Annotated in this window: 59 protein-coding genes (1 of these 59 running past the window's edge); 28 read left to right on the plus strand and 31 right to left on the minus strand. The window is 64.3% G+C overall.

Annotated features, from left to right (window positions below; all coding sequences use genetic code 11):
• Nucleotides 1–105: 105 nt before the first annotated feature.
• Nucleotides 106–1,347: an ROK family transcriptional regulator gene (locus AWB78_RS26210; protein ID WP_062608882.1), complete on the minus strand. Its 1,242-nt coding sequence runs from the start codon at nt 1,345–1,347 to the stop codon at nt 106–108.
• 347 nt (nt 1,348–1,694) lie between these two features.
• On the opposite strand from AWB78_RS26210, the gene msrC reads away from it, so the two are divergent.
• From msrC to AWB78_RS26235, 5 genes are all read left to right on the plus strand, one after another.
• Nucleotides 1,695–2,201, plus strand: coding sequence for a free L-methionine (R)-S-oxide reductase MsrC (gene msrC, locus AWB78_RS26215; RefSeq protein WP_062608883.1), 507 nt, complete (start codon nt 1,695–1,697; stop codon nt 2,199–2,201).
• 1 nt (nt 2,202) lies between these two features.
• Entirely contained in the window at nt 2,203–2,601 is a 399-nt protein-coding gene (locus tag AWB78_RS26220; RefSeq protein WP_062608884.1) for a DUF302 domain-containing protein, read from the plus strand.
• 87 nt (nt 2,602–2,688) lie between these two features.
• Nucleotides 2,689–3,672, plus strand: a complete 984-nt coding sequence (locus tag AWB78_RS26225) for a substrate-binding domain-containing protein (protein WP_062608885.1) — start codon at nt 2,689–2,691, stop codon at nt 3,670–3,672.
• Nucleotides 3,673–3,759: 87 nt separating this feature from the next.
• Complete coding sequence (locus tag AWB78_RS26230) at nt 3,760–4,146, plus strand: aggregation-promoting factor C-terminal-like domain-containing protein (protein ID WP_062608886.1); 387 nt, start codon at nt 3,760–3,762, stop codon at nt 4,144–4,146.
• Nucleotides 4,147–4,149: 3 nt separating this feature from the next.
• The gene (locus AWB78_RS26235; protein ID WP_062608887.1) at nt 4,150–4,701 is read left to right on the plus strand and encodes a hypothetical protein; all 552 of its coding nucleotides are present in this window, start codon (nt 4,150–4,152) and stop codon (nt 4,699–4,701) included.
• Here AWB78_RS26235 and AWB78_RS26240 read toward each other — a convergent pair.
• A complete protein-coding gene (locus AWB78_RS26240; protein ID WP_062608888.1) occupies nt 4,607–5,791 on the minus strand; it encodes a fumarylacetoacetate hydrolase family protein in 1,185 nt (394 codons plus the stop codon). The two genes, AWB78_RS26235 and AWB78_RS26240, sit on opposite strands and share 95 nt — an antisense overlap.
• Nucleotides 5,792–5,915: 124 nt before the next feature.
• Between AWB78_RS26240 and AWB78_RS26245 the strand changes: the two genes are divergently transcribed.
• Nucleotides 5,916–6,662: an IclR family transcriptional regulator gene (locus AWB78_RS26245; protein ID WP_062608889.1), complete on the plus strand. Its 747-nt coding sequence runs from the start codon at nt 5,916–5,918 to the stop codon at nt 6,660–6,662.
• On the opposite strand, the gene AWB78_RS26250 is transcribed toward AWB78_RS26245, so the two are convergent.
• Both AWB78_RS26250 and AWB78_RS26260 read right to left on the minus strand, forming a co-directional pair.
• Nucleotides 6,641–7,195: a universal stress protein gene (locus tag AWB78_RS26250; protein WP_062608890.1), complete on the minus strand. Its 555-nt coding sequence runs from the start codon at nt 7,193–7,195 to the stop codon at nt 6,641–6,643. The genes AWB78_RS26245 and AWB78_RS26250 overlap by 22 nt on opposite strands.
• 398 nt (nt 7,196–7,593) lie before the next feature.
• Complete coding sequence (locus AWB78_RS26260; protein WP_062608892.1) at nt 7,594–7,833, minus strand: hypothetical protein; 240 nt, start codon at nt 7,831–7,833, stop codon at nt 7,594–7,596.
• Between the two features lie 219 nt (nt 7,834–8,052).
• Here AWB78_RS26260 and AWB78_RS26265 point away from each other — a divergent pair, with 219 nt between their 5' ends.
• On the plus strand, nt 8,053–8,520 hold the full coding sequence (locus AWB78_RS26265) for a response regulator (protein WP_062608893.1): 468 nt from the start codon (nt 8,053–8,055) through the stop codon (nt 8,518–8,520).
• Here the strand turns inward: AWB78_RS26265 and AWB78_RS26270 are convergent.
• Both AWB78_RS26270 and AWB78_RS26275 read right to left on the minus strand, forming a co-directional pair.
• The gene (locus AWB78_RS26270) at nt 8,496–8,906 is read right to left on the minus strand and encodes a hypothetical protein (RefSeq protein ID WP_062608894.1); all 411 of its coding nucleotides are present in this window, start codon (nt 8,904–8,906) and stop codon (nt 8,496–8,498) included. The two genes, AWB78_RS26265 and AWB78_RS26270, sit on opposite strands and share 25 nt — an antisense overlap.
• A gap of 315 nt (nt 8,907–9,221) precedes the next feature.
• Nucleotides 9,222–10,154 (minus strand): serine hydrolase domain-containing protein, encoded by a 933-nt coding sequence (locus AWB78_RS26275; RefSeq protein WP_062608895.1) that lies wholly within the window; start codon nt 10,152–10,154, stop codon nt 9,222–9,224.
• Nucleotides 10,155–10,346: 192 nt separating this feature from the next.
• Between AWB78_RS26275 and AWB78_RS26280 the strand changes: the two genes are divergently transcribed.
• Entirely contained in the window at nt 10,347–11,792 is a 1,446-nt protein-coding gene (locus tag AWB78_RS26280; RefSeq protein WP_062608966.1) for an AarF/UbiB family protein, read from the plus strand.
• A 7-nt stretch (nt 11,793–11,799) separates the two neighbouring features.
• Here AWB78_RS26280 and AWB78_RS26285 read toward each other — a convergent pair whose 3' ends face one another.
• The 9 genes from AWB78_RS26285 to cyoA form a co-directional block, all read right to left on the minus strand.
• Nucleotides 11,800–12,594: an IclR family transcriptional regulator gene (locus AWB78_RS26285; RefSeq protein WP_062608896.1), complete on the minus strand. Its 795-nt coding sequence runs from the start codon at nt 12,592–12,594 to the stop codon at nt 11,800–11,802.
• A 10-nt stretch (nt 12,595–12,604) separates the two neighbouring features.
• On the minus strand, nt 12,605–13,333 hold the full coding sequence (locus tag AWB78_RS26290) for an SDR family NAD(P)-dependent oxidoreductase (RefSeq protein WP_062608967.1): 729 nt from the start codon (nt 13,331–13,333) through the stop codon (nt 12,605–12,607).
• An 11-nt stretch (nt 13,334–13,344) separates the two neighbouring features.
• Nucleotides 13,345–14,646 carry an MFS transporter gene (locus tag AWB78_RS26295; protein WP_062608897.1) on the minus strand — a complete coding sequence of 434 codons (1,302 nt, stop codon included), beginning with the start codon at nt 14,644–14,646 and terminating at the stop codon, nt 13,345–13,347.
• A gap of 59 nt (nt 14,647–14,705) precedes the next feature.
• On the minus strand, nt 14,706–15,233 hold the full coding sequence (locus AWB78_RS26300) for a 2,4'-dihydroxyacetophenone dioxygenase family protein (RefSeq protein ID WP_062608898.1): 528 nt from the start codon (nt 15,231–15,233) through the stop codon (nt 14,706–14,708).
• Nucleotides 15,234–15,597: 364 nt separating this feature from the next.
• Nucleotides 15,598–15,909: a hypothetical protein gene (locus tag AWB78_RS48505; RefSeq protein ID WP_074173538.1), complete on the minus strand. Its 312-nt coding sequence runs from the start codon at nt 15,907–15,909 to the stop codon at nt 15,598–15,600.
• A 165-nt stretch (nt 15,910–16,074) separates the two neighbouring features.
• The gene (gene cyoD, locus AWB78_RS26310) at nt 16,075–16,407 is read right to left on the minus strand and encodes a cytochrome o ubiquinol oxidase subunit IV (RefSeq protein WP_062608900.1); all 333 of its coding nucleotides are present in this window, start codon (nt 16,405–16,407) and stop codon (nt 16,075–16,077) included.
• Nucleotides 16,407–17,009, minus strand: coding sequence for a cytochrome o ubiquinol oxidase subunit III (gene cyoC, locus AWB78_RS26315; RefSeq protein WP_062608901.1), 603 nt, complete (start codon nt 17,007–17,009; stop codon nt 16,407–16,409). Before cyoC ends, cyoD begins: the two co-directional genes overlap by 1 nt.
• Nucleotides 17,010–19,019 (minus strand): cytochrome o ubiquinol oxidase subunit I, encoded by a 2,010-nt coding sequence (cyoB, locus tag AWB78_RS26320; protein ID WP_062608902.1) that lies wholly within the window; start codon nt 19,017–19,019, stop codon nt 17,010–17,012.
• 3 nt (nt 19,020–19,022) lie between these two features.
• A complete protein-coding gene (gene cyoA, locus AWB78_RS26325) occupies nt 19,023–19,910 on the minus strand; it encodes a ubiquinol oxidase subunit II (protein ID WP_062608903.1) in 888 nt (295 codons plus the stop codon).
• A gap of 371 nt (nt 19,911–20,281) precedes the next feature.
• On the opposite strand from cyoA, the gene AWB78_RS26330 reads away from it, so the two are divergent.
• The 10 genes from AWB78_RS26330 to AWB78_RS26375 all read left to right on the plus strand — a co-directional run bounded on the left by AWB78_RS26330 (nt 20,282) and on the right by AWB78_RS26375 (nt 33,949).
• Nucleotides 20,282–21,565, plus strand: coding sequence for an MFS transporter (locus tag AWB78_RS26330; protein WP_062608904.1), 1,284 nt, complete (start codon nt 20,282–20,284; stop codon nt 21,563–21,565).
• 47 nt (nt 21,566–21,612) lie between these two features.
• On the plus strand, nt 21,613–22,998 hold the full coding sequence (locus AWB78_RS26335) for a NarK family nitrate/nitrite MFS transporter (protein ID WP_062608905.1): 1,386 nt from the start codon (nt 21,613–21,615) through the stop codon (nt 22,996–22,998).
• Nucleotides 22,999–23,140: 142 nt separating this feature from the next.
• Entirely contained in the window at nt 23,141–26,848 is a 3,708-nt protein-coding gene (locus tag AWB78_RS26340) for a nitrate reductase subunit alpha (protein ID WP_062608906.1), read from the plus strand.
• Entirely contained in the window at nt 26,845–28,398 is a 1,554-nt protein-coding gene (narH, locus tag AWB78_RS26345) for a nitrate reductase subunit beta (RefSeq protein ID WP_062608907.1), read from the plus strand. Before AWB78_RS26340 ends, narH begins: the two co-directional genes overlap by 4 nt.
• Before the next feature lie 14 nt (nt 28,399–28,412).
• Nucleotides 28,413–29,084: a nitrate reductase molybdenum cofactor assembly chaperone gene (gene narJ, locus AWB78_RS26350; protein WP_062608968.1), complete on the plus strand. Its 672-nt coding sequence runs from the start codon at nt 28,413–28,415 to the stop codon at nt 29,082–29,084.
• The gene (narI, locus tag AWB78_RS26355; RefSeq protein WP_062608908.1) at nt 29,081–29,764 is read left to right on the plus strand and encodes a respiratory nitrate reductase subunit gamma; all 684 of its coding nucleotides are present in this window, start codon (nt 29,081–29,083) and stop codon (nt 29,762–29,764) included. The genes narJ and narI overlap by 4 nt, the downstream gene beginning before the upstream one ends.
• 68 nt (nt 29,765–29,832) lie before the next feature.
• A complete protein-coding gene (locus AWB78_RS26360) occupies nt 29,833–31,629 on the plus strand; it encodes a type IV pili methyl-accepting chemotaxis transducer N-terminal domain-containing protein (protein ID WP_082883430.1) in 1,797 nt (598 codons plus the stop codon).
• Between the two features lie 45 nt (nt 31,630–31,674).
• A complete protein-coding gene (locus tag AWB78_RS26365) occupies nt 31,675–32,352 on the plus strand; it encodes a response regulator (RefSeq protein ID WP_062608909.1) in 678 nt (225 codons plus the stop codon).
• A 75-nt stretch (nt 32,353–32,427) separates the two neighbouring features.
• Entirely contained in the window at nt 32,428–33,603 is a 1,176-nt protein-coding gene (locus AWB78_RS26370) for an NAD(P)H-dependent flavin oxidoreductase (protein ID WP_062608970.1), read from the plus strand.
• Between the two features lie 127 nt (nt 33,604–33,730).
• Nucleotides 33,731–33,949, plus strand: coding sequence for a DUF3079 domain-containing protein (locus AWB78_RS26375; RefSeq protein WP_062608910.1), 219 nt, complete (start codon nt 33,731–33,733; stop codon nt 33,947–33,949).
• On the opposite strand, the gene AWB78_RS26380 is transcribed toward AWB78_RS26375, so the two are convergent.
• Genes AWB78_RS26380 through napE form a run of 14 tightly spaced genes read right to left on the minus strand, consistent with a single transcriptional unit; the run spans nt 33,946 to nt 44,630 of the window.
• Complete coding sequence (locus AWB78_RS26380) at nt 33,946–34,992, minus strand: tetratricopeptide repeat protein (RefSeq protein WP_062608911.1); 1,047 nt, start codon at nt 34,990–34,992, stop codon at nt 33,946–33,948. The two genes, AWB78_RS26375 and AWB78_RS26380, sit on opposite strands and share 4 nt — an antisense overlap.
• Nucleotides 34,989–35,381, minus strand: coding sequence for a cytochrome c-type biogenesis protein (locus tag AWB78_RS26385; RefSeq protein WP_062608912.1), 393 nt, complete (start codon nt 35,379–35,381; stop codon nt 34,989–34,991). Before AWB78_RS26385 ends, AWB78_RS26380 begins: the two co-directional genes overlap by 4 nt.
• Nucleotides 35,374–35,913, minus strand: a complete 540-nt coding sequence (locus AWB78_RS26390) for a DsbE family thiol:disulfide interchange protein (protein WP_062608913.1) — start codon at nt 35,911–35,913, stop codon at nt 35,374–35,376. Before AWB78_RS26390 ends, AWB78_RS26385 begins: the two co-directional genes overlap by 8 nt.
• Nucleotides 35,910–37,880, minus strand: coding sequence for a heme lyase CcmF/NrfE family subunit (locus tag AWB78_RS26395; RefSeq protein WP_062608914.1), 1,971 nt, complete (start codon nt 37,878–37,880; stop codon nt 35,910–35,912). Before AWB78_RS26395 ends, AWB78_RS26390 begins: the two co-directional genes overlap by 4 nt.
• On the minus strand, nt 37,877–38,332 hold the full coding sequence (gene ccmE, locus AWB78_RS26400; RefSeq protein WP_062608915.1) for a cytochrome c maturation protein CcmE: 456 nt from the start codon (nt 38,330–38,332) through the stop codon (nt 37,877–37,879). Before ccmE ends, AWB78_RS26395 begins: the two co-directional genes overlap by 4 nt.
• Nucleotides 38,329–38,457: a hypothetical protein gene (locus tag AWB78_RS49380; RefSeq protein WP_269768951.1), complete on the minus strand. Its 129-nt coding sequence runs from the start codon at nt 38,455–38,457 to the stop codon at nt 38,329–38,331. The genes ccmE and AWB78_RS49380 overlap by 4 nt, the downstream gene beginning before the upstream one ends.
• On the minus strand, nt 38,454–39,197 hold the full coding sequence (ccmC, locus tag AWB78_RS26405; RefSeq protein WP_062608916.1) for a heme ABC transporter permease CcmC: 744 nt from the start codon (nt 39,195–39,197) through the stop codon (nt 38,454–38,456). Before ccmC ends, AWB78_RS49380 begins: the two co-directional genes overlap by 4 nt.
• 5 nt (nt 39,198–39,202) lie before the next feature.
• Nucleotides 39,203–39,871: a heme exporter protein CcmB gene (gene ccmB, locus AWB78_RS26410; RefSeq protein ID WP_062608917.1), complete on the minus strand. Its 669-nt coding sequence runs from the start codon at nt 39,869–39,871 to the stop codon at nt 39,203–39,205.
• On the minus strand, nt 39,868–40,491 hold the full coding sequence (gene ccmA, locus AWB78_RS26415; RefSeq protein WP_062608918.1) for a cytochrome c biogenesis heme-transporting ATPase CcmA: 624 nt from the start codon (nt 40,489–40,491) through the stop codon (nt 39,868–39,870). The genes ccmB and ccmA overlap by 4 nt, the downstream gene beginning before the upstream one ends.
• Nucleotides 40,492–40,530: 39 nt before the next feature.
• Nucleotides 40,531–41,136: a NapC/NirT family cytochrome c gene (locus AWB78_RS26420; protein WP_062608919.1), complete on the minus strand. Its 606-nt coding sequence runs from the start codon at nt 41,134–41,136 to the stop codon at nt 40,531–40,533.
• Between the two features lie 9 nt (nt 41,137–41,145).
• Nucleotides 41,146–41,631, minus strand: a complete 486-nt coding sequence (locus AWB78_RS26425; RefSeq protein WP_062608920.1) for a nitrate reductase cytochrome c-type subunit — start codon at nt 41,629–41,631, stop codon at nt 41,146–41,148.
• Nucleotides 41,632–41,640: 9 nt separating this feature from the next.
• Nucleotides 41,641–44,127, minus strand: a complete 2,487-nt coding sequence (gene napA, locus AWB78_RS26430; RefSeq protein ID WP_062608921.1) for a periplasmic nitrate reductase subunit alpha — start codon at nt 44,125–44,127, stop codon at nt 41,641–41,643.
• Complete coding sequence (locus AWB78_RS26435) at nt 44,099–44,437, minus strand: chaperone NapD (protein WP_063959020.1); 339 nt, start codon at nt 44,435–44,437, stop codon at nt 44,099–44,101. Before AWB78_RS26435 ends, napA begins: the two co-directional genes overlap by 29 nt.
• 34 nt (nt 44,438–44,471) lie before the next feature.
• Complete coding sequence (gene napE / locus AWB78_RS26440; protein ID WP_061147444.1) at nt 44,472–44,630, minus strand: periplasmic nitrate reductase, NapE protein; 159 nt, start codon at nt 44,628–44,630, stop codon at nt 44,472–44,474.
• A gap of 338 nt (nt 44,631–44,968) precedes the next feature.
• Here napE and AWB78_RS26445 point away from each other — a divergent pair, with 338 nt between their 5' ends.
• Nucleotides 44,969–45,403, plus strand: coding sequence for a hypothetical protein (locus tag AWB78_RS26445; protein ID WP_062608923.1), 435 nt, complete (start codon nt 44,969–44,971; stop codon nt 45,401–45,403).
• A gap of 32 nt (nt 45,404–45,435) precedes the next feature.
• Here the strand turns inward: AWB78_RS26445 and AWB78_RS26450 are convergent, their stop codons facing one another.
• The gene (locus AWB78_RS26450) at nt 45,436–45,714 is read right to left on the minus strand and encodes a hypothetical protein (protein WP_062608924.1); all 279 of its coding nucleotides are present in this window, start codon (nt 45,712–45,714) and stop codon (nt 45,436–45,438) included.
• A 470-nt stretch (nt 45,715–46,184) separates the two neighbouring features.
• Between AWB78_RS26450 and AWB78_RS26455 the strand changes: the two genes are divergently transcribed.
• Nucleotides 46,185–47,243 (plus strand): NAD(P)-dependent alcohol dehydrogenase, encoded by a 1,059-nt coding sequence (locus AWB78_RS26455; protein ID WP_062608925.1) that lies wholly within the window; start codon nt 46,185–46,187, stop codon nt 47,241–47,243.
• A 98-nt stretch (nt 47,244–47,341) separates the two neighbouring features.
• Here AWB78_RS26455 and AWB78_RS26460 read toward each other — a convergent pair whose 3' ends face one another.
• Entirely contained in the window at nt 47,342–47,614 is a 273-nt protein-coding gene (locus tag AWB78_RS26460) for a hypothetical protein (protein ID WP_062608926.1), read from the minus strand.
• A gap of 154 nt (nt 47,615–47,768) precedes the next feature.
• Between AWB78_RS26460 and AWB78_RS26465 the strand changes: the two genes are divergently transcribed.
• The 8 genes from AWB78_RS26465 to araD all read left to right on the plus strand — a co-directional run.
• Nucleotides 47,769–48,401: a TetR/AcrR family transcriptional regulator gene (locus tag AWB78_RS26465; protein ID WP_062608927.1), complete on the plus strand. Its 633-nt coding sequence runs from the start codon at nt 47,769–47,771 to the stop codon at nt 48,399–48,401.
• Nucleotides 48,402–48,583: 182 nt separating this feature from the next.
• Nucleotides 48,584–49,930: a glycosyltransferase family protein gene (locus tag AWB78_RS26470; protein ID WP_062608928.1), complete on the plus strand. Its 1,347-nt coding sequence runs from the start codon at nt 48,584–48,586 to the stop codon at nt 49,928–49,930.
• 119 nt (nt 49,931–50,049) lie between these two features.
• Nucleotides 50,050–51,138: an alpha/beta fold hydrolase gene (locus tag AWB78_RS26475; protein ID WP_062608929.1), complete on the plus strand. Its 1,089-nt coding sequence runs from the start codon at nt 50,050–50,052 to the stop codon at nt 51,136–51,138.
• A gap of 248 nt (nt 51,139–51,386) precedes the next feature.
• A complete protein-coding gene (locus tag AWB78_RS26480) occupies nt 51,387–52,367 on the plus strand; it encodes a hypothetical protein (protein WP_062608971.1) in 981 nt (326 codons plus the stop codon).
• Nucleotides 52,368–52,591: 224 nt separating this feature from the next.
• Nucleotides 52,592–53,350: a flagellar brake protein gene (locus AWB78_RS26485; RefSeq protein ID WP_062608930.1), complete on the plus strand. Its 759-nt coding sequence runs from the start codon at nt 52,592–52,594 to the stop codon at nt 53,348–53,350.
• Between the two features lie 61 nt (nt 53,351–53,411).
• Complete coding sequence (locus AWB78_RS26490) at nt 53,412–53,753, plus strand: hypothetical protein (protein WP_062608931.1); 342 nt, start codon at nt 53,412–53,414, stop codon at nt 53,751–53,753.
• A gap of 131 nt (nt 53,754–53,884) precedes the next feature.
• Complete coding sequence (locus tag AWB78_RS26495) at nt 53,885–54,550, plus strand: MarC family protein (RefSeq protein WP_062608972.1); 666 nt, start codon at nt 53,885–53,887, stop codon at nt 54,548–54,550.
• 66 nt (nt 54,551–54,616) lie between these two features.
• Nucleotides 54,617–56,063, plus strand: the 5' portion of a protein-coding gene (araD, locus tag AWB78_RS26500) for an L-arabinonate dehydratase (RefSeq protein WP_062608932.1). 317 nt of this gene lie beyond the right edge of the window; only the first 1,447 of its 1,764 coding nucleotides appear in the window; the start codon lies at nt 54,617–54,619; the stop codon falls past the right edge of the window.

The raw sequence follows: 56,063 nt of genomic DNA on the forward strand, positions 1-56,063 counted from the left end.
ACTTCGCCGGGATAGACCGACAAGCGCACGTCGTTGAGCGCGCGCACGCCGGGAAAGGTCTTGCTGATGCCGCGCATCTCGAGAAGCGGCGGTCGGCTGGAAGAGTCATGCGGCATGGTTCACCTCTTGCGATTTGATGCCCGCGTGGCGGATGGCCGCGCGCGGTGAGAAGTTGAAGAACATCGGCAGCGTGGCTGCGCCGATCGCGCCCGCATCCGGGCCGAAGGAACCGCGCACGAGCGAAGGCGTTCCGCGCGCTTCGGGCGCGTTGGCCGCGAGCGTCGTCGAAAGACGGTTGACGAGCCTGTCGAGCAGGCCGCCGTCGATATCGGAGTCGATCACGACCATCGGCACGTCGAGTACGCAGAGCGTCGCGCGCAAGGCGGGCGCGAGCGCTTCGATGCAGTCGTCGATCCATTCGTCGACGGCGGGAAGACGCCGCTCGATGCACGCCTGCAAGTCGACGCGGTTGTCTGCCGCCGCGCCGCAGTAGTTGAGGTGCCGCACGAGCGCGTTCAGCGATGCACGCGACAGCAGGATGTCCCACGGGCCGTTCGGCTGCGGCGCGGAGGGCAGGCGGCTCGGCGGCACCGGAATCACGCCGATATCGCCCGCATTGCCCGACGCGCCGCGCAGACAGTCGCCGTGGATCGCGATGCCGCCGCCGATCGCCGAGCCGAGAAACAGATAGACGAAGTCGTCGCAGCGGCGGCCGTGGCCGTAGAACAGTTCGGCGGTCGCGGCGGCGTTGCCGTCGTTCTCGCTGAAAACCGGCAGCGATAGCGCGCGGCCGAGTTCATCGGCGAAATCGGTTTCGTCCCAGGCGCGGAACCTTTCGGCGGGCAAGCCGAGTTCGCGCAGCCAGCTCCCGAGATTGAACGGTTGCGCGATGCCGACGCCCGTCAGCCGCTCGCGTTCCGTCGCGGAAAGCAGGCCGAGCATGGTTTCGATGTCGCGCCGCACGATGCTCAACACCTCGGACGGATGCGGCAGCACGGCATCGAGCGCGCTGCGGGCGAGCACGTCGCCGGCGAAGTTCACGAGCACCGTCTCGATGCCCGTGCGATCCAGCCGCACGCCGATGCCGAACGCGCCGCGCGGATCGAGCCGGATCAGCGACGCGGGCTGGCCGCGCTGACCTTCGAGACGCCGCCCCGTGTATTCGATCAGTCCCGCATTTTCCAGCGACTCGACGATGCTGCCGACCGCCGTGCTCGTCAGGTTCGCGTGACGCGCGAGATCGGCCTTGGAGGCCGGCTCGGCGCGCCGCAGCGCTTGCAGGAGCAGGCGCTCGTTGTACCGGCGCACGCTCGCGGAGTTGCTTCCTCTGCCGCTTGGGGATTTCACGCGCTGTCTCCGAAAGAGGCCATCGAGTCGCGGCCATTAATTAAATCAAGTTGATTTATTTAAGAACGAAGGCGCATCGAAGTAAAGGAGGGAAATCCCGAAGCGATGTTTAAGCGCTCTTTGAAGACGGCCGAGCATGAAACGCGATGCCCCGCCGTTGCAAATCGCGGACCCGGTGCGCTTTCACACTAGGCGATGCGGCGAGCAGTGCCAAGAAACGGGCAGATGATTTGCGGCGAGCTTACAGACGGCGATAAACCCGCTTTCGACGCCCAGCGCGGGCGCAGCGACGCGCGGATCGATGTGCTATCGTCGGCGACACTTTTCGACACTTCCGCCGGCGTTCCATGTTTTCGATCTCGCAAGCCACGCACGCGACCAAGGCCGCGCAGTACGACGAGCTGCTTCAGCAGACCCGCGCGCTCATCGCCGATGAAAACGACTTCATCGCCAATGCCGCGAATTTCTCGTCGCTCGTCTATCACACGCTGCCCGATCTGAACTGGGCGGGCTTCTATCTGTTCGATGGCACGGAGCTCGTCGTCGGGCCGTTTCAGGGCAAGCCGGCGTGCGTGCGTATCGCGATCGGGCGCGGCGTGTGCGGCACGGCGGCGCGCGAACGGCGCACGCAGGTCGTGCCGGACGTGCATGCGTTTCCCGGCCATATCGCGTGCGATTCGGCGTCGCGCTCGGAGATCGTCGTGCCGCTCATCGCGAGCGATGGCACGCTGATCGGCGTATGGGATGTCGACAGTCCCGTGCCGAACCGCTTCGACGATGAAGACGCGCTCGGCATGGAAGCGCTGTGCACGGCGTTCGTCGCGCTCGCGTGGGGCAAGCGCGCGGAGCGCTGATATGTCCGCCGACGCGATCGACAACGGCGTCGTCACGATTGCGAGCGCGCACGGCGCCATCGCGACCGCCGACAAGCTCGAAGCGCTGATCCGTGCGCGCGGGCTGATGCTTTTCGCGCGCATCGACTTCAGCGGCGACGCCGCGCGCGCCGGTCTCACGATGCCGCCGAGCCAGTTGCTCGTGTTCGGCAATCCGCAGGCGGGCACGCCGCTGATGCAGGCCGTGCCGACCGCCGCGCTCGATCTGCCGCTCAAGGTCCTGTCGTGGGAAGACGCGGACGGCCGCGCCTGGCTGTCATACAACGCGACGGAATATCTCCGCGCGCGTCACGGGCTCGATGCCGAACTGATGAAACCGGTCAGCGGCGTGGCCGCGCTCGTCGAGGCGGCGGCGCGCTGAAACCGTGCCCTTACGCGCGATGCGGCTGCGGCCGGCGGCCGGGCGCGTGCGTTTACAATGAGACGTTTCAGCCGTCTCGACAAATCCATGACGAGCCTCGCCCGCCGCCGCCTGCTTGCCGCGTGCGCCCTGAGCGCATGCGGACTCGCGCGCGTTCGCGACGCGCGGGCCGCATCGGACAAGGCGACGGTCGCGCTCGTGATGAAGTCGCTGAACGACCCCTTCGTCGTCTCGATGATCGAAGGCGCGCGCAACTACCAGCGGCACTACACCTCGCAGCTCGACCTCACGACGCACGGCACGCTGACCGACAACGACGTGGCCGGGCAAATCCACATCGTTGAATCGCTGATCGATGCGAAGACGAACGCGATCGTGATCGCGCCCGCCGATTCGTTGGCGCTCGTGCCCGTCGCGGCGAAGGCGATCGCGGCCGGCGTCATCGTGATCGCGATCGACAACCCGTTCGACGAAGCCGCGCAGGACGCGGCCAACATCACGATTCCGTTCGTCGGACCGGACAGCCGGCGCGGCGCGCGGCTCGTCGGTGCGTATCTCGGCTCGAAGCTGAAGGCGGGCGATGAGGTGGGCATCATCGAGGGACCGACGAACGATCGCAATGCGCAGCAGCGCACGGTCGGCTTCAAGGACGCGATGAACGCGGCGGGCATGCATATCGCCGATACAGACGGCGGCGAGTGGACCGTGGCGAGCGGCAAGGCAATCGCGCTGCAAATGCTGTACGCGCACCCAGCGCTGCGCGGCCTGCTCTGCGCGAACGACAACATCGCGATGGGCGCGATCGACGCGGTCCGCATCGCCGGCAAGAAGGATCGCGTGCTGGTTACGGGCTACAACAACATCGACGCCGTGCAGCCGATGCTAGATGACGGCCGCCTGCTCGCGACCGTGGAGCAATTCGGCGCGCGGCAGGCGGTGTTCGGCGTGGATGTCGCGGTGAAGGCGCTCGTGGAGCGACGGCGGCAAAAGGATTTGTCGCCGTATATGGAGACGCCGGTTCAGCTCGTGACGAAAGGGCGGGGGAAGGGGTTTCGGTTCGGGGCGTCGTGAGCTTTGAGAAAAGTCGTGTAGGTCGCTCGGCTGAGTTCGCATAGTGTTGCCAACACCGGATTGCGCATTCAACGAGGAGACCGTCGCATGAGGACCCAACACGCTCACCATCACCGCCAAATCAGGCAGCCGAGAAAGGCTTGGACAGCGATTCCCACAGCCGTCGTGCCACTTTACGTTCAGTCTGCGCTCAGAGACGCGATTCGCCTGGAGCGCATTTCCGCGGCGGACTACGATGATCTGCTATGGATTCTGGCTCAGGAGTCCAGCGGCATCGTCGATAACCGAAATTACAGTTCATCGGCGCGAGGCTTGTTCCAGCTTTTGCGCGCGCAATACGATTTGAATCCGCATGGAGAGAAATCGTTTGGCAATGCCGTGGAGGAATGCCAAGGCGGGATTCGATATATCTATGGCCGCTATCATTCGGCAAGAGCGGCACGGGCCTTCTGGGAAAAGCATCACTGGTACTGAGCCATGCGGAAACTTCTCGTCGTGATCTGGCTGCTCATGGCGGTCCCCGTCCTGGGCCGCGCTCAAGATGCCGCGCCCGGCTTCGCGGACTATCCGTCAGTCGTTGAAGCGGCGCGCCGGCCGCTCAAGCTCCGGCTGACCACAAGCGAAAGCCGCCGCTATGCCACACAACTCACCGAAGCGGCAAACGCACCCGTCGACTTTGCGGGCCACTACATCCTGGCCGAATGGGGCTGCGGCGCGAGCTGTGTGATGGCTGCCGCGATCGATGCGAAGACGGGGAAGGTCATCATGCTTCCGTTCACCGTCTCCGACTGGCCGCTCGATATCACCGAGCCTCTGGTTCATCGAAAGGACAGTTCCCTGTTGATCGTCCACGGCAGCAGAAATGAACAGGGACGCGGCGTCTACTACTACCGGTTCGACGGCACCGCGTTCAGGTTGATCAAAGCCAGCGTCCTTAGCCTGCGTTCCCCAACACCCCCCGCGCCGCCAGACTCCGATACAACGCCCGCACGCCGAACGTCCACGGCTCGATCTCCGTCGAAAGCCTGACCGTGTTGACGAGCGCACCGAGGTTCGGCGTCGAGATCGTCACGACATCGCCGAGATGATGCGTGAATCCGCCGCCTTCGCTGTCGCGGTCCTTGATCGGCGAGAACATCGTGCCGAGGAACAGCATGAAGCCATCCGGATACTGATGATGCGCGCCGTGCGTCTGCTGGACGAGATCGGCGGGATCGCGGCTGATCTCGCTCATGTGGCTCACGCCTTCGAGCACGAAGCCATCGTCCGCGCCGTCGATGCGCAGCGACACGCTCGTCGCGCGCACCGAATCCAGCGTGAAGCGCTCGTCGAACAAGCGCACGAACGGGCCGATCGCGCACGACGCATTGTTGTCCTTCGCCTTGCCGAGCAACAGCGCACTGCGGCCTTCGATATCGCGCAGATTCACGTCGTTGCCGAGCGTCGCGCCCACGATCTCGCCGCGCGCATTCACCGCCAGCACGATCTCCGGCTCCGGATTGTTCCATTGCGATGTCGGATACAAACCGACGTCCGCGCCGAAACCCACCGACGACATCGGCTGCGACTTCGAAAACACTTCGGCGTCCGGCCCGATGCCCACTTCCATGTATTGCGACCACGCGCCGCGCCGCTCGAGTTCGGCCTTCAGCTTCATCGCCGCGTCCGAGCCGGGCTTGATCTTCGACAGATCCGCGCCGATCAGCTTGTTGATCGTGTCGCGCACTTCCTGCGCCTTGCTCGCGTCGCCGCCGGCCTGTTCCTCGATCACGCGCTCCAGCAGACTCACCGCGAACGTGACGCCGCATGCCTTCACCGCCTGCACATCGCAAGGTGCGAGCAGGCGCAGGCCATCGGACGACGCATCGAGCGTCGCTTGCAGCAGATCCTGCAAGTTGCCGAGATGCTCGCCTTCGGCGTCACGGGCGATGTCGAGCGCATCGGCGTTATCGAAGAGATCGGCGGTGGTCGGCGCGGCGCGCGTGATGTCGAACACTTCGCCCTTGCGCACCGCGACGACGGCGGGACCGTTCACGGGCGCGGGACGCCAGACGCGGCCGATCAGCACGGCGTCGGCGAAATCTTCGGGCAGGCAGGAGGAAACGTTGACGGTTTGCATGAATTCGAATGGCGGGCGGAAAAGGAGAGCCGATCGTAGCCCGCGCGTTCATCGGTGTCCATCAGGTTGATTGTTTATCCAACCTGTTGGAAACTGTCCGCTCCGCTACGGATGAATCCGCCCCATGGAAAAAGCCTACGATGTCCCCGCGCTGCGTCGCGCGAGCGACATTCTCGAAGCGCTCGCCAGCGCCGCGAAGCCGGTGCGCGCAACGGCGCTCGCCGAACAGACGGGCCTCTCGCGCAGCACGCTCTATCTGCTGCTCGAAACGCTCGCGCGCATGCAATGGATCGACAAGCGCGACGACGGCTACATGATCGGCGTCGGGCTCTTCGAACTGGGCAACGCCTATGTGCGCCACGACAAGCTGCAGGCCGCGTTTCGCGAAGGCGCGGGCGCGTTCATCAACAAGCATAACGAGGTCGTGCAGCTCGCGGTGCTCGACGGCGTGCAGGTGGTCTATATCGCGCGCGAGGACGCGCATCGGCCGGTGCGGCTCGTGTCCGATCTCGGCTCACGCCTGCCCGCGCATTGCTGCGCGCTCGGCAAGGCGCTGCTCGCCGGCATGAGCGATGAAGCCGTGATCGAGCGTCTTCCCGAGCGTCTCGAAGCGGTGACGCCGCGCACCATCACGCGGCGCGCGGCGCTGTTGCGCGAACTCGCCGCGATCCGCGCGAGCGGCCTCGCCGTCGAGCGCGAGGAAGTGGCCGAGGGTCTCGCGTGCTTCGCGGCGTATGTCGGGATGACGCCGGCGGGCAAGCGCGTCGCGGTATCGACGAGCGTGCCGGTCGGCCGGCTCGATCCGAAGCGCGAGAAGCAGATTTCGATCGGCATCGTCCAGCTCGCGGCTCACTTGCGCGGCGCGCTCTGACGATGCGACGTACGCGCCTGCGGCCGGCCGTGTGACGCCGCGAAGCGCGCCTCGATCGACTCCATTTCGTTTTCCACATACGCGGGCGCCGGCGAGTGCGCCGCGATCAGCACGTCGCAGCGCGCGTACGAGCAGACCACGTCGCGCAGACGCGCTTCGCCGTGCCGCCAGGCGGTCTCCGCTTCGCCGCCGAGCACGATCAGATCCGCGCCGGCCTCGATCGCCTGTTTCGCGATCAGCTCGCCGACGCTCGTGCCGTCGAGCGGCTGCGTGACGCTGCGCGCGACGCCGTCGATGCCCGCGCTATCGATCAGCCGCGCGGCATAGCGTGTGACGGCGCGCGCGTGATCGTCGATGACGTCGAGCGTTTCGCCCGGATTGCTTTCCGCGGTGACGATGGCCCACCACGGCGCCTGATCGACGATATGCAGCGCGGTGAGCCGCGCGTTGCAGTCGCGGGCGCGCGTGATGGCGGTGATCAGGGCGCTTTCGCTGAGGCTCGTACCCACGGCAACGAGAATGTGCTTGTACATGATCGGGCTCCTGTCTGTGTCGGTGTGTCAGAGAGGATGATCGGCGCGCAAAGTTAGCGGCGAATGAGCGCGTGTCCGCATCTTTTACAAGGGAACTTAAAAGCGGCGCGTTCGGAGTTTTTTCTGCCAGCCGTACGCATACGGGGTTCGAGCCGGGTCGTAGCCGCGGGGGAACAGCGCTTGCTATTTGTCGGCTCTCGAATGGATATGCGTCGGGCGTCCGAGCGCCCACGGCGTGCAAAGCGCGAGCGCGCAAGTCGGATCGTTGCAGGCGCAACTACCCTCGCTCGATGCGCGGATCGCACAGTCGATGAACGGTCTCGCCGTGCTGAAGGCGGCGCGTTGCGCGCGATCCTCGGCGGCGGATGGCAGGGCGACGCCGCCGCCACCGCGCAAAATCAACGGCGGCGCTTTTTCCAGTCGTAATCGGCGGGCGGATCGGCGACGCCGGGCTTGCCGACCGAATGCGGGTTTTCACTGCATAGCGTGACGAAGCCGATGTCCTCGCCATCGGCCTGGCGCTTGCGCAGGTCTTCCGCGAAGCGCAGCGCGTCGGCGAGCGCGCTGGCGTCGAATCGTTTGAAGTGCGCCGCACCCTCGATATCAGGGTTGCCGCCAAGCCAATACACGACGAACATCGATTAGCCTCTCGTCAGGGGATGTGCGCACCATCGTCGCAGCTCGCGCCGCGGCGATGCAAATCCTGCACGCCGCCCGGGCATCGGTGCGTCGTGACAGCCACCGGGTATTCCCGAAGTGTAGCGTCGACGGTCCGCATGCCGCTTGACGTTGCTGTTTCGGGAACCCGCGAGGGAATGATCGTTGCTGTTATCTCCGTCCATTCCGAGGCAACTACGATGCAACGATACGACCGTGTTCCTTCGCAAGCGCTGTGGCAGATTCCGCTGCCCGCGACGCGCCACGACGAGCCGCGCGTGCTCATCGCCGATGACGATCTGGAGGCGACGCGCGCGATCTGCCTCGCGCTCGAAGACGCCGAGTTCACGGTGCGCGCGGTGCACACGGGACTCGACGCGGTGTCGCTGGCGCGCAAGTGGCGGCCCGGCGTGGTGCTGCTCGATCTGATGATGCCGCTCGGCGACGGCTGGGAGGCCGCCGAAGCGATCCGCGCGATCGATCTCTCGATGCTGCTGATCGCGCATACGAGCCGCACCGACCCCGACGACCTGATGCGCGCGCAGCGCACCGGCTTCAACGGCTACTTCGTCAAGCCGACGGAGCTGGACGGAATGATCGCCGTGATCCGCGATTATTTCTCGACGCGGGAAGGCGCGGACGATCACGCATCGGCGGGACGGCGCTGAATCGCATCCAGCTGAACCGAGAGCCGCTCGATATCGCGTCGAACGTGCTCTTTCAGCACGTCTTCCCAGTACTGACAGTAGCCCGCCCAGAACGGCATCTGCGTATGCGCGGACGCGGCCGTCGGCAGAGGATCGGGCAGCATCCTGCTCAGGCGCCGGATCTCCCTGTGCTTCCATTGCAGCAGCGTGCGGCGATATCCGCGTTTCGGCGCGCACATCTCGTTCATTCTCGCGACGGCGACTGAGAAGCCCTCGGCCGGGCGCGACGCCATTTTCGTCAGTACTGCTGTCTGCGGGCGCGGCCCGCGCTCGTGGCAAATGATCGCGCCGATTTGCCCCAGGATGTACATCGCTTCCGCCATCGGCGGCTCGGAATGGTGTTGCATGACGCCTCTCTGATTTTCATTATGGATTTTTGCGCATGGGCGCTGTACGCGGCCGCGGTCTCAAAAATGAAACCATGTAGCTTGGCCTATTAATAAGATATCAAAGCGGAATAATTCCTAGATGTGTATCCACAAAAAGATACAGTCGATGAATTAAAGTCGATGAGATGCAGCCGATGCACCGCGCATGGATTGACGACGATGCAACAGCAAGGCGCCCCTGCACACGCATGCAGCGGCGCCGTTTCTTGACGAAGCGCGCAGATCGGCGCCGGATGTCAGCCAGCTAGTGTCTGCGCGTCGGACTGATCCGGATCAGAACGCGTCGAGCACATGCTGCGCAAACAGATCGCGCACGCCTTTGGGCGTGTCGTCGTTTTCGCAGGTCGCGGCCGCGACGATCTCCTCGCGCCGCGCCACGAAGATGAACTGCTCGCCGTATCCCGCCGCGAAGACATAGCGCGGATCGATCCAGCAGAGATAGCCGTATTGCGCGTCTGCCATCGGCGGGCCGCCGTCGCTGTGCACGGACGTGGCTTCGTCGATGAACGCTGCGTCGATGAGTTGCGCGCCGCGCCATGCGCCGCGATGCATCATCAGCTGACCGAGCTTGATCATGTCGCGCGTGCGCAGCATGAGTCCGCGGCCGCCGAACGTGTGCCCGTCTTCATCGACGATCCATTCGCTCGCGGTGATGCCGAGCGGGGTGAAGAGTGTGTCGCGCGCGTAGCACTCGAGCGTGCGCCCCGTCGCGGATTCGATGACGAGCGACAGCAATTGCATCGCATGCGAGTCGTATTGGAAGCGCATGCCGGGCGGCGCGATGGGACGCGACAGAATGAAGCGCAGACGGCTCTCGTCGCGGTCGAACCGCTCGCACGGACCGAGCACGCATTCGTCGACGACGCTCGGGTCCCATTCGAAGCCGGATGTCATCGTCAGAAGGTGACGCAGTGTGATGCGTTGAACGCGGCGGTCGAAGCCGTGTTCGCGCATCTGCGGCAGAACGCGGCTGACGGGCGTGTCGAGATCGGGCAGCACGCCTTCGCGTAGCGCAGCGCCGGCCGCCAGCCCGACGACGGTCTTCGTCACCGAGTTGATGTCCTGCAGGCTGTCCGGCGCGACATCGTGGCGATAGTGCTCGAACACGATGCGGTCATCGTGCGCGACCACGAAGCTGCGCACGCCGCTCTGCCCGGTCAGCGCGCGACGCAGGGCAGCAAAGTCTGATTCGTTGGCGAAGTTCATGGGCAGGAACGGCGATGGCTTCGAGATGAATAGGATATCGAATCAAATGCAGGCGGTCGATTGCGAACAGCAGCTTGCTTGATCTGTATGCACATTTATTGCAGTTGTGTTACACATTGAGCAATTCGGATGCCACGCACGACGGCATCGCAGCCTTTCAGCAACGTCAACTCACACTCAGCGAGGCTGAATTTGTCCGTTCGACGAATCGCGACGCTCTGGCGGCTTGGCCAGGCATTCGTGCGCGAAAGCCATCTGACCGGCGACGGCGCCGCGATAACCCGCGTGGCGCGTTTCTTCGCGTCTCATGGCGCGCGCGCCGCGCCGCTCGGGGCCGGCGTGCCCGCGCTCTCGCAACTCTCGCGCGTGCTGGAAAATGCGTCCGGCGCGCTCGCGCGTCATCCCGCGCTGGCGGAAACGGCGGTGCGCGTCGCGCTGTCCGAGCTGGACGGACTTTTCACGCCTTACGATGCGGCTCGCTTTCGCGCGGCTTGCGAAGCCGCGTTTCCGGCCACGCTCGCCTTCGAACTCACGGATCTGAGCGACGTGCCCTTGCGCTCGGGCGTCGCGGAGCAGACGCATGCCGCGCGCATCGGCGCGGTGCCGGTGCGCGTCACGCTGCTGCGCGCGGACGCGCGTGCCGAACTCGACGACGATCTCGATCTCGCGCTCGCCGCGGCGCGCTTCGCGGAGCGACGCTCGTCGAAGGCGCGCGAGCTGCATCCGGTGGAATGGGTGCGCCGGGCGCGCGAAAGCGTCGACGCGATGATCGACCTGCGCCAGCGCGCGGCGGATCAGAGCTATCTGCGTTTTCGCCTGCGCGACGACGACCGCCTCGCCGTGCCCGAAGTGCTCTGGGACTATTGCAACGACGCCGTGCTGACGACGCGCGCGATCGAAACCGCCGCACTGTCGGATGCCGAGGCGCTCGCATCGTGCGGGCTCGATCGGGCCGATGTTCTCGCGACGCTGATCGAGGCGTTCTTCGAAATGGCGCTCGGCGTCGGGCTGTATCACGCGGGACTGGATGCGGCGGGCGCGCGCGTGAGCATCGAGCGCGAGACGCGCGGCCGGATCGTCCTCGAAGCCGACAATCCGATGATGATCTTCGCCGCGCACGAGCGCGATTTTCTCGTCGGCGTGTCGCATGCGCTCATGGAGGGCGATCACAAGGCGGCGGCGCGCACGCATCTCGAACACGGCCGGCCCGCCGCGAACGCGACGCATCACGAAGTGCGCGTCGAAGCGACGTACCGGCGCGAGGCGGAGCGTTTCGCGTCGCCGGATGCGCGAAGCAACGCGGGTGTCGCGCATCTGTTCGGCGCGATCGGCAAGGCGCCCGCCGAGCACATGTTCAGCGCGGCGCACGGGCGGATCGCATCGCGGGCGATGCTGCTGGCGCGTTCGGCGGAAAGGATCGAGCGCATCGCGCACGAGATCGCGCCGAACGTCGATGTATGGAAGATCGCGCGCAGGGTCATCCTGCGGCTCGCGGCGGACCAGTTCAGCTTCAGGAGTCTCGCGGCGCGTTTCGTGAGGGAGGCGACGCACTGGCCGCACACGCTGCCGCGCTTGCCGACGCTCATCGCGCAGCGTGCGGCGGCGTCGCAGCGCACGCGCGGGAGGATATTCCGCTAGCGCGTAACTAGCGCGTGCCGGGGCTCATGCGCTCCGCGATCGCGCGGCACGCTTCCTTCAGCGGCGCGACGTAGGTGTCGAGCGGCGTCGCGCTCTTTCGGAACAGCGGAATGCTGACGCTCACGCAGCCGAGCGTCGCGCCGTTCGCGCCGACGATCGCGCTGCCATAGCAGAAAATCTGCGCCTCGTTTTCTTCGCGGTCTTCGGAGTAACCGCGTGCCTGCGTCAAGTCTAGCTCGGCGTCGAGCGCGCCGCGGTCCACGATCGTGTTCGGCGTGAAGCGCTCGAACGCGATGCCTTGCAAAAGCGCATCGCGTTCAGCGGGCGGGAACGTCGACAGATACGCCTTGCCGACGGAACTCGAATAGAGCGTCACGCGCGTGCCGATGCGCGACGCCATGCGCACCGCATGCGGACTCTCCAGCTTCTCGACATACACCATCTCCGAGCCGCTCCGAACGGCGAGGTGCACGGTTTCCTGTGTCGCGTCGCGCAGCGCCTGCAGCGCGTCGGTGGCAGCGATGCGCAAATCCGAGCGCTCCCAGCTCCGGCTCGCGAGCGACATCAGGCGCGGGCCGAGCGCGTAGCACCCGCCACGCGTACTCTCGACGACCAGCCCTTCCGCGATCAGCGCGCCGACGATGCGATACACCGTCGGGCGCGGATAGCCGCTCGCCGCCGTGAGACGCGCGATGGTCGGCGGCTCGGCGGCGTCGGCGACGAGTTGCAGCACCGCCATGAACTTCGAGAAGGCGGCGGTGCCGGTGGCTTTGGCGTCGGGAGAAGAGGCGTCTGCAGGCATGATCCGGGAATCATGCCACGAGATAGCCGCCATCGACCGGAACGATCGCGCCCGTCATGAACGACGCCGCCGGCGACGCGAGAAACGCCGTCACGCGCGCGACGTCTTCGGGCAAGCCCCAGCGCTTCATCGGCGTTCGATCGAGGATGGCTTGCGAGCGGCCGTCGTCGTCCTGCAGCGCCTGCGTCAGCGGCGTCGCGATCCAGCCGGGCGCGACCGCGTTCACGCGAATGCCGTCCGCGGCGTAGGCGATGGCGAGCGACTTCGTCAGCTGCGCGACGCCGCCCTTGCTCGCGCTGTACGCGGGCACGAGGCCGCCGCCGAAGAACGTCAGCATCGACGCCGTGTTGACGATCGAGCCTTTGCTCCTCGCGAGCAAGGCACGCGCGGCGGCGCACATGCGCATCGTGCCGTTCAGATTCACGGCGATCACGCGCTCGAAGGTTTCGATGTCGTGCTCGTCGCCGCGACGGATCATGCCCGCGCAGTTGACGAGCACATCGAGTGCGTCGAGGTGGTCGAAGAGAGCGGCGGTGCTGTCGGCATCGGCGACATCGAGTGCGGCGATTTCGATGTCGTCGCCCAAAGCGTCGCGCTGGGCATCGGTGGGCGCGATGCCCGCTGCGATCACGCGCGCACCGAGCGCGGCGAACTGCTGCGCGATGCCCGCGCCGATGCCCTGCGTGCCGCCGGTCACGACGACGGTCTTGCCCTTGAAGAGATCAGCCTGAAAAGTCATATCGGTCTGGTTCATACGGCGGGAACGGCTTCTGCGGGTTGCTCGACGTCCTGAATCGGCGAGCGCACGACGAACATGTACACGAGCGCGGCGGCGAACGCGACGCCCGCGCTGATCAGGAACGCGTTCACGAACGAATGCGTCTTGTCGACGACGAGGCCGGTGATGAACGGCGCGAACGAGCCGCCGAAGTAGCCGCCGAAGTTCTGGATACTGCCGAGCGACGCGACCATGTGGCGCGGCGCCGCGACGGACACGAGCGCCCATGCCGCGCCGCTCGCCATGTTGACGAAGAACATCGCCGCGGAGAGATAGACGATCGCGAGCGTCAGGTTCGGCGTGAACGCGGCCGGCACCGTGAAGAGCGCGCCGCCGATGAGGCCCGTGCAGATCGGCCACTTGCGGCTGCGGATCGGCGCGACGCCGCGCGCCATCAGCCCATCGGCGATGAAGCCCGACGACAGCATGCCGAGCGTGCCGGCGAGATAGGGAATCGTCACGACCCAGCCGGTCTTCGCGATCGTCAGATGACGCTCGTGTTCGAGATACGCGGGCAGCCACGTGAGGTACAGCCACACCATGTAGATCACGCCCATGAAGCCGAAGATCATGCCCCACGTGGTCGCCTTGCCGAAGAGACCGCGCCATTCGGCGAAGGTCATGTTGCGTTCCATGCGCTGCGCCGGCTCGCCTTCGGTCAGATGCGCGAGCTCCTGCGATTCGAGCTTCACGTCCTTGCGATTGCGATAGACGATGTACCAGCCGATCGACACCGCGATGCCGAGCGCGCCCATGATGACGAACATGTTGCGCCAGCCGAAGGAGAGCAGCAGCACGGTGAGGATCGGCGGCGCGAGCGCGGGTCCGATCGTCGATGACGTGACGAAGATGCCCGTCGGCTTGCCGCGTTCGCGCTGCGCGAACCATTCGGAGACGACTTTCGCGCCCGCCGGAAACTGCGGCGCCTCGCCGATGCCGAGCGCGATGCGCGCCGCGAGGAACTGATGCAGGTTCGTGACGAGCCCGCCGAACAGCTGCGCGACGGACCATACGAACATGCCGAGGCCGAGCATGATGCGCGCGCCGAAGCGGTCGAGCATCACGCCGATGGGCAACTGCGAGAACGCGTAGGCGAACGAGAATGCGGAAAGCAGCAGGCCCATTTGCGAGGCGGACAGGCCGAGCTCCTGCGTGACCGAATGATTCGCGATCGACAGCGTGCTGCGATCGAGATAGTTGACGATGCCTGCGAGCATGAGAAACGTGATCGCAATGACCTGAATGCGCTTCAGGCGCGGTGATTTTTCCAGCATGGTGTCTCCTCCGAATGCGCTTTCTATGAACGCTTCGGCGTGTTGAGGGATACGGCGGTTTAACGAATGAACTGCTCGACGAAGTCGGCGCCCAGGCCGACGGATTCGTAATGCTTGCGGCACATGTCGACCTTGGTGAACACGTCCTCGTAGCCGGTGTAATTGCCGTACGGATCGCAGTAGAACATCACGCCGTTCACCTGGAAGTACGTGATCATTTCCTCGACGTCTTCCGGCACGTAGAGCGTGTGCGTTTCACCGGGCGGCTCGAAGACGTAGCTGCCTTCGGTCGCTTCCCAGTCGTGCTCCAGATAACGCCAGCGGCCTTTCAGCACCATGCCATGCACCGCTTGCGGGTGACGATGGCGCGATAGCACGCCGGACTTGCGCACGCGCAGGAGGTTCATCCAGTAGCCCGTCGATACGTTCAGACACAGCGGGCGGAACCAGACGTTTTCGGCTTGCGGGACCCATTCGCGCTCATCGGTCGGAATCGCGGTGGGGACGACGATTTCCTTTTGCGCTTCCTTGGGGAAGGGTAGTTGATACGGCGTCATGACATCAGCCGCCGGTTTTGGCGCACTCATCGCGTCTCCTTGTCCATATTGTGGATGATGAAATCAGATTATGGACAGATATTCGCGCTGCTTGCGCCGATTGTCAAGATTCTTCAACGGATGGTGAATTCGTGCTATAGGCGCGCGTCGGGCAATGGAGGTGCAGCGGGGGAAACGTGCTTGGGGGAAGCGAGGCAGGGTTTGAACGTGCGCGAACGCGTCATTCGATCTAATGCGAATCTGGCGCTTTTTCGACAGCAGGCCGCGCGACAGCCCTGAGACCGTGTGGACGGTCGTATCGACTAGCGGCGGCTAGCCGCGAAACCGGGCCGCGGGCCACGATGACCCGCGCGCCCGTTTATTCGCGGCTGGCCGCCGTCGTCGACAGCCGCTATTACTTGGCGGCCGGCGATTTGACGCTCGGGGTTGCCAGCGTGTTATTGCTCGTCGGCGCGCTATTCGTGGTGCTGTTGGTGCTGCTCGGCAGGCCTGAATTCGGCGACCTGGTCATTCCGCTTTCCGAGTTCGTAGCGCCTGGCGTGCCGTAGCCGCCGTCCGTTGCGCGATTGACCTGGTTTGCCGGGCTCGCCGTGCTGCCAGTCGAACCGGCGCCGCTCGTACCGCCGCCGGCCGCCTGCGCAAAAGCGCCGCCCGACAGCGTGAGTGCGGCGACGGCCGCGATTAACGTGCTGGTTGCCTTGCTCATGATCGGTCCCTCCTTGATCGGACTGGAATGTACACGCAGACGGGCTCCGCCTGCTTGACCACGAGTGACGCAAACACCGTGCCGCGTATTCCTATGCGCACCGCAATGAAAAAAGGGCGGACCCGAAAGCAGGCCCGCCCTTGATTGCACGACGAAGCCGACGACTTATCGCGCCATCATCAGCATGTGCACGTTATGCATCACCCACACCGTGCCGACGATGATCACCAGCGACATCGCGATGGTGTAGGCGAACGACATGGCATGCCAGCGCTGTCCCTTCGACGCGTTCACGTGCAGGAAGAAAACCACATGCACGATCATCTGAATGGCGGCGAGAACCGCAAGCGCGACGAGCGCGCTTTCGCCCTTGAACGCGCCCGAGGACACGGACCAGAACGACGCCACGGTCAGCACCACGGCCAGCACGAAGCCGATGAGATAACCGCGCACGGTGACGTGCGGGAAATCGCTTGATTCGGTATGCGTATGTGCCATCAGATGACGCTCCCAAGATAGACGAAGGAAAACACGCAAATCCAGACGATGTCGAGGAAGTGCCAGAAAAGGCTCAGGCAGGCGAGGCGGCGTAGTCCGCGCTCGGTCATCTGCGGCCTGCGCATGATCTGGACGGCCAGCACCGCCAGCCACACGAGGCCGATGGCGACGTGCAAGCCGTGCGTCCCGACCAGCGTAAAGAACGCCGACCAGAACGCGCTGCGCTGCGGCCCCGCGCCTTCCGTGATCAGATGCGCGAACTCATGCAGTTCCAGCCACAGGAAGCCCGCGCCGAGCAGCGCCGTGACGAAGAGCCACGCGAGCACCGCGCGCGACTTTCTGAAGTGCGCCGAGATCATCGCGAGACCGAAGGTCAGGCTGCTCGTGAGAAGCAGCGCCGTTTCGTACGCGACGTCGTTCAGGTTGAAGAGCTCCCTGGGCGTGGGACCGCCTGCCGTTTGCATCTCGAACATCGCGAAGGTCGCGAAGAGCGACGCGAACAGCACGCAGTCGGTCATCAGATAGGCCCAGAAACCGAACACCGAATGCGACTGGTGCTCATGCTCGTGCGCATGCTGCGCGGAAAGTGTCGATTGCGCCATTTACATTGCCTCCAGTTCCAGTTCGCGTGCGGCGCCTGCCTTCGCAGGCGTCTTCGGCGGGCGATTGCGCTCTTCGATCGACTTCACGGTCGCCGCCGGGATGATGAAGCCGGCGTTCTCACGGAAGCTGTAACCGATCGCCGTCGCGGCGATGCCGACCAAGCCCGCGATAGCCAGCCACCAGATGTGCCAGATCCCGGCGAAACCCAGCGCGAGGGCGAACAGACCGATCACGAGACCCGCGCTCGTATTCGACGGCATATGGATGTCGCCATACGGACGCGTGTCGACGCGGGCGTGCTCCTTCGCATCGGCGAAATCGTCCAGTTCGCGCACAGCCGGAATGTTCGCGAAGTTGTAGACCGGCGGCGGCGAGCTCATCGTCCATTCGAGCGTGCGCGCGTCCCACGGATCGCCATTGACGTCGCGATAGGCGGGCTGATTGCGGCGCAGGATACTCACCACGATCTGCAAGACCTGGAAGACGACGCCCAGCGCGATGATGCCCACGCCGACGGCGGCCACGATCAGGTACGGCTGCCATGCCGGGTTGTCGTAGTGATTCAGGCGGCGCGTCATGCCCATGAAGCCGAGGATGTAGATCGGCACGAACGCGACGAAGAAGCCCACGAACCAGCAGACGAACGCATTGCGGCCGAGCTTTTCGTCGAGCTTGAAGCCGAACACCTTCGGCCACCAGTACTGCACGCCCGCGAAGTAGCCGAACACCACGCCGCCGATGATCGCGTTATGGAAGTGCGCGATCAGGAACAGGCTGTTGTGCAGCACGAAGTCCGCGCCCGGAATCGCGAGCATCACGCCGGTCATGCCGCCGAGCGTGAACGTGATGACGAAGCCGATGGTCCACAGCACCGGCGTCGTGAATTGCACGCGGCCACGGTACATCGTGAAGAGCCAGTTGAAGATCTTCACGCCCGTCGGGATGGAAATGACCATCGTCATAATGCCGAAGAAGGCATTGACGTTCGCGCCGGAACCCATCGTGAAGAAGTGGTGCAGCCAAACGAGGAACGACAGCACCATGATGCAGCACGTCGCCCAGACCATCGTCTTGTAGCCGAACAGCGGCTTCTTCGAGAACGTGGCGACCACTTCCGAATAGATGCCGAACGCGGGCAGAACCAGGATGTAGACCTCGGGGTGACCCCAGGCCCAGATCAGGTTCAGGTAGACCATCGGGTTGCCGCCGCCGTCGTTCGTGAAGAAGTGCATGCCGAGGTAGCGGTCGAGGCCGAGCAGCGCGAGCGCGACGGTCAGGATCGGGAACGTCGCCATGATCAGCACGTTCGAGCAGAACGCAGTCCACGTGAAGACCGGCATTTTCATCCACGTCATGCCGGGCGCGCGCATCTTCACGATCGTCACGAAGAAGTTCACGCCGGTCAGCAGCGTGCCGACGCCGGACAACTGCAACGCCCAGATGTAGTAATCGACACCGACGCCCGGACTGAACTGCGTCTCGGAGAGCGGCGGATACGCGAGCCAGCCCGTCGTCGAGAACTCGCCGATGAAAAGCGACACGTTGATCAGAATGGCGGCCACGGCCGTCATCCAGAACGAGAGCGAGTTGATGAACGGGAAGGCCACGTCGCGTGCGCCGATCTGCAGGGGCACGACGAGGTTGAAGAACGCGACCAGCAGCGCCATGGCCATGAAGAAGATCATGATGGTGCCGTGCGCCGAGAAGACCTGGTCGAAGTGATGCGGCGGCAGATAGCCCGGCCCGTCGAGCGCGATGGCCTGCTGCAGGCGCATCATGACGGCGTCGGCGAAGCCGCGCACGAGCATCAGCCCGGCGACGACGAGATACATGACCCCGATGCGCTTGTGATCGACCGAAGTCAGATACTCGCGCCAGAGCCAGCCCCATTTGCCGAGTTTGGTGATAAGGCCAGCCGTACCGATTGCGAGGATCGCCATGAAGACGGTCGCCCCCATGATGATGGGTTCGTGGTACGGGATCGCCTCAAGCGTTAGTTTGCCGAACATGGCTTACCCCTTGGTTACACAATTTGCGCCATTCACATCGAAGCGGCCATAGTTGTATTTGGCGACGATGTTGTTGAAGAGCTTCGGATCGACGGTCGAGAAATAGCGCACTGCGACCTTCTCGCTCGGACGCGCGACACCGGCGTAGACGTCCATGCTCAACGCCTCGGGCGCTGTCTTGACCTTCTTGATCCACGCGTCGAAGTCGCCGTTGGACATGGCGAGCGCGCGGAACTTCATGTCGGAGAAGCCTGCGCCGCTGTAGTTCGCCGAGATGCCCGCGTAGTCGCCGGCGTGATCGGCGAGCAGGTGCAGACGGGTCTGCATGCCGGCCATTGCATAGATCTGGCCGCCGAGCTGCGGGATGAAGAACGAGTTCATCACCGAATCCGACGTGATGCGGAAGTTCACCGGCGTGCCGACCGGGAACGCGAGCTGGTTCACCGATGCGACGCCGAGGTCCGGATAGATGAAGAGCCACTTCCAGTCGAGCGCGACGACTTCGACGTTGATCGGCTTGACATCCGATTGGAGCGGCTTGTACGGATCGAGCTCGTGCGTGGTCTTCCACGTCAGGATCCCGAGGTACAGGATGATGATGGCCGGAATGGTCCAGATCACGACCTCGATGGCCGTTGAGTGCGCCCACTTCGGAGCGTAGGTGGCGTTCTTGTTCGACGCCCGATAGCGCCACGCGATGAACAGGGTGAGCAGAATCACCGGGACCACCACGAGAAGCATGGTGTAGGTCGCGGTGGCGATCAGCGAGGATTCCGCCGCGCCAATCACGCCCTTCGAGTCCAACACTTCCAGCTTGCAGCCCGAAAGACAGAGACTGGCTATCAACCCTGATAACAACGGCACTGCTAAACGTTGGGTATTTTCATTCATTGCATTCGCTGGTTTGTTTGATCGAAGCGTCCCGGAAGAGCGCCGTTACGCGGCGTGGCGCCGCGTCAGGATCATGCCACGCGCGATTTTTCGCGATGGCGCGAATGTTTGGAAATTTGTTTCAGATCAAGCTTATGCGACAGGGTGTCGCGTGGGATATCGCCCTTCCGGACCGAGTGAGGTCGGGAGCACAGTCCGCAACAACGGAATACGGTCGCGGATGTAATAAAACGTAGGTCGAGGGCGGTGCATCGTTTGGATTACTCCCTCGGGACTAGCGACACATCGACGCCGCATCCCAGCGGCGAATAGGCGTCGCGCACGAGGCTCCCTAACCTTGTCGGCATGGCTACAACGACAAGGAAACGACGATGAGCGTCGCCAGGGCAGCCCTGCCAACCACCGCGTCCACCGATACGCGCGCATGGCGCGTGCTCGGCGCAAGCACCTTCGCATTCACGATCTGCTTCGCCGTCTGGATGGTCTTCGCCATCCTCGGCATTCCGCTCAAGAAGCAACTTCATCTCAGCGATACCGAGTTCGGCCTCATCGCCGCGATGCCCGTGCTCACGGGTTCGCTCGCGCGCGTGCCGCTCGGCATCTGGACCGACCGCTTCGGCGGCCGCACTGTCTTCTTCTGGACGATGGCCGTCACCATCGTCCCGATCTGGCTCGTCGCCTACGCCACCGAGTTGTGGCAGTTTCTCGTGCTGGGCTTGTTCGTCGGCTTCGCGGGCGCATCGTTTTCGGTGGGCACGCCGTATGTCGCGCGCTGGTTCCCGAAGTCGCGACAGGGTTTCGCGATGGGCATCTTCGGCGCGGGCAACTCCGGCGCCGCGCTCACCAAGTTCGTCGCGCCGGTGCTCATCATGGCAGCCGGCACGTGGACCATCGTGCCCAAGGTCTATTCCGTTGCGATGCTCGTCACGGCGCTCGTCTTCTGGCTCGTGTCCGCATCGAACCCGGCGCACCGCAGCGCGAGCACGCAGGGCTTCGTCGCGCAACTGGCCGTGCTGAAAGACCGGCGCGTGCTGCGTTACGCGCAGTTCTATTCGGTCGTGTTCGGCGGCTATGTCGGCCTCGCGTTGTGGATGCCGCAGTACTACGTGAACCAGTACGGCTATGGCATCGAGCGGGCCGCATTCCTCGCGGCATGCTTCTCGCTGCCCGGCGGCGTGCTGCGCGCGCTGGGCGGCTGGATGTCCGACCGCTTCGGCGCGTATCGCACGACGTGGATCGTCATGTGGGTCGCGCTCGCGTGCTTCTTCCTGTTGAGCTATCCGGTGACGGATTTCGTCGTCCGCGCGAAGGACGGCCCGCTCACGTTCCATATCGCGATGGGGCCGGTCACGTACACCGCGCTGATGTTCGTCGTCGGCGTGGCGATGGCGGTCGGGAAGGCGTCGGTGTTCAAGTTCGTGTCGGACGAATTTGCCGCGAACATCGGCGCGGTGTCGGGCGTCGTCGGTCTCGCGGGCGGACTCGCCGGCTTCCTGCTGCCCATCTTCTTCGGGATGCTGGTCGACCTCACGGGCGTGCGTACCACCTGCTTCATGCTGATGTTCGGCGCGACCGCCATCAGCCTGATCTGGATGCATTTCACGTTCGAGCGTCCGCGCAATGAAAGCCCGGAACTCGCCGCAAGCGCGCACTGAATTTCCACAAGGCGCGCGTGTCGCGCCGTCATCATCGAGAAATCGTCATGTCAAGATATCTACTCACCGTCTGGGAGCCGGAAAACGCGGCCTTCTGGCGTGCGACCGGCGAATCGGTCGCCCGCCGCAATCTCTGGATCTCGATTCCCGCGCTGGCGCTGGCCTTCGTCGTGTGGTCGCTGTGGAGCGTCGTCGTCGTCAGTCTCGACAAGGGCGGCTTCCATTTCACGAAAGACCAGCTGTTCTGGCTCACCGCGTTGCCGCCGCTTTCGGGAGCGACGTTGCGCATCTTCTATTCGTTCCTCGTGCCGATCTTCGGTGGCCGGCGCTTCACCGCGTTTTCCACGGCGAGCCTGCTGATTCCCGCGATCGGCATGGGCTTCGCGCTGCGCGATCCGTCGACGACGTATCCGACGCTGCTCATCCTCGCATTGCTGTGCGGTCTCGGCGGCGCGAACTTCAGCTCGTCGATGGCGAACATCAGCTTCTTCTTTCCGAAGGAGAAGAAGGGCTTCGCGACCGGCATGAACGCGGGCATCGGCAATCTCGGCGTCTCGATCGTGCAGTTCGTCACGCCGCTCGTGATCTCGGCGAGCGTGTTCGGCGCGTTCGCGGGCCAGGGTCACGACTATGTCGTGAAAGGCGTCGAGCACAGCGTCTGGCTGCAGAATGCGGGCTTCATCTGGGTGCCGTTCATCGTGGTCGCGTCGCTCGCGGCGTGGTTCGGCATGAACGATATCGCGGATGCGAAGGCATCGTTCAGCGAGCAGGCCGTCATCTTCAGGCGCAAGCACAACTGGCTGATGTGCCTGCTGTATGTCGGCACGTTCGGCTCCTTCATCGGCTTCTCGGCGGGTCTCGCGCTGTTGACGAAGGCGGAGTTTCCGTCGGTCGATCCGACCGCGTATGCGTTCCTCGGGCCGCTCGCGGGCGCGCTCACGCGTCCGCTCGGCGGCTGGGTCTCCGACCGTCTCGGCGGCGCGCGCGTGACGCTGTGGACCTTCATCGCGATGATCGCCGCCGTCTTCGGCGTGATGACGTGCCTGCCGCATGGCGGCTCGGACGGCAGCTTCTCCGGCTTCCTCGCGATGTTCATCGCACTGTTCGCGCTGACGGGCATCGGCAACGGCTCGACCTTCCGCATGATTCCGGTGATCTTCCTCACGCAGAAGCAGCGCGAAGGCGAAGGCAAGTCCGACGCGGCAAAGAAGCAGGCGCTGCACGAAGCGGGCAAGGAATCGGCCGCGGTGCTCGGCTTCGCGGGCGCGATCGGCGCGTACGGCGGCTTCTTCATTCCGCGCAGCTTCGGCACGTCGATGAGCGCGACCGGCTCGCCCGACGCCGCGCTCTGGTGCTTCATCGGTTTCTACGCGCTGTGCGCGGCCGTGACGTGGTTCTGCTACGCGCGGCGCAATGCGGCAATGCCGTGCTGAACTAGTCCGAAAGGCGTAGACGACCTAGTCCGCATGACGCGCGGCGTCGCCCCATTCGAGGAATGGGCGCGCACGCGGCGCGTCCCTACACTCGAATCAACGAATACATGGCCGTTCGCGGCCGACACGCCCGGAGATACGGATGAGTCACTTTCTGGACCGGCTGAAGTTCATGTCGCGCATCAAGTCCAATTTTTCGAATGGACACGGCGCGGTGGTGAACGAAGACCGCAAATGGGAAAACGGCTATCGCAGCCGATGGCAGCACGACAAGATCGTGCGTTCCACGCATGGCGTGAACTGCACGGGCTCGTGCTCGTGGAAGGTCTATGTCAAGAACGGTCTGATCACGTGGGAAACGCAGCAGACGGACTATCCGCGCACGCGTCCCGATCTGCCGAATCACGAGCCGCGCGGCTGTCCGCGCGGCGCGTCGTATAGCTGGTACGTGTACTCCGCGCAGCGCGTGAAGCATCCGATGATTCGCGGCCGTCTCATCGAGATGTGGCGCGAGGCGCGCAAGACGCTCGATCCGGTCGCGGCGTGGGCGTCGATCTGCGAAGACAAGGCGAAGGCGCAGCGCTACAAGAGCGTGCGCGGCCTCGGCGGCTTCGTGCGCGCAGACTGGGACACGGCGAGCGAGATCATCGCGGCGGCGAATGCGTACACCATCGGCAAGTACGGCCCCGACCGCGTGATCGGCTTCTCGCCGATTCCCGCGATGTCGATGGTCTCCTACGCCGCCGGCGCGCGCTACCTGAGTCTGATCGGCGGCGCGTGCCTCTCTTTCTACGACTGGTATTGCGACCTGCCGCCCGCATCGCCGCAAATCTGGGGCGAGCAGACGGACGTGCCCGAATCGGCCGACTGGTACAACTCCACGTATCTGATGGTGTGGGGCTCGAACGTGCCGCAAACGCGCACGCCGGACGCGCACTTCTACACGGAAGTGCGCTACAAGGGCACGAAGACGGTGGCGGTCTCGTCCGATTACGGCGAGATGGTGAAGTTCGGCGATATCTGGCTCGCGCCGAAGCAGGGCACCGATGCCGCGCTCGCGATGGCGATGGGCCATGTCGTGCTGAAGGAATTCCACGCGAGCGGCAAATCCGCGTACTTCCGCGACTACGTGAAGCGCTATACCGACATGCCGATGCTCGTCGTGCTGCGCGAACACGAAAACACGCTCGTGCCCGATCATTTCCTGCGCGCATCGCAACTGCAGAACGATCTCGACGAAGCGAACAATCCGCAATGGAAGACGCTCGTCATCGACGAGACGAGCGGCGAGATCGTCGCACCGAACGGCACGATCGGCTTTCGCTGGGGCGAGTCGAATCACAACGACGGCGCGAAGGTCGGGCGCTGGAATCTCGAACTGAAGGACGGCGGCTCGGGCCGCGATATCGATCCGCGTCTGTCGCTCATCGGCGCGCACGACGAAGTGGCCGACGTGAGCTTCCCCTACTTCGGCGCGGAACATGACGCGCTGCTCGCGCGCCGCGTGCCGGTCAAGCGCATCACGCTGGCGGACGGCTCGAGCGCGTGCGTCGCGACGGTGTACGACTTGCAGATGGCGAACTACGGCGTCGATCAGGGTCTCGGGGGCATGAACGTCGCCGCATCCTACGATGACGACGTGCCCTACACGCCCGCATGGCAGGAGAAGCACACGACCGTGCCGCGTCATCTCGTCATTCAGGTGGCGCGCGAGTTCGCGGACAACGCCGACCGCACGCAGGGCAAGAGCATGGTGATCGTCGGTGCGGCGCTGAATCACTGGTATCACAACGACATGATCTATCGCGGCATCATCAATCTCTTGATGATGTGCGGCTGCGTCGGCAAGAGCGGCGGCGGCTGGGCGCATTACGTCGGCCAGGAAAAGCTGCGTCCGCAGTTCGGCTGGGCGCCGCTCGCGTTCGCGCTCGACTGGTCGCGCCCGCCGCGTCAGATGAACGGCACGTCGTTCTTCTATAACCACACGAGTCAGTGGCGTCACGAGAAAGTCGCGCTCGACGAGATTCTCGGGCCGACCGCCGACAAGTCGCGCTACGAGAACCTCTCGATGCTCGACATGAACGCCAAGTCCGAACGCATGGGCTGGCTGCCGTCGGCGCCGCAACTCGGTGCGAATCCGCTCGATATCGTCGATGCAGCGAAGCGCGCGGGCCGCGATCCGATCGACTATACGGTCGAGCAACTGAAGTCGGGCGCGCTCGATTTCGCCTGCGACGATCCCGACAATCCCGCGAACTTCCCGCGCAACATGTTCGTGTGGCGCTCGAACATTCTCGGCAGCTCGGGCAAGGGACACGAATACTTCCTGAAGTATCTGCTCGGCACGCAGAACGCGCTGTTCGCCGACGAAGCCGACGCGATCAAGCCCGCCGAAGTCAATGTGCGCGACGCCGCCGAAGGCAAGCTCGATCTGCTGACCGTGCTCGATTTCCGCATGAGCACGACATGCCTCTATGCGGACATCGTGCTGCCGAGCGCGACGTTCTACGAGAAGAACGACCTAAACACATCGGACATGCATCCGTTCATCCATCCGTTATCGGAGGCGGTGCAGCCGTTGTGGGAGAGCAAGAGCGACTGGGAAATCTATAAGGCGATCGCGAAGAAGTTCGCGGAGATCGGCGGCAAGCATCTGGGCACACGCACCGATCTCGTCTGCACGCCGCTCATGCACGACACGCCGGGCGAACTCGGCCAGGCATTCGAGCCGAAGGACTGGCGTCACGGCGAATGCGATCTGATTCCCGGCAAGACCGCGCCTTCGATGACGCTCGTCGAGCGCGACTACAACGCGATCTACGACAAGTTCACATCGGTCGGTCCGCTGCTGGAAAAGCTCGGCAATGGCGGCAAGGGCATCAACTGGAACACGGCGCATGAAGTGGACGAACTCGCGTCGCTGTCGGGCGAGAACAAGGGACGTCCGCGCCTCGACACCGCAGTCGATGCCGCCGAAATGATCCTGACGTTCGCGCCCGAAACGAACGGCCACGTCGCGGTGAAGGCATGGGAAGCGCTCTCGAAGATCACGGGCCGCGACCACACGCATCTCGCGGTCGGCCGCGAGCACGACAAGATCCGCTTCCGCGATGTTCAGGCGCAACCGCGCAAGATCATCTCCGCACCGACGTGGTCAGGGCTCGAATCGGAAGAAGTCAGCTACAACGCGGGCTATACGAACGTGCACGAGCTGATTCCATGGCGCACGCTCACGGGGCGGCAACAGTTCTATCAGGATCATCGGTGGATGCTGGACTTCGGCGAAGGCTCGTGCGTCTACAAGCCCGCGATCGACACCAAGACCATTTCGCCGATGCTCGGCGCTATGCCCAACGGCGAGCATGAACTCGTGCTGAACTGGATCACGCCGCACCAGAAGTGGGGCATCCACTCCACGTACACGGACAACCTGCGCATGCTCACGCTGTCGCGCGGCGGTCCGCACGTGTGGGTGTCGGAAGCGGAGGCAAAGGCAGCCGGCCTTGCGGACAACGACTGGGTCGAAGTGTTCAACGTGAACGGCACGCTGACGGCGCGCGTCGTCGTGAGCCAGCGCGTGCCGCGCGGCATGTGCCTCATGTATCACGCGCAGGAAAAGATCATCAACGTGCCGGGCGCGGAGACGAGCGGCATGCGCGGCGGCATCCATAACTCGGTGACGCGCACGGTGCTGAAACCCACGCACATGATCGGCGGATACGCGCAACAGGCCTACGGCTTCAATTACTACGGCACCGTGGGCAGCAACCGCGACGAATACGTCATCGTGCGCAAGATGAAAAAAGTGGAATGGCTCGAAGGCCCGCTCAAGGAAGGAGCAGCATCATGAAGATCCGCGCCCAGGTGGCGATGGTTTTGAATCTCGACAAGTGCATCGGCTGCCACACCTGTTCCGTGACGTGCAAGAACGTGTGGACCTCGCGCGATGGCGTCGAGTACGCATGGTTCAACAACGTCGAGACGAAGCCGGGTATCGGCTATCCGAAGCAGTGGGAGAACCAGGAGAAGTGGAACGGCGGCTGGGTCCGCAAGAGCGACGGCAGCCTCGAGCCGCGTCAGGGCGGCAAGCTGAAAGTGCTGGCGAACCTCTTCGCGAACCCGAATCTCCCGGCGATCGACGACTACTACGAGCCGTTCACGTACGACTACGAGCGCCTGCAAAACGCGCCGCTCTCGGAGACGCCGCCCACCGCGCGCCCCGTGTCCGCGATCACCGGCAAGAAGATGGACAAGATCCACTGGGGGCCGAACTGGGAAGACGATCTCGGCGGCGAGTTCGATTCGCGCGGCCGCGACGCGCTCTTCGAAAACGTGCAGAAGGAGATGTACTCGACCTTCGAGAACACCTTCATGATGTATCTGCCGCGCCTGTGCGAGCACTGCCTGAATCCGGCGTGCGTGGCGTCGTGTCCGTCGGGATCGGTGTACAAGCGCGAGGACGACGGCATCGTGCTCGTCGATCAGGACAAGTGCCGTGGATGGCGCATGTGCGTGTCCGGCTGCCCGTACAAGAAGATGTACTTCAACTGGAAGTCGGGGAAGGCGGAGAAGTGCGTGTTCTGCTATCCGCGCATCGAGGCGGGCGAGCCGACCGTGTGCTCGGAAACGTGCGTGGGCCGTATCCGCTATCTCGGCGTGATGCTGTATGACGCGGACCGCATCGCCGAAGCGGCATCCGTCGAAGCGACGACCGACCTGTACCAGTCGCAGCTCGATCTGTTTCTCGATCCGCACGATCCGCACATTCAGGCCGAAGCGCTGCGTCAGGGCATCGCGCAAAGCTGGCTCGACGCCGCGAAGCGCTCGCCGGTGTATCGCATGGCGTGCGAGTGGAAGGTCGCGTTCCCGCTGCATCCCGAGTACCGCACGCTGCCGATGGTGTGGTACGTGCCGCCGCTTTCGCCGATTCAATCGGCCGCGGACGCGGGCCATATGGGCCTGAACGGCGTGATTCCCGATGTGAAGAGCCTGCGCATTCCGATGCGCTATCTCGCGAACCTGCTCACCGCCGGTGATGAAGCGCCCATCGTCGCGGCGCTCGATCGCATGCTCGCGATGCGCGCCTACAAGCGCGCGCAAAACGTGAATGGCGTGAAGGACGAAGCCGTGCTGAGCGACGTTGGCTTAACCGCTCGGCAGGTGGAAGAGATGTATCAACTGATGGCGATAGCGAACTACGAGGACCGTTTCGTCGTGCCGTCGTCGCACAAGGAAATGGCGCACGACAGCTTCGACGAAAAGGGCAGTTGCGGCTTTTCGTTCGGCAATTGCGGCTCGCCGGGCGCGTCGGACGGATCGCTCTTCGGTTCGCGAACGCATGGCGAAGTGAGCTACGCGGCGCTGCCGAAGTCGCGCAAGAAGGCTTTGTCGGAAAGCTGATGGAGGATCAAACGATGTCGCTCTATTCCATTCTTTCCGCCTTGCTCGACTATCCCGAGCCCGCGTTGCTCGACGCACTGCCGGAAATCGAATCCGCGCTGCAGGACTGGCCGCAGGCCGAAGCGCGTCTCGCGCCGCTCATCGCGTCGCTGAAGCGTCCGTTGATCGAATCGCAGCAGACGTATGTCGCGACCTTCGATCGCAATCCGTCGCACTCGCTGCATCTCTTCGAGCACATTCACGGCGAAAGCCGCGATCGCGGCCAGGCAATGGTCGATCTGCTCGACGAGTATCGCGGTCTCGGCCTCGATATCGAAGCGAACGAGTTGCCCGATTACGTGCCGCTCTTTCTCGAAGTGCTGGGCGCGGTCGAACCGGCGCGCGCGCAATCATTGCTCGATGACGCGATTCACGTGCTCAATGCGATCGGCGAGCGCCTCGCGCGCGATCAGAGTCCGTATGCCGCGGTGTTCGCGGTCTTGCGTGAATCGAGCGCGGTCGAGCCGCGTCCGCTCGCAGCGCCGCCCGTGCGCGACATGGACGAGATGCTCGAAACCTTCGGGCCCGGTCCGGACGGCGTCGAGCCGCTGCTCGCGCCGATGCGCGGGCAGACGCAGACCATCCGCTTTCATCCGCGCGGCGCCGTAAAGGGTGCGAGCGCATCCATTGCAAAGGACGCACGATGAACATGTTCAACGCCTTCGTGTTCGGCATCTATCCGTACATCGCCGCCAGCATCTTTCTGTTCGGCAGCCTCGTGCGCTTCGAGCGCGAGCAATACACGTGGAAAGCGGACAGCACGCAGCTCGTCGATCGCGGCAATCTCAGGCTCGGCAATATCCTGTTCCACATCGGCATTCTGGGGCTGTTCTTCGGTCATCTCGTGGGTCTGCTCACGCCGGTCGCGGTGTGGGATGCGCTCGGCATCGAGCACAGTGTCAAGCAGGCTGTTGCGATGGTCGCGGGCGGCGTGATGGGCACGATGTGTCTCGCGGGCCTGCTGATCCTGCTGCATCGCCGCCTGACGAGCGCGCGGCTGTCCGCCGTGACGAAGATCGGCGACCGCGTATTGCTGCTGTGGATTCTCGTCACGCTGCTGCTCGGTCTTTCGACGATCGGCGTGTCGGCCGGTCACATGGACGGCTCGATGATGGTGCGCCTCATGACCTGGGCGCAGCATATCGTCACGTTCCGGGCCGATGCCGCGAGCTACGTCGCTTCTGCGCCGCTGCTCTTCCGTGTACATTTGTTCATGGGCATGAGTCTTTTCGTGATCTTCCCGTTCACGCGTCTCGTGCATGTGTGGAGCGGCTTCGCTTCGCTCGGCTATCTCACGCGGGCGTGGCAACTGGTCCGCAGCCGCTGAGTCTTGAACCGGAGAATGTCTTGCCATCGTTTCGCGAACGTCTGACCACGCGCATCGTCACGCTGTCGATGGTGGCGCTGATTCTCGTGCTCGCGATGATCGGCGGGACGCTCTGGCTCTCGTGGCAACTCCAGGGCGCGGGCGCCGCCATCAACGATGCAGGCAGCCTGCGCATGCGTTCGAACGCGGTGGCGATCGCGCTGCTCGAACGCAAGGCGATATCGCCTTCGACGTTGCAATCGCACGTCGATCAGATGAACGCGACGCTCGATCGCTTGCGACACGGCGACGCAGCCCGCCCGCTCTTTCTCCCCGACGACGCGAACGTGCATCGCCAGTTCGAGAACGTCGCGAGCGCGTGGCATGCGCCGCTGGAACCGGATGTACGTCAGGCCCTGGCCGGCGATCCGGACGCGGTGCCGCGTTATCTGCGCGAACTGCCGGGCTTCGTCGCAGGCGCGGACGAGCTCGTCGGTCTGATCGAACAGGAAAACGCGCGCAAGACGGCGTGGCTGCGCATGTCGCAGATGGCGCTCGCCGCGATGGCATGCCTCGGCACGGTGGCGATCGTGTATCTGCTCTATCTGTGGATCGTCGTGCCGGTTCAACGCCTGCAGGAAGGTCTTGCGCGCATCGAGGGCCGCGAGTTCGACGCGCGTTTGCCCGTCGAGACACAAGACGAGTTCGGCCGTCTCGCTGCGGGTTTCAATCGCATGGCCGCTGAAATGCAGACGCTCTATCAAGACCTCGCGGGGTGTGTCGAAGCGAAGACCGCCGAGCTTGCGGCGCAGAACCGCGAGCTTACGACGCTGTATGAAATGGCCGCGTTCCTCAATCAGCCAAACGATGTCGATGCGTTGTGCCGCGGCTTTCTCGCGCGCCTCACGCGTCAATTCGACGCGGACGGTGCGGCGGTTCGTCTCGTTTCGGCGCAAGGCGATCAGGTGCGTCTGATCGGATCGGAAGGACTGCCCGCCGATCTGCTTCAGGACGAACGCTGCTTCGCCGCGAATGCCTGCGTGTGCGAAGAACGGTCCTGCGAGCGCGCGGGCTTCGCGAGCGTGGCCTCGTTCGATATCGTGTCGCAAGGCGAGAAGCTCGGCGTCTTCTCGCTGCATTTCAGCGGCGAGCGAACCATTCCGGCGTCGGAGGCGCAGTTGCTCGAAACGCTCGGCGCGCATTTCGGCACCGCGCTCAAGAGCCGGCGGCTCGCGGCGCTCGCGCGGCAGTTCGCGGTATCGGAAGAGCGCAATCTCGTCGCGCAAGGACTGCACGACAGCATCGCGCAAAGTCTCAACTTTCTGAAGATGCAGGTGCATCTGCTCGATGCGGCGACGCGCGAGGCACGCATCGACGAGATCCGCGACATCGTGCCGCTGCTCGCGGGCGGCGTGGACGAAAGTTACGACGACGTGCGCGAGTTGCTGATCAACTTCCGCACGAGACTCGGCAGCGGCGAGTTGCGGCGCGCGGTCGACGAATCCATCGATCGCTTCGGCGTGCAGACGGGCATCGCGCCCACGCTCGACTATCGCGACGAAGGCGGCCTGCCCATGCCGCCCGATCAGCAATTGCAGGTGCTGTTCATTCTTCAGGAGGCACTCTCGAACATTCGCAAGCACGCAGAAGCACAGCGCGTAAACGTGACGATCGTCAATGGCCGTGATTTCACCCTCCTTGTCGAGGATGATGGCCAGGGCTACGATCCGGATGAGATGGCCGCCCTGGGCGAGACGCACGTCGGCTTTCACATCATGCGCGAGCGCGCGCGAAGGCTCGGCGCCACGCTTCGACTGGCCGGAGCACCGGGACGCGGCGCACGCGTCGAACTCATTCTTCCGGGCGAGGCGCGTCAGGCCGCCTGAGCGTTATCGAAGGCGTCCGTTTCCCGTGCTGCTCCGAGTCGTGCCATGACCATCCGCATCCTGTTGATCGACGATCACGCGCTGTTTCGCTCAGGCGTCAACGCGCTTCTGCAACGGCAGTCCGATTTCGAAATCGTCGGCGAAGCGGCGGACGGGCTCGACGGCCTCAAGCGCGCGAAGCAGTTCCTTCCGGACGTCATCCTGCTCGATCTCAACATGCCCGGGCTTTCCGGGCTCGAAACGCTGAAGCTGCTCGTGCAGGACGTGTCGCATAGCGCGGTCGTGATGCTCACCGTTTCCGAGGATGTCGAGGAACTCACGCTCGCATTGCGCGCAGGCGCGTGCGGCTATCTGTTGAAGAGCATCGAGCCGGACACGCTCGCGGACGCGATCCGCAAGGCGGCGGCGGGCCAGCCCGTCATCGCCGATGACATGACGGCGAAGCTCGTCGCGAGCATGCGCGCGACGAAACCCGCGCCTGCGCCGGCGCAAGCGGTTGCGGCGGATTCACTCACCACGCGCGAACGCGACATCATGCGCGAACTGGCGCGCGGCGCGAGCAACAAGGAAATCGCGCGCACGCTGATGCTTGCGGAAAGCACGGTGAAGATTCACGTGCGCAACATCCTTCGCAAACTCAATCTCACCAGCCGCGTGCAAGTGGCGATCTACGCGGTCGGACATGGAACTCCCGATGCGCCGCAGACCACGGAAGCCGCGTGAGCGACCGGCGCCACGCAGCGAAGCGCGCAATACATCGAGCCGTACAACATGAATTCATTTCAAAGCGAATCACACATGACCACTCACGCACATTCATTCGCGCCGCTCACGATTCGCGGGCGCAGCCTGCTGCCGATCGTGCAGGGCGGCATGGGCGTCGGCGTGTCCGCGCATCGCCTGGCGGGCAGCGTGGCGCGCGAAGGCGCGCTCGGCACCATTGCGAGCATCGACCTGCGCCATCACCATGACGATCTGCTCGCCATGTGCCGCGAAGATGCTTCGCGCGAGATGCTGGAGCGCGCCAATCTCATCGCGCTCGCGCGTGAAGTCAAGGCGGCGCGTGCGTTGTCGGAAGGGCGCGGCATGATCGCCGTCAACGTGATGAAGGCCGTGCGCTCGCATGCGGACTACGTGCGCGTCGCGTGCGAGGAAGGCGCCGATGCCATCGTGATGGGCGCGGGCCTGCCGCTCGATCTCCCCGATCTCACGCAAGGCTGCGATATCGCGCTGATCCCGATTCTTTCCGATAGCCGCGGCGTCACGCTCGTGCTCAAGAAGTGGATGAAGAAGGGCCGCTTGCCCGATGCCATCGTGATCGAGCATCCGGCGCACGCGGGCGGGCATCTCGGCGTGACCGACGTCGCCGACATGCACGACGAGCGCTTCGGTTTCGAGCGCGTGCTCTCGGAACTCGATGCATCGTTCGCGTCGCTCGGGCTGAAGCGCTCGGATGTGCCGGTGATCGTCGCGGGCGGCATCAACAGTCATGAGGCCGTGCGCACATGGCTCGCGGCCGGCGCGAACGGCGTGCAGATCGGCACGCCGTTCGCGGTCACCGAAGAGGGCGACGCGCATCCGGCGTTCAAGCGCGTGCTGGCCGAAGCGGAGCCGGAGGACATCGTCGAATTCGTCAGCGTGACCGGCTTGCCCGCGCGCGCCGTGAAGACACCGTGGCTCATGCGCTATCTGCGCAACGAGGAACGCATCCGCACGAAGATCGGCGCGCGCAAGCAGACGTGCCCGTCGTCGCTCGAATGTCTCACGGCGTGCGGCCTGCGCGACGGCATCGAGAAGTTCGGGCACTTCTGCATCGATACGCGTCTCGCGGCGGCATTGCGCGGCGATGTCGGCAATGGCCTGTTTTTCCGCGGGCGTGAAAGGCTGCCATTCGGCGCGGCGATCCGCAGCGTGCGCGATCTGATCGAGCTGCTGCTGACAGGCGCGACGAAGGCCGCGCCCGCCGCGTGTTGAGACACCGAAACAGGCTGTTTCGCTGCGAGCCGTGACCGATCGTCGCGTTCCTATTGGCTTGAACGAGGCGCGGCGCTAGTCTTGATGTCGACGGCTCGCACGCAGCAACAGAAGGAGTATCGACACGATGTCCAAGCGCTTTCCCCTGAATCCGAAGCATCCCGAACGCAATTGCTGGGGCTGCGATCACTATTGCGGAACCGACGCCATGCGCTGCGGCAACGGTTCGAGCCGCACGCAGCATCCCGCTGAGCTTCTCGGCGAAGACTGGTACGAACAGGGCGACTGGGGCATCGAGGTCGAAGAGAACGCGAAGTCGATTCAGCCGGGCGCCAAAGCCAATTAACGCACGATATCGGCGATCGTCACGTCGATGACGCCCGCGTCCTTCGAAGACACCGGCCCGCTCGTTCCCGTCATGTCGCCCGATGCGGGCCGCGCCTGCCCCGACGCCGACACCCGCGCATCGATGCTGATGCGCGAGAAATCGGAGAGACGGCGGCTCGGCGTCATCGACATGGAATCGTCGAGACGCACGGTCGCGGGCAACTGATTCGCGCTCAGGCGCCGCACGGCGAGCGGCATGCGCGATCCATCGTCGGCGAGCGCGTAGACGAAAACCGTATCGGTCGGACGGACGCGCTTTTCGAGCTCGGCGCTCAGCCGCACGCGGACTTCAACCGAAGCCGCTTTCGCAACACTTCCCTTCGCGGCGAGCGCGCGCGCCTCGTCGATATTCTTCCGCGCCTGCTGCGCGATCTCCGGCGCGAGATCCGGCACCTTGCTCAGACGCTCCCAGAACTGCATCGCGCTCGCGTAGTCGCGACGGTCGAACGCAGCCGACGCCGCCAGCGCGAGCGCTTTGGGCTCGTCGGGATCGAGCGCGAGCGCCGCGTCGATGACCTTCAGCGTCGCGTCGTTGAGATCGCCGCCGTTCGCGCTCGCCATGGCATCGGCGTAATCGGCGCGCAGCTCCGCATCGCGCGGACGCAATGCGACGGCGCGGCGATATGCCTCCGTCGCGTCGCCCGGACGATCGAGCGCCATGTATGAGCGCGCGAGCATGGTCCAGCCTTGCGCGTCGTCCGGATCGTCGCGCAGGCGCGCGGCAAGGCGGCTGACCGCGGCTTGCATCGACACGGGCGCGTCCGCGTGATCGCCCTTCGAGGCGACCGGTGCCGTCTGGATCGCGAGCGCGGCCGGATCGCCCACGCGCATGTAGAGCGTCAGCGCCGATGCCGGCACCAGCGCGATCAGCAAGCCGGCTAGCGCCGCGTGCATCGCGTGCGCGGTGCCCTGCGAGCCGGCGGGCGCGCGCAACATCGGCGGCACGACGCATAGAAGTGCGCCGAGCAACATCGCCGCAACGATCAGCCAGAACGCGATCATCGGTTCGAGCTCCTTTGACGCCGCGCGTTCCGGGCGCGGCGGATATGCATCGCCATCGCAAGCGCGCCCGCCAGCAGCACGGCCAGCGGACCGAACCACAGCGCCCACGTCACCGGCTTCATCGGCGGGCGATACAGCACGAAGTCGCCGTATCGGCGCACCATGTAGGCCTGAATCTGCTCGTCGCTCGCGCCTTGCTCGACCTGCTCGCGAATGCGCGCGCGCAGATCGGCGGCGAGATTCGCGTTGGAATCGGCGAGGCTCTGGTTCTGGCACACGACGCAGCGAAAGCGTTCCGCGAGATGGCGCGCGCGTTCGTCGTCGCGCGATTCCTGCGCGTGCGCGCAGCACATACATGCGAGGAGAAGCAGTGCGAAGCGGCTAATCACGCATCTTCTCCTTTTGCAGCTTGCCGATGAGCGGCAGGATCACGCGATCGAGCGATGCGCGCGTGAGCGGCCCGGCCTGCCGGTATCGCACGACACCCGCGCGGTCGATGACGAACGTCTCCGGCACGCCATACACGCCATAGTCGATGCCGGTGCGCCCGTCGCGATCCACGAACGAAGTGACGTACGGATCGCCCGCCGTTTCCAGCCATTGCAGCGCGGGCTCGCGGTCGTCCTGGAAGTTCAGCCCATACACCGGCGCCGCGCCGCTCGCCGCGAAGTCCATGAGCACGGGATGCTCGTCGCGGCACGCTTCGCACCACGATGCCCACACGTTCAGAATCCACACCTGACCGCGCAGCGCTTCCGATGACATCGTCTGGCTCGACGCATCGAGCTTCGGCAGATCGAACGCGGGCGCGGGCTTGCCGATGAGCGCCGAAGGCAGGCGTCGCGGGTCGTGCCGCAAACCCGCCGCGAGCACCGCGACGAGCAGACCGAAGACGACGAGCGGAATCAGGAAGCGCTTCATCGTCCGGTCTCGCCGATTGCGCGTGGCGCTTCATCGGCCATCGTCGCGGCGCGTTGCGATTGCGTCGCGCGCCGCCGCACGAAACGCCGGTCCGCCGCCGCGAGCAGGCCGCCGAGCGCCATCAGGATGCAGCCGCCCCAGATCCAGCGCACGAACGGCTTGATCTGGATGCGCACGGTCCACGCGTCGCTGCCGGAGGGTTGATCGAGCGCGACATAGAGATCGCGCAGGACGCCCTGATCGATGGCGGCTTCCGTCGTCGGCGTGTTCGACACGAGGAACTCGCGCTTCTCGGGATTGAGCGTCGCGATGGCGCGGCCGTCGCGCGTCACGCTGATCGTCGCGCGCGTCGCGCGATAGTTCGGGCCGTCGAGCGTACGAACGTCGTCGAGACGGAAACGATAGCCGCCGACATCGACACTTTGGCCTTTATCCAGACGGGCATCGTGTTCGACGGGAAAGCCCTTCACCATCGTCACGCCGACGATGAACACGCCGACGCCCGCGTGCGCGAGCCACATGCCGACGGTCGCGAGCCGCACGCGCTGCCTGCCTTTCACGAGGCGCTCATAGATGCTCGTTGCGATCGTCGTGAAGGTCCACGCGGCGAGCAGCAGGCCGAGACTCACGAACGGCCGTGACACGCCGGGCAGGAACGCCGTCGCGATGCTCACGAGCGCGGCCCAGCGCAGGCGCACGGCGATTTCCGGCAGACGCGCGACTTTCCATCGCGCGAGCGGCCCGATGCCCATCAGGAAGACGGCGGGCGTCATCAGCGGGACGAACACGCTGTCGAAGTACGGCGCGCCGACGGAAATCTTGTCGAGGTTGAGCGCGTCGAGGGCCATCGGATAGAGCGTGCCGAGCATCACCGAAGCGGCGGCCACGAGCATCAGCAGATTGTTCGACAGAAGCAGCGCCTCGCGCGATACCGCTTCGAACCCCACCGCCGACGATGCCGCACGCGGCGCGCGCCACGCGAAGAGCGCGAGGCCGCCGCCGCAGAAGAGCGCGAGCAGCGCGAGGATGAACACGCCGCGCGCGGGATCGGATGCGAATCCATGCACCGATGTCACGACGCCCGAGCGCACGAGGAAGGTGCCGAGCAGCGACAGCGAGAACGCGCAGATCGCGAGCAGCGCGCTCCACGCGCGGAACGCGCCGCGCTTCGCGGTGGCGGCGAGCGAATGAATCAGCGCGGTGCCGACGAGCCACGGCATGAACGACGCGTTCTCGACCGGGTCCCAGAACCACCATCCGCCCCAGCCGAGTTCGTAATACGCCCACGCGCTACCGAGCATGATGCCGAGCGTGAGGAACATCCACGCGGCCAGCGTCCATGCACGCGAGGCGCGCGCCCACGCGGCATCGAGCTTGCCGTCGAGCAGCGCGGCGATCGCGAACGCGAACGCGACCGAAAAGCCGACATAGCCCATGTACAGCAGCGGCGGATGGATCACCATGCCGGGGTCTTGCAGGAGCGGATTGAGGTCGCGGCCGTTCATCGCGGGCGGCATGATGCGCGTGAACGGATTCGACGTCAGCAGCATGAAGAGCAGAAAGCCCGCGTTGATCCAGCTCATCACGCCGAGCACGCGCGCGGCGAACGGCAGCGGCAGGCGGCGGCCGAACGCCGCGACGGCGATCATCCAGAGCGTGAGCAGCAGCGCCCAGAGCAGGAGCGAACCTTCGTGGCCGCCCCAGACCGCCGTGAAGCGATAGATCGCCGGCAATGCCGAATTCGAGTTGCCGATGACATAGAGGACGGAGAAATCGTCGTGAAGAAAGGACGCCGCGAGACAGCCGAACGCGATCGCGACGAAGCCGAATTGCCCGCACGCGGCGGGCGCGGCGACGCGCATCCATCGCTCGATGCGAAGACGCGCGCCGAGCATCGGCACGATGCCCGCGACGAGCGCGAGCAGCATCGCGAGAATCAGCGCGAAGTGGCCGAGCTCGGGAATCATCGGCGCGTTCCCGTGTTCGTGTCCGCCGACGCGCGCACTTCGCGCAATGCGCGTTCGAGTTGCGGCGGCGAGTACTTTTCATCGTGCTTCGCGAGGACTTCGTCGGCGTGGAAGCGGCCATCCGCGCCGAGCCTGCCTTGCGCGACCACACCGCTGCCTTCGCGGAAGAGATCGGGCAGCGCGCCCGCATAGGTGACCGGAACCGATGCGCGCTCGTCCGTGACGATGAAGCGCACGGTGCGGCCATCGGCATCGCGCGCGATCGAGCCACGTTCGACGAGTCCGCCCAGCCGGAAACGCTGCGTGCGCGTCTCTTCGTGCGACGCGATCTGGCTCGGACTCACGAAGAACATCACGTTGGCGCGAAACGCATTGAGCACGAACGCGCACGCAAGCCCCGCGCTCGCGATGCCGAGCGCGATGAATGCGAAGCGCCGATGCCGCGTCTTCATCGGCGCACCTCCGGCCCGCGCAGCGCGCGATGCACGAGCCATGCTTCCGCGGCCATCAGCAGGAACGTGATCGCCAACGCGGCGGACAGGATCGGATTGGCGATGAGCATCGACAGAGTGTTCATGCGGCGCGCTCCTCGATGCGTGACGGACGTTCATCGCTCGCGCGCACGCGTTCGGCGGTGCGCAGGATGACGCGCACCCGCGCAAGCGACACGGCGATCGCATACGACCAGAATCCCGCTGTCATCACGACGATGCCGCATACCATCGACTTTTCCATCGCCACGCCGCTGCCGAATCCGAGCGATGGCCCCTGATGCAGCGTGTACCACCATTGCACCGAGAAATAGATGATCGGGATGTTCACCACGCCGATCAGCGCGAGCACCGAACACGCACGGTCGGCGCGGCGCGTGCCGTCGATCGCGGCGTGCAGCGCGAGAAAACCCACGTAGAGAAAGAACAGGATCAGCTCGGACGTGAGGCGCGCGTCCCACACCCACCACGTGCCCCATGTCGGCTTGCCCCACAGCGCGCCGGAGATCAGCGCGATCGCGGTGAAGAGCGCGCCGGTCGGCGCGAGGGCACGCGCCATCATCGCGGAAAGACGCGCGTTCATCGCGAGATGCAGCGCGCTGTAGACGGCCATCACGAGGTAGATGAACATCGACATCCACGCGGCGGGCACGTGCACGAACATGATGCGGTAGATGTCACGTTGCAATGCATCGGCGGGCGCGATGCCGAGGCCGATCACGAGCCCCGCCACGATGAACACGACCGACGCGATGCCGAACCACGGCGTCGCGCGCGCGGCGAAGCGTTCGAAGTTGCGTGGAGACGCGTAGCGGAACCAGTTCATAGGCGCTATTCCATCGATATGCGTAAAGCCGCCGCGCTCGCCCACGGACACAGCCAGAGCGCGACGCACAGCGCCGCCGCGAGCAGCGAGAAGTTGGCGTTCGACCACGCGGCGCTCGCGGCGGGATCGGCCGCGCCGACGCCGAACACGAGCACGGGCACATAGAGCGGCAAGATCAGCAACGCGAGCACGACGCTGCCGCCGCGCACGCCGAGCGTGAGCGCCGCGCCCATCGAGCCGATCAGCGAGAGCAGCGGCGTGCCGATCAGCAGCGACGCCATCAGCATGACGATCGTGCGCGCATCGAGCCCGTATTCGAGCGCGACGACCGGCGCGAGCACGACGAGCGCGAGGCCGGTCGTCAGCCAGTGCGCGGCGATCTTGCCGAGCACGATGCCCGCGAGCGGTTGCGGCGAAAGCAGCATCTGTTCGAGCGCGCCGCTCGCGAAGTCGTTGCTGAAGAGCTGGCCGGCGGACAGCAGCGCCGCGAACAGCGCGGTGACCCACAGCACGCCCGGCGCGATCGCGTGAAGCAGCCTCGGATCGGGTCCGATGCCGAGCGGAAACAGGCTCGACGCGAGCACGAAGAACAGCAGCACGGACAGCGTCAGCGTGCGCGAGCGCCAGTTGAGGATCAGTTCGCGGCGGATCACCTGAAGCGTGAGCGCGATCATGCCGCGCTCCGCGCGAGTTGCAGATGCCGGGTGCGCGCGGCATCGACGGCAAGCGGACGATGCGTCGTCGCGACGAGCGTGCCGCCTTCGCGCAGATGATCGTCGATGCACGCGGCGAACCAGAGCGCGCCGGTGTCGTCGATGGCGTCGGTGGGTTCGTCGAGCAGCCAGAGCGGCTTGCCCGCGAGCACGAGCCGCGCGAGCGCGACGCGCCTTCTCTGCCCTTGCGACAGACGGCTCAGGCGCGTGTGCAGGAGCGGCAGCACGCCGGCGCGGTCGAGCACATCGCGCTCATTGACATGCGCCGCGTGCGCGCCGAGCAAGGCGGCAAAGCGAAGATTCTCCGCGACGGTCAGTTCGCCGTTGAAGCCGTCGGCGTGGCCGAGATAGGCGAGGTCGTGCCGGAAGCGTGCAGGATCGTCGCGCACGTTCACGCCGCGCCACGATACGTTGCCCGCGGCGGGCGGCAGCAAGCCCGCGAGCGCGGCGATCAGCGAGCTCTTGCCGCTGCCGTTCGCGCCGTGGATGAGCAAGGCCGCGCCGCCATCGACGCATAGATCCACGCCCGCCACGATGGTGCGGCTGCCGCGCATCACGTCGAGTTGCCGGGCGCTGAGCATCGATGCCTCCTCTCTCGTCGATAGCGCTGGCCGCCGCGCTCACTGCTTCTTCCGGTCATCGATCTCCTGAGCCTTCGCCATGTCGGGCAGTTCATGCGCGATGCCCTTGTGGCAATCGATGCACGTCTTTTCCCCCGTCTCCAGGAAACGTTGATGCGCCTCCTGCGCGCGCGGACTCTGCCGCGTGAAGTCCATGTACTGGAACGAATGACAGTTGCGGCATTCGAGCGAATCGTTGGCCTTGAAACGCGACCATTCGTGCTCGGCCAGTTCGAGCCGCTTGTCGAGGAATTTCTCGCGCGTGTTCACGGTGCCGAAGATCTTCGCCCACACTTCCTTCGACGCCTGCATCTTGCGCGCGATCTTGTCCGTCCAGTTATGCGGGACGTGGCAGTCCGAGCACTTCGCGTGCACGCCCGTGCGATTGCTGAAGTGGATCGTGTTCTTCAGCTCGGCATAGGTGTTGTCGCGCATCTCGTGACAGCCGGTGCAGAAGACTTCGGTGTTGGTCAGCTCCATCGCCGTGTTGAAGGCGCCCCAGAAAATCACGCCCGCAACGAAGCCGCCCAGCGTCAGAAAGCCGAGGCTGTAGTACAGGCTCGGCCTTCGGATGGTGATCCAGTAGCGCTTGATCAGTGCCCACATGATGGTCGCTCATCGTTTCTGTTTCTTGGATGCCGGCTGCTGCCTGATATCTTCGACGGCGACGAACGTATTACCGATCAGCAGCTTGGTGTCGGCCTGCGGAACGTGGCATTGCGTGCAGAAATAGCGGCGCGGCGACAGATGCCCGGACACGCTGCCGTCGCGGTCCATGTAATGCGAAATCGCGACGGGCACGGCGCCGCTCTCTTCGACGCGGCTGCGCGCATGACACGCGAGACAGCGGTTCGCGTTCTTGTCGACCTGGTAGTTGTCGATCTTGTGCGGGATCGTCGGCGGCTGCTGCGCATAGTTGAGGCCCCGTATCACGTCCTTGTTTTCGGTCGGCGCCATGAGCGGCGGCTTAGGCTCCGTGTCGAGCGGCGCCGTGCCGCGCAATGCGTCGTGGAACGGCACATCGGGGACCGTGGGCTGCGCGATCGCGAGCGCGGCCAGCGCGGTGAGCGATGCGATGACGACGGCGATGAACGTGCGCATGGCGTGCTCCTAGGCCCTGACGATCTTGACCGCGCACTTCTTGAAGTCGGTCTGGAACGAGATCGGATCGGTGGCGTCGAGCGTCACTTTGTTGATGAGCTGGCTCGAATCGAACCACGGCACGAACACAAGCCCGCGCGGAGGTTTGTCGCGGCCGCGTGTTTCGACGCGCGTGAGCATCTCGCCGCGCCGCGAGATCACGCGCACTTCCACGCCGCGCCGGATGCCGAGCGCCTTCGCGTCGTCGGGATGCATGAAGCACACCGCATTCGGGAACGCGCGATAGAGCTCGGGCACGCGACGTGTCATCGAGCCGGAATGCCAGTGCTCGAGCACACGCCCGGTGGCGAGCCAGAACGGATATTCCTTGTCCGGCGATTCGGCGGGCGGCTCGTAGGGCAGCGCGTAAATCACCGCGCGGCCATCCGGATTGCCGTAGAACTGCCAGCCCGTGCCGGCCTTCACGTAGGGATCGGTGCCTTCCTTGTAGCGCCAGCGCGTCTCCTTGCCATTGACGACCGGCCAGCGGATGCCGCGCGCCTGGTGATAGTCGTCGAACGGCGCGAGATCGTGGCCGTGTCCGCGGCCGAAGCTCGCGTATTCCTCGAACAATCCCTTCTGTATGTAGAAGCCGAACGCCGCGGCTTCGTTGTTGCGATACTTCGGGTCCACTTGCGACGCGGGAAACTTGTCGACCTGGCCGTTGCGATACAGCACGTCGTAGAGCGTCTTGCCCTTGTATTCCGGCTTCTTCGCGATCAGCTCGGCGGGCCAGACTTCCTCGACCTTGAAGCGCTTCGAGAATTCGACGATCTGCCAGAGATCCGAATGCGCGCCGCCGGGCGCCTGCACCATCTGATGCCAGAATTGCGTGCGCCGCTCGGCGTTGCCATACGCGCCTTCTTTCTCGACCCACATCGCGGACGGCAGGATCAGGTCGGCGGCGACGGCCGTGACCGTCGGATACACATCCGACACGACGACGAAATTCGATTCCTTGCGATACCCCGGCAAGCCCTCGTTGTTCATGTTCGCGGCGGCCTGCATGTTGTTGTTGACCATCACCCAGTAGGCGTTGAGCTTGCCGTCGTGCAGCATGCGGTTTTGCAGCACGGCATGAAAGCCCGGCTTGTCGGGGATGGTTCCCTCCGGCAGCTTCCAGATATGCTCCGCTTCCTCGCGATGCTTCGGGTTGGTCACGACCATGTCGGCGGGCAGCCGGTGCGAGAACGTGCCGACTTCGCGCGCCGTGCCGCACGCGGAAGGCTGTCCGGTCAGCGAGAACGGACTGTTGCCCGGCGTGGAGATCTTGCCCGTCAACAAGTGCAGGTTGTAGACCATGTTGTTGGCCCACGTGCCGCGCGTGTGCTGATTGAAGCCCATCGTCCAGAAGGAGACGACTTTCGTCTTCGGGTCCGCGTACAACTGCGCGAGCTGGTCGAGCTTGCTCTTCGGCACGCCCGAGAGCTTCGTCACGTAAGCCGCGTCGTAGCGCGAGACGAACTGCGCGAATTCGTCGAAGGTGATCGGCTGCGAGCCGTTCGGATCGCCGGCGTTCTTCGCCGCCTTCTGCAGCGGATGATCGGGCCGCAAGCCGTAGCCGATATCCGTGTTGCCCTTTTTGAAGACCGTGTGCTTGTCGATGAACTCGCGATTCACCTTGCCGTTCTTGATGATGTAATTCGCGATGTAGTTCATGATCGCGAGATCGGACTGCGGCGTGAAGATGATCGTCTCGTCGGCGAGATCGAACGAGCGGTGCTCGAACGTCGATAGCGTGACGACGCGCACGTCCGGGCTCGAAAGCCGCCGCGCCGTGACGCGCGTCCACAGCACCGGATGCATCTCGGCCATGTTGGAGCCCCACAGCACGAAGGCATCGGTTGCCTCGATGTCGTCGTAGCAGCCCATCGGCTCGTCCATGCCGAAGGTCCGCATGAAGCCCGTCACGGCCGAGGCCATGCAGTGCCGCGCGTTCGGATCGATGTTGTTGCTGCGAAAGCCCGCTTTCATCAGCTTGACCCCCGCGTAGCCTTCCCACACGGTCCATTGCCCCGAGCCGAACATGCCGATGGCCGTCGGCCCTTTCTCTTTCAGCACGCGCTTGAACTGCTCGGCCATCACGTTGAACGCGACGTCCCACGACACGGGCAGGAACTCGCCGTTCTTGTCGAACTTGCCGTCCTTCATGCGCATGAGCGGCGTGGTCAGGCGGTCCTGGCCGTACATGATCTTCGACAGGAAGTAGCCCTTCACGCAGTTGAGCCCGCGATTGACTTCGGCCTGCGGGTCCGCTTGCGTCGCGACGACCTGGTTGCCCTTCACGCCGACGAGCACGCCGCAGCCGGTGCCGCAGAAGCGGCAGGGCGCCTTCGACCACTTGATGTCGTCGCCGCCCTGCGCGACGGCTTCCATGCCGGGCAGCGTGATGCCCGCGGACGCGGCGGCCGTGGCGGCCGCCGTCTGCTTAATGAACGCGCGACGAGTCAGTTTCATCGGCGATGTCCTCGTTGAGCGAATCGGCGTGTTCGTGATGCTGATAGACGAGCGCGGTGCTCACGACACCGGGTATCGACTGCACCGCTTGCAGTTGTTCGGCGACACAGGAGGAGCGATCGCTTTCGAGCGTGAGGACGATCCTGCCCTCGGCGCTCGAACCGTGCACCTGAGCGCCGGGCAAAGCGGCGAGCGCATCGGCGACGCGTTGCAAGGCTTCTATTCGCGCGTATACAACGACGCCGGCGATATGAAACTCGCAAGACGTGTCCGTCTCGTCGTCGTAACGGGCGTTGGCATTGACGGGCATGTGCTCCATTTAATTTAAATAATCGCGAAGCTCGTTAATGATGCGGCGGGCCGCCAATCAGCATTTGGTAGAACCAGACCGCGAATCCGTAAGCGGCAATGATCATGACCGTGAGCACGGGAACCATGACGACGGTCAGAAACAGAAAGCTGCGCAACTCTTCGGATTTCCGTATTTCGTCTTTCTCATCCATGGGCGCGTCAGATCTCGGTTGGCGTATGTAGGGGCCAGCTCGAAAGATGACTTCATTGTTGGTATAAGGAATGCATCTTTTCAAGTCCAAAATGACGATCGATGTCGCGCGGCTCATGGAATAGCCGATTGAATCCGGTCGCGCGAACGTAACGGAATCCGCTGCAATGAGCGCGCGTCGTTTCGCGTTATTGAACGTGGTGCAATGCAATGAAGGATGCAAGCGCGCGAAGTAATCGGGCGTTTCATCTTTTGGAGAGCGCTTTAGCTATGATCTGAGAGCCGCCCTTCCGTCTGATGTATAGAATTCGGGCAACTTCAAAACGTGCGACACGCATCATGCCGACCAAGCTCGAATTCGCGACACCGGAAGGGCGCCTCTCTCTGTCCATCAACGACGTGCAGTTCATGGCCTACGACGCAGGCGAACTCGCCATGCGCTCTACGCGCGATTTCGTCGAGCGCATGCGATCCATCGGATTCGGCGAACTTGCCGAGACTTACGCGCGCCTGCTTGCGCAGAACAAAGTGTCGGTCATGGAGCTGCGTGAAGCGCGAGAGGAAGCGCAAGCATCGATGGATAACAGGGACGAGTGCGTCCAGGTCGCGGAGCGAATCATGCCTCGGCTGGAGCAGCTTCGCGAGACTATCTCGCGTACGCAAGTCGAAATGCGCGCGAACGTGGAGCGGATGTCGGCGCTTTCAGCGGCATGCGACCGCGCGTTGCGTCAGATTCCGGGTTATCGTCCGCCGAGCCGATATACGAAGTCCTGATCGATCGCGCGCATTCGTCTCGACTGCGCACATTACTGCGCGCAGGACGCCTCTCCCCCATGAGCCGTCTTGCCGAAGCGCTGCAGGACATAGCTCTCGACCACGAGATAGAGATCTGCTTCGCGCGGCCGCGTTCCCCAGCGGCTATTGCCTGCCACCGATGCCACCGTGAACCACGAGTGCGGTGGAAACGATTCGACGCGCAACGCGCCGCGTTCGAAGATCCTGAGGCGCCCCGTATCGATATGGAACTCGGCGCTGACCGCGCCGCCCGGCAAATCGATGCTCGCCGTGATTGCCTTCGCCTTCATGGTCTCGCTCTCTCAAGGTGCGGGCGCCGGGGACGTCGCATGACGCACGGCCTTCCGCCGGTCGAATGAAATCGGGGCAGGCGCCGGGCATGCGAAACGCCCGGCGCCGCGCGAAAAGATTCGTCATCTCCGCGCGCATGACAAGCTTATGACGCGAGCTTCCGATCGAGCAATCCCGATCAAGCAGGGAGCCAATGGAAGGGCGCCGGATTGTCAAATTCTCCAGCGATGCGAGTAGCGCGCTGTCATCTCGGCAGAGAATTGCCGATAGGCATACAGTATTGGCGTTGCGCGTCGCCGTCGAAACAACGGCGACATCGGCAAGTCATCCGCAACCTGTGCGAAGCACGACGCCAACGTTCGATGCCGCACATAAAACACCATCAGGCATGTCTCATCGGCTGCGCTTGTCCTTCGGGATCAAGTGCCGATCCTGTTCACACGATTCGAAATCAAGAGGGAAGCAAACCATGCTTAAAGCGTATTCCTATGCCGCATCCGCAGCCGATAAACCGCTCGGCCCGCTGGAAATTCAGCGCCGCGATGTCGGTCCGAACGATGTGCGTATCGACATTCTGTTCTGCGGCGTGTGTCATTCCGACCTGCACATGGCGAGGAACGAATGGGGCGGCACGAACTATCCTGTCGTGCCGGGGCATGAGATCGTCGGGCGCGTCGTCGAGGTCGGGTCCGATGTGACGAAGTTCAAGGCCGGCGAACTCGCGGGCGTCGGTTGCATGGTCGATTCGTGCCGCGTCTGCGATGCCTGCAAGGAAGGACTCGAACAGTTCTGCGACGGCCCCGACAGTTTCATTCAAACGTACAACTCGCCCGATAAAAAGTCGGGCGGCTTCACGGCCGGCGGCTATTCGACGAGCATCGTCGTCGACGAGGCGTTCACGCTGCGCATCCCCGAGAATCTCGAACTCGCGGCGGTCGCACCGTTGTTGTGCGCGGGCATCACGACCTACTCGCCGCTGCGTCACTGGAACGTGCAGAAGGGGCACAAGGTCGGCATCGTGGGCCTCGGCGGGCTCGGGCACATGGGCGTGAAACTCGCCGCCGCGATGGGCGCGCATGTCGTGCTCTTCACCACCTCGCCCGGCAAGATCGACGACGCGAAACGTCTGGGCGCGCATGAAGTCGTGATCTCGAAGGACCCGGATCAGATGGCCGCGCACGCGAACAGTTTCGATTTCATTCTGAACACGGTGGCCGCATCGCACGATCTCGATCAGTTCATGGCGCTGCTCAAGCGTGACGGCACGATGACACTCGTCGGCGCGCCGGAGCATCCGCATCCGTCGCCTTCGGTGATGAACATGATTTTCAAGCGCCGCTCGCTCGCGGGATCGCTCATCGGCGGGATTGCGGAGACGCAGGAGATGCTCGATTTCTGCGGCAAGCATGGGATCACGTCCGACATCGAGATGATCCGCATGGACGAGATCAACAAGGCCTACGAGCGTATGTTGAAGAGCGATGTGAAGTATCGCTTCGTGATCGATATGGCGACGATGGAACGTTGATCTGAGCTTCGATTTAAGAAAAGAAAACCGCCGCGGATGCGGCGGTTGATTCGTCTATCGGGCGCGACGCCCTTAGCCGCGACGCATCGCGGCGCCCCTTACTTCACCGACGCGGTATTCATCGCCCGCGCGGATTCGGCAGGCAGCACCGACTTCAGCACATTCGCCGGCACCTGCTGCGCCTCCTCCCTGGACACCGCTCCAACGAACTTCCATCCGGACGGCATCTTCACGAACGTGAAGCCGGTTGGCTGATCGACGAACACGGAATACGGCGCGGGTGAACCCGCCTGCGCGCTGGTTTGCGCAACCGTGACGAGCGGACTGGCCAGCAACAACGCGGCCGCAAGCGCGGATAAAGTCGATTTCATGACGATACTCCTGATAAGGTTCCGTTATTTATATAACGATCGTTACAGATATTTAAGCATCGGCACAGGACAAGGTCCAGATATTTTGTTACGATCGACACATAATTCAGAATTGCGATGCGCGCATCAATCGTGGCGCGAGAAGGAGCGAGACATGTCGTCGGAAGTGCGGGAGACGCAGCACAGGGCGCGCGGCCGGCCGCGCCAGTTCGATCGCGAAGCCGCGTTGCGAAGCGCGATGGAAGTGTTCTGGGCCAAAGGCTTCGATACCTGCTCCATGTCCGATCTCGTCGATGCAATGGGCATCAATTCGCCGAGCCTTTACGCCGCGTTCGGCAGCAAGGCAGACCTGTATCGGGAGGCGGTCAACCTCTACGCGGATGCGGAAGGCGGCGCTGCGCTCAGGCAGTTGCAGGCGCACGAATCCGTGCGCGACGGCTTGCGCGCGATGTTCCGCGCGAGCGTCGAGCTGTATACCGGCACATCTATTCCGCGCGGCTGCATGATCTTTCTGGGCGCGATGTCCGTCGGCGCCGAGCACGCACAACTGCGCGCCGAGATGAAGAAGCTCAGGCGCAAGGCCGCGTCGATCGTCGCGGCACGGCTGTCGGCAGGCGTCGAAAGCGGTGAACTCGACGCGCGCACCGACACGCAGGCGCTCGCCGCGCTGTGCATGACGCTCTTCGCGGGCTTGTCGATCCAGGCGCAGGACGGCGTGCGCAAGGCGGCGCTCTTCGCGGCAATCGATCAGTTCATCGCGACACTGCCGCTGCGCGCGAGGCGCTGAAACCGCGCATCGCGGTGGCTTGAATCGGTTGCATGCGTCGTTCTGCAAAACGATCGCGGTCCGCGCGAACGAGGATGAAACAAACTGTCCTTGTGCTTGCTTGCGGGCCAGGCGGCGAGACAGAATTCTCCGGCTGGAACGCCTGTTCGCGGCACGCGACACGCGCATCACGGAGCATCGACATGTCAACCCACGTCATCAGCTTTTTCGCGGGCAACGGCGCGCACGCGTCGTTCGAGAATCATCGCCGCTATTGCGCGCGTCGTTCCTATGCGCACGAATATGTCGATACGAGCAGCATCGGCTGGCAACATCTGCGCATGCAGCGCAAATACCAGATGCTCCTGCGTACGCTGCGCGCGTGCGCCGAGGGCGATCTCGTCTTGCTTCTGACGCAGGATTGCCTGCTGTTGCGCGACGTCTCATGCGAGACCTTGATCGCGAATTCGGGCCGCGACTGGATCGTCATAACGTCCGGCGACGGCGACGCCGGTTATGTGATGGCGGCGTTTCAACTCTGGCGCAACACGGCCGCCGCTCGCGAGCAGGTGGAGCGCATCTGTCAGGGCGCGAAGTTCGGCGGCGCGCTCGCGAGCGAGTCCGAGTTGCTGCGCGCGCTCGAACCGCTGCCTTTCAACGTGTCGATCGGCGGAATCGTGCCGGTCATTCCGGCTGCGCTGCATGTGCATCCGGTTTGGGCCGAATGGTCCGCATTCGCGATCGCGCTGGAGGACATTCCCGACGCGCCGAAAAATCACCCGGTCTTCGCGGATTTGCGCGATCTGCTCGCGGAGCACATCAACGATTGCCACGCGAAAGGGCTACCGTACCTCATGCTGCCGCCGCACGACGACAGCGTCGCCGCCGCGAGTTACGAGGCGCTGAATCGTCATGCGCCCATCGCGCTCGCGATGCTCTACACGCCGAATATCCGCGAATACGGCGCGATTGCCGAGCGCAACCTGCGCCGTTACTGCGAGCGTCACGGCTATGCGCTTCATCTTTATCGCGACGTACCGGCGGAAGCGGGGACGGGCGCGAGCGGCAACTGGCTCAAGCCGTGGGTGCTGCGCCGTCATCTGGCGGATCACGCGTGGCTTTTCTGGATCGACGCCGACGTGCTCATCACGAATCAGGACACGCCGCTCGAACCGCTGCTGACGAACCGCGACCGCGTGATCGCCATGGACGTGAGCTGGCAGTTCAACTCAGGCATCATGGGCTTTCGCAATACGCCGCAGAACCTCGCCGTGCTGACGGAAATCGCGCAGAGCATCGGTGCGATCGCGGACAAGTCGTCGACCTATGCGAGCGGCGGCGATCAGGACGTGTTCATCAGGATTCTGCAGCAGCACGGCATGGCAGAGGATCGCGACCTGCTCGACTGCACGACGCTCAACACGCCATATCAGCTTCAGAGCGGCGATAGCTTCATGGTGCATTACATGCATATGTGGCCGTCGCTACGCGCGCTCGCGATGCATCATGGCGATCTCGTGAGCCAGATCCGCGGCGCACGCCGATCATGAGCGCGCAACGCGCTTGCGTTCTTGACTTTCTGATCGATTACGCGCAAGCATGAGTGATCGCGCGGTGCTGTCGCGCGGCTATCGTCTTTGTACGTAGTCCCTACATACACATCACTCCGATGGTGACGCGTCCGCCCACACCACGGCAGCAGATCCGCCTGTGCACCGGGAGCGATGGCGTGCGCATCGCGTTCGCGACGTGCGGTTCGGGGCCACCGCTCATCAAGGCGGCGAACTGGCTCAGTCATCTGGAGCTGGATTTCACGAGTCCGGTCTGGAACCATCTGATGCTCGAGCTGAGCAGCCAGCACACGCTGATTCGCTACGATCAGCGCGGCTGCGGCCTCTCGGATCGCGAGGTCGCCGAGATATCTTTCGCCGCCTGGCTGCGCGATCTGGAATCCGTCGTCGATGCGAGCGGGTTCGAGCGCTTTCCGATGCTCGGGATATCGCAGGGCGCGTCGATCGCCATCGCGTATGCGGTCGCGCATCCGGAGCGCGTCACGCATCTCGTGCTGCACGGCGGCTACGCACGCGGCCGGCTCAAGCGCTCGTGCGATCCCGCGCTGCACGAAGAAGCCGAAATGCTCGTGAAGCTCGCGGAACTCGGCTGGGGCAAGCAGAATCCGGCGTTCCGCCAGTTTTTCACGACGCAGTTCATTCCAGGCGGCACGCCGGAGCAGCATCACTGGTTCAACGAGCTCGAACGTCTCACGACCACGCCGCGCAACGCCGCGCGCATCATGCGCGTATTCAACGAGATCGACGTGGTCGACCTGCTGCCGCGCGTGCAATGTCCGACACTCGTGATGCACGCGAGCGGCGATGCGCGCGTGCCGTTCGACGAAAGCCGCCTGCTCGCCGGCCAGATTCCCGGCGCGCGCTTCGTGCCGCTCGAAAGCGAGAATCACCTCGTGCTCGAATCCGAGCCGGCGTGGGCGCGCTGGCGCGATGAAGTGCGCGCGTTCGTGCCGTCATCGGCGCAGGTGACCGATGGCGCGTTCTCCGCGTTGACGCCGCGCGAACGCGACATCGTCGAACTGCTCGCGGGCGGCCGCGACAACGCGCAAATCGCCGCGCGTCTCGCGTTGAGCGAGAAGACCGTGCGCAACCACATCACCAGCATCTTCGCGAAGCTGGAAGTCGAGAACCGCGCGCAGGCCATCGTGCTCGCGCGGCGCGCGGGCTTCGACGCGCCCGCCGTCTGAAGCGTTTCGTTCATGCGCTTCGGGACAAAAGTCCCCCTTTCTATCCGCCAAAAGCCAGCTTTCAAGCCCGCAACCGGGACATGCGCCTCATGCGAACGGGCGTGCTTGTCCCGAGAATGCATCGCAGAACGGTGACGCGATGCATGACCTCGATGTATGACCTTTACGCCGACCTGTTCGACGAAGCGCTGCTTCTCAGGCGCACATTCATCGCAGTCATCGACGCAGAGTCATCCCGGAGTTCGCACATGAAAGCCGTTCAGCACGAGTCCACCCAATCGAGCCAGCAACAACGCTACGCGAAGTGCATCGAAGTGTCCCGCCGCATCCGCTGGGATATCGATCGCGACGTATTGCGCGGCCGTCACTTCGATCCCGCGCACAAGTTCATGCCCGACGGGCTGTCCGAAGTGAACCGCCTGCCGTTTCTGGACGCGCGCGAACGCCGCCTGATGTCGCAGGTTCAGGGCCGCACCTACGCGAACATGTTCGGCATGATCGAGCGATTCATCGGCGCGAAGATGCTCGAAGTCGGCCGCGATCACGCGCTCGGCGATCAGAGCGCGCTGGAAGCGATCGTTCGTTTCACCGACGAGGAACTGAAGCATCAGGAGTTGTTCCGCCGCGTCGAGAAGCTCGCGGCCGAAGCGCTTCCGGCAGGCTATCGGTTCGTCCCGCAAGCCGACGAAGTCGCCGCGTTCGTGCTCGGCAAATCCACCTGGTCGATTCTCGCGCTGACCTGTTGCATCGAAATCGTCACGCAGGTGCATTACCGGCAGAGCATGGAAAGCGACAGCAGCCTGTCGCCGCTCTTCAAGGACATTTTCCTCTTCCACTGGAAGGAAGAGTCGCAGCACGCGATCATCGACGAACTGGAGTGGCTGCGCGAGGACGCACGCATCGACGACGCTGCGCGCGACGTCGCGGTCGGCGATCTGATCGATCTGGTCGCGGCCATCGACGGCATGATGCAGGCGCAAGCCGCCGCCGACGCGCATTACTTCATTACGCTGCTCGACCGCGCGCTGTCCGACGAAGAAGAGGCGCGCGTGCATGCGTTGCTTGTCGATGCATATCGCTGGCAGTACATCATCTCGGGCGTCGACGAGCCGCGCTTCGGCGAAATCCTGATGAGCGTGATCGACGAGCGCCAGGGCGAACGGCTCGGCGCCGCGCTCGCGCCGATGAGACGCCGCGCGCTCGCAAGCGAGTTCGACGCGCTTGCGTGACGCGACCGGTGTAAAGCGCAGCAAGGCCGGGTCATGGCACCCGGCCTTCTTCATTTTTAAGAAAGTAAAATGTAAGGAAAATCGCTTTGCTGCTCTGCAAAACGCTGAATTGCCATGAAAATCTAGTCGATACCGGCGTACTGAACGCCATTTTTTTCGTGCAACATATGCGTCATACGTAGTCGCCGTTCGCTGTCCCAAACTGATAAATAGATTGGACCATCATGCTCGCCGAACCGTTGCCGCACGCGCACGATATCGAAAAATTCGCCGAAGACCACGAGCGCTTTGCGCGTCACACGCCGTCTGAAATTTCCATCTGTCTGCGCAATCTCGTGCAGCGCCGCGACATGCTCACCGTGACGAGCGCGCAAGGGCAGATCGTCACGCAATTGCTCGAAGTCGATGTGCGCGAGGCGCGCATCGTGTTCGACTGGGGCGGCGACGCATCGGACAATCGCGCGCTGCTCGACGCGCGGCAGTTGTATTTCAAGGGCGCGCCGGACGGCGTGCGCGTCGAATTCACGACGGCCTCCGCGCACGCCGTGACGCACGAAGGGCGGCCCGCGTTCGAAGTGCCGTTTCCCGAGAAGCTGTATCAGTTCCAGCGCCGCGAATATTTTCGTGTGCCCGCGCCGATTCTCGATCCGTTCTACGCGAAAGGCGCATTCGCCGACGGCGAGTCGTTCCGCTGCGAAGTGCACGACCTGTCGCTCGGCGGCATCGCGCTGCGCACGGAGTTGCCGCGTCTCGCGGAAACGGAGATCGGCACCGTGTTCAGCGATGTCGTGCTGCATCTCGGTCCGGGCGCGGCCTTGCCCGTCGATCTCGAACTCGTGTCGCCGCGCACCGTGACGACGCCGCGCGGCGACGTGCGCCATGTCGTCGGCTTTCGCTTCGTGCGGCTTTCGGGCGCGGCGGAGACCGTGCTGCAGCGGCTCATCACGCGCATGGAAGCGAAGCGCCGCAGCCTGTCCGCGTAAGCAGCATGGAAGCGGGCACGCGTGGAGTAGAATGCGTGCCTCTTTCCTCTGATGACGACGCATGTTGCGCAAGGCCTGGCGCGGAGAAGAACGCTTCTGGAAAGTCTGGTGGCTGTTGGGCGTGCCGATTCACCTCGCATGGTGGTTCGTCTACCTCGACCTCTGGGCGAGCGGCATCGCGCCCGAAACATTCCTGCTGATGACCGTCTGGTTCTGGCCGGGCATGCTGGGCCTGTTCGCCGCCTGCTCGGCGCTGTATCTCCTCTGGTGCATGCTCGCCTGGCGCTGCTCAGGCAATGTGAAACACCGCGTATGGACGGTCCTCGCGCGCGTGCTGATCGGCGTCGGGCTCGGCTCCTTTCTCACGGAATGCGCGTTGATTCTCACGGCGCCCTTCGCCTGATTCGTCGCGGCTGATACGGGCCGACACGCACCGCGCGTCGATTCCCGCGCACGCCGTCCGGCTTCGCGTGCACAATGTCCGGGCTTGCTCAAGCGTGCAACGCGGCCAACGACGAACGGACAACGACGCGCATGCTCAACGAATTCGCCAAGACGGTTCTCGTGATCGTCGCCGCATTGTTCCCGATCATCAATCCGCCCGCGGTGGCGCTCGTCGTGCTGAGCGTGCTGCCGCACATGAGCGATGCCGAGCGCAACGAGCTCGCGCGGCGTATCTGCATCAACAGTTTCGCGATCCTGCTGGCGTCGCTGTCGATCGGCGCGTACGTGCTGTCGTTCTTCGGCATCTCGATTCCGGTGCTGCGCGTGGCGGGCGGCCTCGTCGTCGCGATGGCGGGCTGGACGCTGCTCCAGGCGCCCGATGACGACGACGCCCCCGAATCCGCGCCCAGGCCGCGCAGCGGCGCATCGCTGCGGGCGAAGGCGTTTTATCCTCTGACGCTGCCGATCACCGTCGGGCCGGGAGCGATCGCGGTCGCCATCGCGCTCGGCACCGGCTCGCCGCGTCACGGACTTCAGCCGGTGCATCTCGCGGGCGTGGGCATCGGGCTCGTGCTCGTGTGCGCGAGCATCTATCTGTGCGTGCGCTTCGCCGGCCATCTCGAACGGCTGCTCGGCACCACCGGCACGCAGGTCGCGATGCGTCTCTTCGCGTTCGTCATCTTCTGCATCGGCGTGGAGATCCTGTGGCTCGGGCTTTCCGAGCTGATCGCGTCGGTTCATCTCGACATCAAATAGGCGCGTTTCCCCGGAAAAACCCCAAGCGACGCTGCCCGATGGCAGCGCTACCATTTTTCGCTTCGAATGGTAACGCTACCATCAAGGAGACGCTGCTTGACTTCGAATCGCAAGAAGCCGGAAGAACTGCGCAGTCACCGCTGGTACGGCGTGAACGATCTGCGCTCGTTCGGCCACCGCTCGCGCACGGCGCAGATGGGCTATCACTCGTCCGATTACCGCGGCAAGCCGGTCATCGCGGTGCTCAACACGTGGAGCGAGATCAACCCGTGCCACACGCATTTCAAGCAGCGCGTCGAGGAAGTGAAGCGCGGCATCTGGCAGGCGGGCGGCTTTCCCGTCGAGATGCCGGTGATGACGCTCGCCGAGCCGTTCCAGAAGCCGACGACCATGCTCTACCGCAATTTCCTCGCGATGGAAGTCGAGGAAGTGCTGCGCTCGTATCCGTTCGACGGCTGCGTGCTGATGGGCGGCTGCGACAAGACCACGCCCGGCCTGCTGATGGGCGCGATCAGCATGGACGTGCCCGCGATCTACCTTCCGGCCGGCCCGATGCTGCGCGGCGACTGGAACGGCCGCACGCTCGGCAGCGGCTCGGACACGTGGAAATACTGGGCGGAGTTGCGCGCCGGCAGGATCACCGAGGATGAATGGAAGGGCGTGGAAAGCGGCATCGCGCGCTCGCCGGGACATTGCATGACGATGGGCACGGCATCGACGATGACGAGCGCCGCCGAAGCGCTCGGCATGACGCTGCCGGGCTTCGCGTCGATACCGGCGGTGGATTCGCGGCATGCGCAGTACGCGTCGCTGACGGGGCAGCGCATTGTCGAGATGGTATGGACGGACCTGAAGCCGTCGGACATTCTGACGCCGACGTCTTTCGACAACGCCGTGACGACCGTGCTCGCGATGTCCGGTTCGACCAACGCGATCGTGCATCTGGTGGCGGTCGCGCGTCGCGCGGGCGTGCCGCTGACGACCGCGCGCTTCGACGAACTTGCGCGCGTGACGCCGGTGATCGGCAACATCCGGCCGGCCGGCAAGTATCTGATGGAGGACTTCTTCTATGCGGGCGGCCTGCGCGCGCTGCTCGCCGAGCTCGGCGACTTGATCGATCGCTCGCAACTAACTGTCAATGGCGCGACGCTCGGCGAGAACATCGAGGGCGCCGAGATTTTCAACGACGACGTGATTCGCCGTCGCGACAATCCGCTGGTTCCGAACGATGGCCTTGCCGTGCTGACGGGCAATCTCGCGCCGGACGGCGCCGTGATCAAACCGGCGGCGATGGAAGCGCATTTGCTGAAGCATCGCGGGCGGGCGGTCGTGTTCAGGGACTACGCCGATATGGCTGCGCGCATCGACGATGAAGCCCTCGACGTCTCTGCCGATTCGGTGATCGTGCTTCAGCACGCGGGGCCGGTCGGTGCGCCGGGGATGCCGGAGTGGGGCCAGTTGCCGATTCCGCAGAAGCTTTTGAAGCAGGGCGTGCGCGATATGGTCCGCATCT

Origin of the sequence: Caballeronia calidae (assembly GCF_900044055.2) — a bacterium.
GTDB lineage: Bacteria > Pseudomonadota > Gammaproteobacteria > Burkholderiales > Burkholderiaceae > Caballeronia > Caballeronia calidae.

Coding starts and splice junctions, on each gene's coding strand:
- AWB78_RS26435 (WP_063959020.1), bottom strand. CDS start 44,437: ATGCCCGTCAATGCCAACGCCCGTTACGACGACGAGACGGACACGTCT.
- AWB78_RS26275 (WP_062608895.1), bottom strand. CDS start 10,154: ATGAACTTCGCCAACGAATCAGACTTTGCTGCCCTGCGTCGCGCGCTG.
- AWB78_RS26465 (WP_062608927.1), top strand. CDS start 47,769: ATGTCGTCGGAAGTGCGGGAGACGCAGCACAGGGCGCGCGGCCGGCCG.
- AWB78_RS26290 (WP_062608967.1), bottom strand. CDS start 13,333: ATGACTTTTCAGGCTGATCTCTTCAAGGGCAAGACCGTCGTCGTGACC.
- AWB78_RS49380 (WP_269768951.1), bottom strand. CDS start 38,457: ATGAACACTCTGTCGATGCTCATCGCCAATCCGATCCTGTCCGCCGCG.
- AWB78_RS26460 (WP_062608926.1), bottom strand. CDS start 47,614: ATGAAATCGACTTTATCCGCGCTTGCGGCCGCGTTGTTGCTGGCCAGT.
- AWB78_RS26495 (WP_062608972.1), top strand. CDS start 53,885: ATGCTCAACGAATTCGCCAAGACGGTTCTCGTGATCGTCGCCGCATTG.
- ccmB (WP_062608917.1), bottom strand. CDS start 39,871: ATGATCGCGCTCACGCTTCAGGTGATCCGCCGCGAACTGATCCTCAAC.
- narH (WP_062608907.1), top strand. CDS start 26,845: ATGAAGATCCGCGCCCAGGTGGCGATGGTTTTGAATCTCGACAAGTGC.
- narJ (WP_062608968.1), top strand. CDS start 28,413: ATGTCGCTCTATTCCATTCTTTCCGCCTTGCTCGACTATCCCGAGCCC.
- AWB78_RS26455 (WP_062608925.1), top strand. CDS start 46,185: ATGCTTAAAGCGTATTCCTATGCCGCATCCGCAGCCGATAAACCGCTC.
- AWB78_RS26380 (WP_062608911.1), bottom strand. CDS start 34,992: ATGATCGCGTTCTGGCTGATCGTTGCGGCGATGTTGCTCGGCGCACTT.
- AWB78_RS26220 (WP_062608884.1), top strand. CDS start 2,203: ATGTCCGCCGACGCGATCGACAACGGCGTCGTCACGATTGCGAGCGCG.
- AWB78_RS26235 (WP_062608887.1), top strand. CDS start 4,150: ATGCGGAAACTTCTCGTCGTGATCTGGCTGCTCATGGCGGTCCCCGTC.
- AWB78_RS26485 (WP_062608930.1), top strand. CDS start 52,592: ATGCTCGCCGAACCGTTGCCGCACGCGCACGATATCGAAAAATTCGCC.
- AWB78_RS26335 (WP_062608905.1), top strand. CDS start 21,613: ATGTCAAGATATCTACTCACCGTCTGGGAGCCGGAAAACGCGGCCTTC.
- ccmA (WP_062608918.1), bottom strand. CDS start 40,491: ATGCTCAGCGCCCGGCAACTCGACGTGATGCGCGGCAGCCGCACCATC.
- AWB78_RS26395 (WP_062608914.1), bottom strand. CDS start 37,880: ATGATTCCCGAGCTCGGCCACTTCGCGCTGATTCTCGCGATGCTGCTC.
- AWB78_RS26260 (WP_062608892.1), bottom strand. CDS start 7,833: ATGTTCGTCGTGTATTGGCTTGGCGGCAACCCTGATATCGAGGGTGCG.
- AWB78_RS26370 (WP_062608970.1), top strand. CDS start 32,428: ATGACCACTCACGCACATTCATTCGCGCCGCTCACGATTCGCGGGCGC.
- cyoC (WP_062608901.1), bottom strand. CDS start 17,009: ATGGCGCAATCGACACTTTCCGCGCAGCATGCGCACGAGCATGAGCAC.
- msrC (WP_062608883.1), top strand. CDS start 1,695: ATGTTTTCGATCTCGCAAGCCACGCACGCGACCAAGGCCGCGCAGTAC.
- AWB78_RS26375 (WP_062608910.1), top strand. CDS start 33,731: ATGTCCAAGCGCTTTCCCCTGAATCCGAAGCATCCCGAACGCAATTGC.
- AWB78_RS26330 (WP_062608904.1), top strand. CDS start 20,282: ATGAGCGTCGCCAGGGCAGCCCTGCCAACCACCGCGTCCACCGATACG.
- AWB78_RS26475 (WP_062608929.1), top strand. CDS start 50,050: ATGGTGACGCGTCCGCCCACACCACGGCAGCAGATCCGCCTGTGCACC.
- AWB78_RS26230 (WP_062608886.1), top strand. CDS start 3,760: ATGAGGACCCAACACGCTCACCATCACCGCCAAATCAGGCAGCCGAGA.
- AWB78_RS48505 (WP_074173538.1), bottom strand. CDS start 15,909: ATGAGCAAGGCAACCAGCACGTTAATCGCGGCCGTCGCCGCACTCACG.
- AWB78_RS26270 (WP_062608894.1), bottom strand. CDS start 8,906: ATGCAACACCATTCCGAGCCGCCGATGGCGGAAGCGATGTACATCCTG.
- cyoA (WP_062608903.1), bottom strand. CDS start 19,910: ATGAATGAAAATACCCAACGTTTAGCAGTGCCGTTGTTATCAGGGTTG.
- AWB78_RS26295 (WP_062608897.1), bottom strand. CDS start 14,646: ATGCTGGAAAAATCACCGCGCCTGAAGCGCATTCAGGTCATTGCGATC.
- napA (WP_062608921.1), bottom strand. CDS start 44,127: ATGAAACTGACTCGTCGCGCGTTCATTAAGCAGACGGCGGCCGCCACG.
- AWB78_RS26265 (WP_062608893.1), top strand. CDS start 8,053: ATGCAACGATACGACCGTGTTCCTTCGCAAGCGCTGTGGCAGATTCCG.
- AWB78_RS26300 (WP_062608898.1), bottom strand. CDS start 15,233: ATGAGTGCGCCAAAACCGGCGGCTGATGTCATGACGCCGTATCAACTA.
- AWB78_RS26420 (WP_062608919.1), bottom strand. CDS start 41,136: ATGTGGGCACTGATCAAGCGCTACTGGATCACCATCCGAAGGCCGAGC.
- cyoB (WP_062608902.1), bottom strand. CDS start 19,019: ATGTTCGGCAAACTAACGCTTGAGGCGATCCCGTACCACGAACCCATC.
- AWB78_RS26240 (WP_062608888.1), bottom strand. CDS start 5,791: ATGCAAACCGTCAACGTTTCCTCCTGCCTGCCCGAAGATTTCGCCGAC.
- AWB78_RS26285 (WP_062608896.1), bottom strand. CDS start 12,594: ATGCCTGCAGACGCCTCTTCTCCCGACGCCAAAGCCACCGGCACCGCC.
- AWB78_RS26245 (WP_062608889.1), top strand. CDS start 5,916: ATGGAAAAAGCCTACGATGTCCCCGCGCTGCGTCGCGCGAGCGACATT.
- AWB78_RS26425 (WP_062608920.1), bottom strand. CDS start 41,631: ATGCGCACGTTCATCGCCGTCGTCATCGCATCGCTCACCGCGCTGGCC.
- AWB78_RS26480 (WP_062608971.1), top strand. CDS start 51,387: ATGAAAGCCGTTCAGCACGAGTCCACCCAATCGAGCCAGCAACAACGC.
- narI (WP_062608908.1), top strand. CDS start 29,081: ATGAACATGTTCAACGCCTTCGTGTTCGGCATCTATCCGTACATCGCC.
- AWB78_RS26490 (WP_062608931.1), top strand. CDS start 53,412: ATGTTGCGCAAGGCCTGGCGCGGAGAAGAACGCTTCTGGAAAGTCTGG.
- AWB78_RS26360 (WP_082883430.1), top strand. CDS start 29,833: ATGGTGGCGCTGATTCTCGTGCTCGCGATGATCGGCGGGACGCTCTGG.
- ccmC (WP_062608916.1), bottom strand. CDS start 39,197: ATGAACTGGTTCCGCTACGCGTCTCCACGCAACTTCGAACGCTTCGCC.
- AWB78_RS26250 (WP_062608890.1), bottom strand. CDS start 7,195: ATGTACAAGCACATTCTCGTTGCCGTGGGTACGAGCCTCAGCGAAAGC.
- cyoD (WP_062608900.1), bottom strand. CDS start 16,407: ATGGCACATACGCATACCGAATCAAGCGATTTCCCGCACGTCACCGTG.
- ccmE (WP_062608915.1), bottom strand. CDS start 38,332: ATGAAGACGCGGCATCGGCGCTTCGCATTCATCGCGCTCGGCATCGCG.
- AWB78_RS26390 (WP_062608913.1), bottom strand. CDS start 35,913: ATGAAGCGCTTCCTGATTCCGCTCGTCGTCTTCGGTCTGCTCGTCGCG.
- AWB78_RS26340 (WP_062608906.1), top strand. CDS start 23,141: ATGAGTCACTTTCTGGACCGGCTGAAGTTCATGTCGCGCATCAAGTCC.
- AWB78_RS26450 (WP_062608924.1), bottom strand. CDS start 45,714: ATGAAGGCGAAGGCAATCACGGCGAGCATCGATTTGCCGGGCGGCGCG.
- napE (WP_061147444.1), bottom strand. CDS start 44,630: ATGGATGAGAAAGACGAAATACGGAAATCCGAAGAGTTGCGCAGCTTT.
- AWB78_RS26470 (WP_062608928.1), top strand. CDS start 48,584: ATGTCAACCCACGTCATCAGCTTTTTCGCGGGCAACGGCGCGCACGCG.
- AWB78_RS26225 (WP_062608885.1), top strand. CDS start 2,689: ATGACGAGCCTCGCCCGCCGCCGCCTGCTTGCCGCGTGCGCCCTGAGC.
- AWB78_RS26365 (WP_062608909.1), top strand. CDS start 31,675: ATGACCATCCGCATCCTGTTGATCGACGATCACGCGCTGTTTCGCTCA.
- AWB78_RS26445 (WP_062608923.1), top strand. CDS start 44,969: ATGCCGACCAAGCTCGAATTCGCGACACCGGAAGGGCGCCTCTCTCTG.